Genomic DNA, 52,682 nt, shown 5'->3' on the forward strand with positions numbered 1-52,682 from the left:
GATGTAACGCCGGGCGGGCCGGGTGCATTCCGGGACCTCGCGGGGAGGCTGGCTGCCCTGGCGGTGTCCGGGGGATGTAACGCCCGACGGTGGGGGGTCATTCCGACCCGCCGGGGGCGGCGCTCGGGGGCTCGTGGTTACGCCATGTACAACCACCGGACCGGGCCCCCGATTCCGCCGGCCGGGTGGCCCCGGTCACCGCGGATTCGGACAATCGACGGCATCGTGCCGATCGCACCATCAAGGTGGCGGCGCGTCGGGAGCCGAGGTCCTGCAGGGTGCGAGCTGCGCGGACGACCGGTGCGGAGGTCAGGGGCGGGTCAGCAGTCGGGCGCTGGCGACGCCGAGCCAGGCGATTCCGGCATACACCGCGATCCGCTCGAACAGCCCACCCGGTGCGCCGGTGACCAGGCCGGCATGGTCGAGGGTGACGAGCGTGGCGCAGGTCAGGAAGGCGGCCACCACCAGCGCCGCGACGCCGCGTCCCAGCTTCCGCCAGCGGGCGGGCCGGGCGTCGGTGTCCGCGGGTGCGCCGATATCGCCTGCGGTGGTGGTGTTCGTGCTGTCGCCGGTCGGTTCGGCACCGGCGTCCGCACGCTGACCGGTGTGGCTGATCGCCCTGACCGTCGCGCTGTCTGCGTCGAGATCCCGGCCCAACCGCCAGGCGGTCACGGCCAGCGCGACGACGACGACCAGTCCTGCGAGGTCGTGGAGCCCGCCGTGCCAGGTTTGCTGCCCGCTGGCACCCGGTGGGTAGCCGAGGCCCGGGTCGATCGGAAACGCGGCGGCAGCCAGCAGGGCCAACCCGGCCAGGGCGACCGGTCGCCAGGTTGCTCCGCGCGGCGTCGCGTTGAGCGGTTTCGCCCGGTCCCGCAGCCCGAACGCGACGGCGACGATCAACAGGCCGGCGGCGACGAGCTTGACCGTGCCGAGCCAACCCCGGTCACCCAACGACAGGTGGCTGATCCAGTGTCGGGTGAGCTGATAACCGGGACGGGTCGCCCCGTCGGTCAGGTCCAGGCCGATCAGCAAGGCCGGCGCGAGGATGGCGGCGGTGGCGGCGCCACGGGTGATGGAGTCCTTCTTCGGCACCATGCGAACGATGTTCGCATGGTGCGAACGGTGTTCGCAAGATGGGTCCGGTGGTCTCGACTAGTCTGTGGGCCGTCCCGCCGGGGTCGGGGCGGCTACCGGAACGTGCGGAGGAAGCCGGATGATCGACAGTGGCGCGGGGGCCCCGGGCGGGCGGCGTCGTGCCGGCCGGTCGAAGCCCGCGCTGACCCGGCAGGCGATCGTCGCGGTGGCGCTCGACCTGGTCGACCGGGCCGGCGTGGACGCGGTGACCATGCGCAGCGTCGCCGACGCGCTCGGCACCGGGCCGGCCTCGATCTACCGGCACGTCAGCGGCAAGGACGAACTCCTCGAACTCGTGCTCGACCGGGTGTTGACGGAGGTCGTCGTGCCACCGCCCGACCCGGACGACTGGCGCGAGTCACTCGTCGCGCTGGCCCGCGAGGTGCGCCGGGTGCTGCTGGCGCACCACGACATCGCCGCGGTGGCCATGTCGGGTCCGCCGGTCGGCGACAGTTCGGCCCGCATCGCCGAAGCGCTGCTGGCGATCCTTCGTCCGGCCGGTTTTCCGGACGACGTCTGTGCGTGGACGATCGACCGGCTCTCGCTGTACGTGACCGCGGACGCCCTCGACACCGCGCGGCAGCGCGTCGCGGGTCAGGGCGGCCCGGAGGCCGTACGACGGCGCTGGGCACAGGTCGCGCAGTACTACCACGACCTGCCCGCCGACCGATTCCCGCACACCGTCGCGCTGCGCGACGCACTGTTCGCCGCCGGACCGGTGGACCGTTTCACCCTCGGTCTGGAACTGATCCTGGACGGACTGGCGGCTCGTCGCGGCGGCTGACCGACGGCTGCTCGGCCTGGTCGGCGCCGGGTGACGGGCTACGCGGGGCGGGCACCGGCGTCGCCGGCCAGGACAGTTCGGCGGACCGGTGGTACGCGATGCCCGCGGTGGCCCAGCGGGGGCCGTGCCCCGCGAGTCGCCGCCGGAACGAGTCCCAGTCGTGCGTCGAGCGGGGGGACCAGCCCAGCTCGGCGATGGCGGGCAGCCGGGGGAACAGCATGTACTCGATCTCGGCGAGGGTGGTCACCGACTCGGTCCACAGCGGCGCCTCGACACCGATCACCGCCTCGGCCGGTACGTCCGTCAGGTGGGTGGCCGGATCCCAGTCGTACGCCCGGCGTACGTCGATCAGCCCGGCCCAGTCGTGCCCGATCGGGGTGTCCGGGGCGTACTTCATGTCGAGGTAGGCGTGGTTGCCGGGGGAGAGGAGCAGCCGAGCGCCCCGGCGTACCGCCTCGGCGGTCACCGGATCCTCGCCGGTCGTGCCCCACCATTGCAGGATCCGCCCGTCGCGGTGGGGGGCCGGGGCGATCTGGTGCCAGCCGATGACGTCCCGGCCCAGGCCGGCAACGATGCGTTGCGTCCGGTCGACGAAGCCGGCGTACACCTCGGCGGGCACCTTGAACGCCTCGTCGCCGCCGATGTGCAGCCACCGGCCGGGGGTGAGGGCGGCGATCTCGCCGAGCACGTCGGCGACGAAGTCGTAGGTGCGCTCGCTGGCCGGATCGACGTAGCTGAAGCCGACCTCGGTGCCGGTGTACGGCGGCGGCGCGACCCGGTCGGGGGCCAGCTCGCCGTACGCGGTCAACGCGGCGTTCGTGTGACCGGGCAGGTCGACCTCGGGAATCACGGTGATGTGCCGCTCGGCGGCGTACCCGACGATCCGTTGGTAGTCGGCCCGGCTGTAGTGACCGCCGGGGGCGTCACCGACCGCACCGGCACCGCCGACGGTGGCCAGCCGGGGCCAGGAGTCGATCGCGATCCGCCAGCCCTGGTCGTCGGTGAGGTGCAGGTGCAGCCGGTTGAGTTTGTACCGGGCCAGGTGGTCGATCACCCGCAGCACGTCGGTGACGCCGAAGAAGTGCCGGGCCACGTCGAGCATCGCGCCCCGGTGCGGATAGCGGGGACGGTCGAGGATCGACCCGCCGGGCAGCACCCAGCGTTCGGTGACCGGGGTGGCGCTCTCGACGGCGGCCGGCAGCAGCTGCCGCAGGGTCTGCACCCCGTGGGCGAGACCGGCGGCGGTGCCGGCGACGATGCGTACGCCGTCGGTGCCGATGTCGAGCCGGTAGCCCTCCGCACCCAGGGTCGTTTCGTCGGTCAGGACGAGGGCGATGCCGCCGGCCGGGACGGGCGCGGTGGTGTCGGTCACCGGCAGCGGGTATCCGGTGGCCGGACGCAGCAGCGCGGCGAGCTGCCGGGCGACGGCCACGGCGGCCGGGTCGGCGCTGACCCTGATCACCGCGTCGACGGCGAGCAGGTAGTCGGCCGCGGCGTCCGGCTCGACCCGTTCGGGCGCGGGCACCACGTCGCCGAGCCGGTTCGGTGCCGGCGGCCCGAGCAGCGTCGCGGCCTCGCGCTCCGCCACCCGGGCCAGCTCCTCGGCGGTGCGCCCGGCAGCCTGAGCCGCGTCGTCGGCACCCGCGGCGGTCTCGGCCGCCGCGTTCACCGGCCCGGCGGTCCGCGCCTCGGCGTTCGTCCGCACGGCGGTCTCGGCCCCGGCGTTCGCCCGGGCGGCGGTCTCGGGCCCGGCGTTCGCCCGGGCGGCGATCCCGCCACCTGCGCCGCTCCGGTCCGCTGCGGCGGTCTCCCGCTGCGGTGCGGGCGCCGCCTCGGTGGGGGCGGTGACGTCGGCGGGCCGGGTCGGGTCTAGTGGTTCCGGTGCGGTGCTGGACGGGGTGGACACGAGAACTCCCGAGGGGGTGTATTCGCGGCGGTTGTGGCAATGGTGCGAGGTGGTAACAGAGCGTGCCGTCTAGCGTACGGGGAGGCCGGCAATTGCGTGAATGTGCGCGTGGAACCGTTCCCAAAAACTGTCACGAACGCGAACAGTCGTGATTGCTGTGCCTATTGTCACCGAATGCTCCCGGGCCGCGCGTCGTTCGCTTAGCCTTCGCCCACCGATCGGCACGACTCCCCGGATTACCAGCCAGTGGATTCGGGGTATCAGAAAACTGAACCTTCGTTAAGTGTCAATCCGGGCGCGTGGGAGGCTCTGGTGGCAGCGCAAGAGACGGTCGAGCACAAGTACGTCTACGACTTCGCCGAAGGCAACAAGGATCTCAAGGACCTCCTCGGCGGCAAGGGAGCGAACCTGGCCGAGATGACGAATCTCGGCCTGCCGGTGCCGCCCGGCTTCACCATCACCACCGAGGCGTGCAAGGCGTACCTCGGCACGGGTAGCGAACCGGCCGGACTCGCCGACCAGATCACCGCGCACCTGACGGCGCTGGAGCGCGAGATGGGCCGGCGGCTGGGCGACCCGGACGACCCGCTGCTGGTCTCGGTGCGCTCCGGGGCGAAGTTCTCGATGCCCGGGATGATGGAGACCGTGCTCAACGTCGGTCTCAACGACCGCAGCGTCGAGGGGTTGGCCCGGCAGGCCGGCGGCTCGACCGACCAGCCCGCCTCCGGCGGCTCGACCGACCAGCCCGCCTCCGGCGGCGCGGACCGGTTCGCCTGGGACTCCTACCGGCGGCTGATCCAGATGTTCGGCAAGACCGTCTGCGACGTGCCGGGCGAGGAGTTCGAGCACGCGCTCGACGAGGCCAAGCGTGCCAAGGGCACCGACCTGGACCTGGACCTGGACGCGGACGACCTGCGCGGGCTGGTCGACGCGTACAAGAAGATCTTCACCAAGCACACCGGGCGGGAGTTCCCGCAGGAGCCGCGCGAGCAGCTGGACCTGGCGGTCCGCGCGGTGTTCGACTCGTGGAACGCCGAGCGGGCGGTGGTCTACCGCCGGCAGGAGCGCATCCCGGCGGACCTCGGCACCGCCGTCAACGTGGTGGCCATGGTCTTCGGCAACCTCGGTCCCGACTCCGGCACCGGCGTCGCCTTCACCCGCGACCCGGCCAGCGGCGCCCAGGGCATCTACGGCGACTACCTGGCCAACGCGCAGGGCGAGGACGTCGTCGCCGGCATCCGCAACACCGTGCCGTTGCAGGAACTGGAGCGGATCGACAAGGACTCCTACGACGAGCTGCTCGACTACATGGCCCGGCTGGAGCGGCACTACCGCGACCTGTGCGACATCGAGTTCACCGTCGAGCGCGGCAAGCTGTGGATGCTCCAGACCCGGGTCGGCAAGCGCACCGCCGCCGCCGCGTTCGTCATCGCCGGCCAACTGGTCGACGAGGGCCTGATCGACCTCGACGAGGCCCTGCACCGGGTCAACGGCGGTCAACTGGCCCAGTTGATGTTCCCGCGCTTCCAGCTCGACCACGATTTCCAGCCGGTCGCCACCGGGATCGGCGCGTCGCCGGGCGCGGCGGTCGGCAAGGTGGTCTTCACCTCGGCCCGCGCGGTCGAGCTGGCCGCCGAGGGCGAGGCCGTCATCCTGGTCCGCCGGGAGACCAACCCGGACGACCTGAACGGCATGATCGCCGCCCGGGGCATCCTCACCTCGCGGGGTGGCAAGACCAGCCACGCCGCCGTGGTGGCCCGGGGGATGGGCAAGACCTGCGTCTCGGGCGCGGACGAACTGGACATCGACGTGCCGAAGCGGCGGTTCGTCGTGGCCGGGCACACGGTCACCGAGGGCGACGTCGTCTCCATCGACGGCACCACCGGCACGGTGTACCTGGGTGAGGTGCCGGTCAGCCCGTCGGAGGTGGTGCGCTACTTCGAGGGCGAACTCGACCCGGCGAGCACGGACGACGCCCTGGTCAAGGCGGTGCACCGGATCATGTCGCACGCCGACACCAGCCGGCGGCTGGCGGTGCGTACCAACGCCGACACCGCCGTCGACGCGGCCCGGGCCCGGCGCTTCGGCGCCGAGGGCATCGGGCTGTGCCGCACCGAGCACATGTTCCTCGGCGACCGCCGCGAGCTGGTGGAACGACTGATCCTGGCCCGCGACCCGGCCGAGCGGGAGGAGGCGCTCGCCGCGTTGCTGCCGTTGCAGCGGGCCGACTTCGTGGAGATCCTCCGGGAGATGAACGGCCTGCCGGTCACCGTCCGGCTGATCGACCCGCCGCTGCACGAGTTCCTGCCGCCGCTGGAGCAGCTCGCCGTCAACGTGGCGGTCGCCCAGGAACGCGGCGAGGATGTCGCCAAGGAGGAGGCGCTGCTCGCGGCGGTACGCCGGATGCACGAGGAGAACCCGATGCTCGGGCTGCGCGGCGTACGCCTGGGCCTGGTCATCCCCGGACTGTTCGCGATGCAGGTCCGGGCGATCACCGAGGCGGCCGTGGAGTGCACCCGCCAGGGCGTCCCCGCCTGCCCGGAGATCATGGTCCCGCTGGTCGGCGCGGTGCAGGAACTGGAGACGGTACGCGCCGAGGCCGAGCGGATCATCGCCGAGGTGGTCGGTGGCAGTGACGTCGACGTGCTGATCGGCACGATGATCGAGGTCCCCCGGGCGGCGTTGACCGCCGGGCAGATCGCCGAGGCGGCCGAGTTCTTCTCCTTCGGCACCAACGACCTGACCCAGATGGGTTGGGGTTTCTCCCGCGACGACGTGGAGGGAGCGTTCTTCTGGCGCTACCTGGAGCTGGGCATCTTCGGCATCTCACCGTTCGAGTCCATCGACGCCGACGGCATCGGCCGGCTGGTCCGCATCGCCGCCGAGGAGGGGCGGGCGGCCCGCCCGGGGCTCAAGCTCGGGGTCTGCGGCGAGCACGGCGGTGATCCCGACTCGGTGCACTTCTTCCACTCCGTCGGATTGGACTACGTCTCCTGCTCGCCGTTCCGGGTGCCGGTGGCGCGGCTGGAGGCCGGCCGCGCCGCGATCGTCACCACCGGCTCCGACAGCCGCTGACCACACGGCTCGCCCCACCCCGGGCCGAGCCACCCCCCGCCGCGCCCGGTCGGGAGGCAGCAACATCGGGGATGTTGCTGTGTCGAGCCGCTCCGAGGCGACAACATCCCCGATGTTGTCGCCCGGCCTGGGACGTCGCGCACTCCGCGACGCCCCAGGCGGGGTCGTGCGGCGCGTGGGCGCATGACGGGGCGGTGCGCCAGCGGCACCGAGCGGTCAGATCGGGGGGCGGCGCCAGGTGATGGACTGCGCGCGGCGGGGGCGCTGGTTCGGCAGCGTGGCCATCGGGGTGCGCACCGCCAGCGGGGCGTGCGGATCCGCCTGGTGGGGCAGCAGCGTCGGCTGGCGACAGGCGGCCAGGGCCGGACCGGTACGCCGGACCACCGCACGCGCCTCCTCGCGTAGCGCCGCCAGATCCGCCCCCGGCGCGGTGACCAGGGTCAGCAGGGCGTCCCGCCCGGCCGGGTAGGTGACCACGCAACCGGCCGCGGTGTGCACCACGGACTCGTGGAACTCGCCCTGCCGCACGGTGGCGGCCATCCGGTGCCCGAGGCCGAAGCTGGCCGCGGCCAGCGCCGCCAGGTGAGTGGCGTCGGTCGTGGGCAGGTCGCTGGAGATGAGCAGGCCGTCCGTGCCGGCGAGCACCGTGCCGGAGACCTCGGGACGGCGTCGGCGCAGCCCGCGCAGCTCGGTGCCCATCATCGTTTCCGCGTTCACGATCGTGTCTCTCCCACCGGTCGTGTCTCGCCGCAACAGGTGACGTTCCGCAGTGGCGACGCTACCCGTGGACGTCGATGAGTGCGATCCCGTCACCGTTGGCAATCGGACGACAACTCTCGTCTGATCGGAGGATGTGGACCCGCCGGGGGCAGGTCGTCGGCGCGCCGAACCGAGTCCCCGGGCGTAACCTGACTTCGCCCGTGGACCGTCGTTTCGCGAAGGGGTGGCCGGATGGGATCCCGTACCGAGTTGTCAGAGGCTGTCGGTGTCGCGGTGGCGGTGTCCGGATGACCGCCGTCTGGGAGAGCCTGACCGTCGATGCCCGTGATCCGGGTCGGCTGGCCCGCTGGTGGGCCGAGGCGCTCGGGTACCAGGTGGTCGAGGAGCGGCCGGACGAGGTGGAGATCCGGCAGAGCGCGGATCGGCTGCCGGGCATCGTCTTCGTACCGGTGACCGGTGCCAAGGCCGGCAAGAACCGGCTGCACCTCGACCTGCGGCCGACCGACCGGGAGGCCGAGGTGGAGCGGCTCGTCGACATGGGCGCCCGGCACGTCGACATCGGTCAGGACGGCGACGACTGGACGGTGCTGGCCGACCCGGAGGGCAACGAGTTCTGCGTGCTGCGGCAGCGTGGGGATTGACTGCCGCGTCCGGTGAGCCGGACGCGGCGCGTCGGGTCGCGGAGCCGGTCAAGGATCCGGAGCACGGCCGGTCCCCGTACGAACGGGATCGGGCCCGGGTGCTGCACTCGGCGGCGTTCCGCCGGTTGGCCGCGAAGACCCAGGTGCACACGGCCGGCACCGACGACTTCCTGCGTACCCGGCTGACCCACTCGCTGGAGGTGGCCCAGATCGCCCGGGAGATGGGCGCCCGGCTGGGCTGTGATCCGGACGTGGTGGACACCGCCGGGCTGGCCCACGACCTCGGGCACCCGCCGTTCGGGCACAACGGCGAGGGCGCGCTCGACGAGCTGGCCGCAGACTGCGGCGGGTTCGAGGGCAACGCCCAGACGCTGCGGGTGCTGACCCGGTTGGAGGCGAAGGTGTACGCCCCGGACGGCACGTCCGCCGGGCTGAACCTGACCCGTGCCGCGCTGGACGCGGTGAGCAAGTACCCGTGGACCCGCCGACCCGGCCGGCGCAAGTTCGGGGTGTACGCCGACGACCTGCCCGCCTTCGCCTGGCTGCGGCAGGGTGCCCCGGCCGGTGAGCGGCGGTGCCTGGAGGCGCAGGTGATGGACTGGGCCGACGACGTGGCGTACTCGGTGCACGACGTCGAGGACGGCATTCACGGCGGTTACCTCACGCTGGAGCCGTTGCTCGCCGACCCGGACGAGCGGGCCGCGCTCTGCGGAGACGTCGCCGCCGTCTACTCGACCGAGTCGCCCGACTACCTCGCGGAGACGCTGACCGGGCTGCTCACCGACCCGGTGCTCGCCCCGTTGGCCGGCTACGACGGCAGCCACCGGGCCCAGGCCGCGCTCAAGGCCACCACAAGTGTGCTGACCGGTCGGTTCGTGGCGACCGCCGTCGCCGCCACCACCGAACGCTTCGGCCCGGGACCACACCGGCGGTACGCGGCCGACCTGGTCGTACCCGGGCCGTTGCGGGCCCGGTGCGCGCTGCTCAAGGGCATCGCCCTGCGCTACGTGATGCGTCGGCCCGGTGCCCAGGGCCGCTACCGGCGGCAGCGGGAGATCATCGCCGAGCTGGTGGCGACCCTGACCGCGCGGGCACCGGAAGCGCTCGACCCGGTCTTCGCTCCGCTGTGGCGGGCGGCGGCCGACGACGAAGGTCGCCGGCGGGTGGTGATCGACCAGGTGGCCTCATTGACCGATCCGGCCGCCCTGGCCTGGCACGACCGTCTGATCAGAAGCTGACATCGCGGCCCGGGGCTGACCGGCACGCCGTGAGTGAGGTTAGCCTAACCGAATGACGGATCGCTCGAAGAAGGTCACCTCCGCCCGCGTACTGCGTACCTGGCGGCCCACTCCGCACGTGGTCCGGCTGGTGCTCGGCGGGGAGGAACTGGCCGACCTGCCGGTCGGCGAGTACACCGACCACTACATCAAGATCGTCTTTCCGGTGGCCGGGGTCGACCACCCACGCCCGATCGACCTCGCCGCCATCCGTCGCGACCTGCCGCGCGAGCAGTGGCCCCGGCTGCGCGCGTACACGGTCCGCGCCTGGGACGCGGCGGCCGGGGAGATGACCGTCGACGTGGTGCACCACGGCGACGAGGGGCTGGCCGGCCCGTGGGCGGCGGCGTTGCGCCCCGGCGACGAGGTGCTGTTCGTCGGCCCGGGCGGGGCGTACGCGCCGAGCCCGGCGGCGGACTGGCACCTGCTGGTCGGCGACGAGAGCGCCCTGCCGGCGATCGCCGCCGCCCTGGCCCGGCTGCCCGTCGGCGCGCCCGCGCACGTGTTCGTCGAGGTCGACGGCCCGGCCGACGAGCAGTCGCTGCCCAGCCCCGGCGCGGTGCGGCTGACCTGGCTGCACCGGGGCGTACGCCCGGTGGGTGCGGCGTTGGTGGCCGCGGTGCGCGAGCTGGAGTTCCCGCCCGGCACGGTGCACGCCTTCGTGCACGGTGAAGCGTCCTTCGTCCGCCAGTTGCGTCGGTTGCTGCGGGTGGAACGGTCGGTGCCGCGGGAGTGGCTGTCCATCTCCGGCTACTGGCGCGAGGGCCTGGACGACGAGGGCTGGCGGGCCACCAAGGCCGACTGGAACCGCCAGGTCGAGGCGGACGAACAACCCCGTCTTCCCGTGCCGCTCGGTTGACCTTGCGGTCGACAACCGGCAAGGTGGCACCCCAACGCGCCCTCTGAACGGCCGAAAGCCGGCTCCGAGGGGGCGATTAGCCGGAATGTCGGAGCACGACGGCAGGGGAACGGGAGGATGGTCAGGGGTGACCATGAGCGAGCAGATAGACGAGAAGACCGCCGAACCGGGCGGTAAGGGCGGCGCGATCGACCCGATCGTGCTCGGCCTGGGCGTCGGCGGGGTGCTCGCCGTGGTGCTGTGGGGGGCGCTGGCCCGTGACTCGCTGGCGAGCGTCGGCGAATCGGGTCTGGCCTGGGTGATCGACACGTTCGGTTGGTTCTTCGTGGTGGCGGCCAACGCCTTCCTGGTGCTGGCGGTGGTGCTGGCGTTGTCCCGGTTCGGCCGGATCCGGCTCGGCCGGGACGACGACGAGCCGGAGTTCAGCACGCTGGCCTGGATCGCCATGATGTTCAGCGCCGGCATGGGCATCGGCCTGGTCTTCTTCGCCGTGGCCGAGCCCATCCAGCACTACGCCACACCGCCACCGGCGACCGGCGTCGCGCCGCAGACCGGGCAGGCGGCGTCGGCGGCCATGCAGTTCACTCTCTTCCACTGGACCCTGCACCCGTGGGCGATCTACGCGGTGGTGGCGCTGGCCCTGGCGTACTCGACCTTCCGTCGGGGCCGGCAGAACCGGATCTCGGCGGCGTTCCGGCCGCTCATCGGCGACCGCGCCGACGGTGCCGTCGGCCAGGTCATCGACCTGCTGGCCGTCTTCGCCACCGTCTTCGGCTCCGCCACCAGCCTCGGGCTCGGCGCCCTCCAGGTCGCCGCCGGCCTGGACCTGGTCGCCGGAGTGCCGGACAGCACCGCGGTGGAACTCGTGGTGATCGGGGCACTGACGCTGGCCTTCGTCATCTCCGCCTTCACCGGACTGCACCGGGGCATCAAGTGGCTGTCCACCACGAACGTGGTGCTGGCCGTGGCGCTGATGCTCTTCGTCTTCGTGGTCGGGCCGACCATCTACACCCTCGAGGTGCTGCCCGCCTCGATCGGCGACTACCTCAGCAACCTCGTCTTCATGTCCACCCGGACCGGGGCGTTCTCCGACCCGGCCTGGCTGGGCGGCTGGACCATCTTCTACTGGGCGTGGTGGATCTCCTGGGCGCCGTTCGTCGGCACCTTCATCGCCCGCATCTCCCGGGGCCGAAGCGTGCGGCACTTCCTGATCGGGGTGCTCCTGGTGCCCAGCGGCGCCAGCGCCGTCTGGTTCGCGATCATGGGTGGCAGCGCGCTGCGCGTGCAGGCCACCGGGGTACGTGACCTGGTCGCGGACGCCTCCGCCAGCAGCGAGCAGGCGCTGTTCGGTCTGCTCGACGCGCTGCCGCTGGCGGCGCTGACCAGCGTGCTGGCCATGGTGCTCATCGCGCTGTACTTCGTCACCAGCGCCGACTCCGCCTCGCTGGTGCTCGGTTCGCTGACCTCCCGGGGTGCGCTGCGCCCGCACCGGGTGGTCGTGGTCAGCTGGGGAATCCTGATCGGTGCGGTCGCCGCCGTGCTGCTGCTCGTCGGCGGACTCGACGCGCTGCAACAGGCCACCATCATGGTGGCGTTGCCGTTCGTGGTGGTGATGCTCGGGCTGGCCGTGGCCCTGGTCAAGGACATGGCCCGCGACCCACTGCTGGCCGCCCCGGCGCGTACCCGCCCGCACGGCCTGGCCGACGCGGTACGCGCCGCCCGGTCGTACGAGGAGGAGGACCCGCCGCCGGTACGCCGCTACCTGCGTCGCCGCCCTCGCTGACCGTCCCTACCCGCCCGCCGCGCCGTCCCGCCTCCGTGGCGGAACGGCGCGGCGGCGGTGTTCGCGCCCCGCGTCGATGGTGTCGGCAAGGGTGCTTCCGCTGTCGGAGACGTCACCAAGGGGCCCTTCCGCGCGCCCCGGGCGGGCAGGGCAGGATGTAGGTCGAGGAGGTGGCGGCATGGCGGGGCGGATCCGGGACGAGGACATCGCGCTGGTCCGCGAGCGTACGTCCATCGCCGAGATCATCTCCGACACCGTGACGCTCAAGTCGGCCGGCGGCGGCAACCTCAAGGGGCTCTGCCCGTTCCACGACGAGAAGAGTCCCTCCTTCAACGTCTCGCCCGCCCGCAACGTCTGGTACTGCTTCGGCTGCGGCGCCGGTGGCGACGCCATCAAGTTCCTGATGGACGCCGAGCACCTCAGCTTCGTCGAGGCGGTGGAGCGGCTCGCCGCCCGCGCCGGCCTGCAGTTGCGGTACGTGGAGGACGACCGTTCCGCACCCCGACCGAACCGCCCGCAGCAGGGGCAGCGGCAGCGGTTGGTCGCCGCGCACGCCGCCGCCGTCGAGTTCTACAGCGCGCAGCTGGCGACCGCCGGCGCGCGTCCCGCCCGGGAGTTCCTGGCCGAGCGCGGCTTCGACCGGGCCGCCGCGCAGCGGTACGGCTGCGGCTTCGCCCCCGAGGGATGGGACCTGCTCACCAGGCACCTGCGTCAGCGTGGCTTCAGCCACGACGAACTGGTCACCGCCGGGCTGTCCCGCCCGGCCCGCTCGGGCAGCCTGATCGACCGGTTCCGCCGCCGGCTGCTCTGGCCGATCCGGGACCTGACCGGCGACGTGATCGGCTTCGGTGCGCGCAAACTCTTCGCCGACGACGACGGCCCGAAGTACCTGAACACCCCCGAGACACCGATCTACAAGAAATCCCACGTGCTCTACGGCATCGACCAGGCCAAACGGGAGATCGCCAAGCAGGGGCGGGTGGTGGTGGTCGAGGGCTACACCGACGTGATGGCCTGCCACCTGGCCGGCGTACCGACCGCCGTGGCGACCTGCGGCACTGCCTTCGGCGCCGACCACATCGGCGTGCTGCGCCGGCTGCTGCTGGACACCGACGCCGTCGCAGGCGAGATCATCTTCACCTTCGACGGGGACGCGGCCGGGCAGAAGGCCGCGCTGCGCGCCTTCGACGACGACCAGCGTTTCGTCGGGCGTACCTTCATCGCGGTCAGCCCCGACAACATGGACCCGTGCGAGCTGCGACTGGCAAAGGGCGACCTGGCCGTACGCGACCTGGTCGCCCGCCGCGAGCCGCTCGTCGACTTCGCGCTGCGGCACGTGATCAGCCGGTACGACCTGGACACCGTCGACGGTCGGGTCGAGGCGATGCGGCGGGCCGCGCCCCTGGTGGCGAAGCTCAAGGACCGGGAGAAGCGCCCGGAGTACGTCCGCAAGCTCGCCGGTGACCTCGGCATGGAGATCGAGCCGGTGCAGCGGGCGGTGCTGACCGCCGCCTCGGGACGACCGGCGGACGGTCCGCCCGCCCGGCCCGCCCGGGTCGAGCCCAGCGTGGACAGCCCACAGTCGATGGTGGAGCGGGAGGCGTTGAAGCTGGCCCTCCAGGAGCCGGTGCTGGCCGGGCCGATGTTCGACGCGGTCGAGGCCGCCGACTACCGGCACCCGGTGCACGTGGCCGTCCGGGCGGCGGTCGCCGCGGCCGGCGGGGTCGCCTCGGCCGCTGGCGGTGCGGTGTGGATCGAAGCGGTACGCGACGCCTGCGACGATCTCGCCGCCCAGGCCCTGGTCGGTGAGCTGGCCGTGGAACCGCTGCGGATCGACGGCGAGCCGGACCCCCGCTACGTCTCGATCACGATGGCCCGGCTGCAGTGGGGATCGGTCACCGCACGGATCCGGGAGCTGAAGTCCCGGATCCAGCGGATCAATCCGGTGAACAACAAGGACGAGTACTTCGCCGCCTTCGGTGAGCTGCTCTCGCTGGAGCAGCACGCCCGTGCCCTGCGCGAGCAGGCGGCGGGAGGGTTGTAGGGATGCCACTGTTCCGCCGCCGGCCGAAACTGCCACCGGCCGACCGGCCACCGTTGGAGCGCGACGAGCGGGTGCTGGCCTGGGCCGCCGCCGGCAACGGCGAGGGCGACGGGGTGGTGGTCGCCACCAACCTCGGGCTCTGGCTGCCCGGCCGGGGGCACCGGATCGGCTGGCACGACGTCGTCAAGGCCGTCTGGTCGGGCCGGGAGCTGACCGTCACCCCGGGCGAGCGGGTCGCCGAGCGGGACGGCTACCTGGTGGTCGCCGAGCTGCCGGCCGAGCGGTACCTGCTGCTCGATCCGGGTGACCTGCCGCACCAGGTACGCACCCGGGTCACCCGCTCGGTCGCGTACACCCAGCACCACGCCCTGCCCGGCGGATCCGGCCGCGTCGTCGGTCGTCGGGTGCCCGGCAGCGACGGCCTGACCTGGATGGTCCACTACGACCCCGGCACCCCCGCCGACGCCGCCGACGTCCTCGCCGAGACCGACCGCCTGGTCGCCGCCGCCCGCACCGCCACCACCCCCGCCGACCTCTGAGGTCGTTAATCCGGTGGGAAGTGTCGGACCGGGTGTCTAGGGTCCGGGGGTGACCACGGGGCGACCACTCATTCAGGCACAGGGGCTGGTGAAGCGGTTCGGCGACTTCACCGCCGTCGACGGCATCGACGTGGAGGTCCGCGCCGGTGAGGCGTTCGGCTTCCTGGGGCCCAACGGCGCCGGCAAGTCGTCCACCATGCGGATGGTCGGCTGCACCTCGCCGCCCAGCGGCGGCAAACTGCGCATCCTGGGCATGGATCCGGTGCGCGACGGGCCGGCCATCCGCGCTCGGCTCGGCGTCTGTCCGCAGCTGGACAACCTCGACCCGGAGCTGACCGTCCGGGAGAACCTGACCACCTATGCCCGCTACTTCGGCATCCCACGCCGGGTGGCCCGGGCCCGGGCCGCCGAGCTGCTCGACTTCGTGCAGCTCGGCGACCGGGCGGACAGCAAGGTCGAGCCGCTCTCCGGCGGCATGAAGCGCCGGCTCACCATCGCCCGCGCGCTGGTCAACGAGCCGGACATCGTGCTGCTCGACGAGCCGACCACCGGTCTCGACCCGCAGGCCCGGCACCTGGTCTGGGAACGGTTGTTCCGGCTCAAGCAGCAGGGCGTCACGCTGGTGCTCACCACGCACTACATGGACGAGGCGGAGCAGCTCTGCGACCGGCTGGTGGTGATGGACGGCGGCCGGATCGTCGCCGAGGGGTCGCCGCGCGCGCTCATCGAGCGGCATGCCACCCGCGAGGTGGTCGAGTTGCGGTTCGCCGCCGACTCGCAGGAGACGTTCGCCGGCAAGTTGGACGCGCTGGGGGAGCGCGTCGAGGTGCTGCCCGACCGGATCCTGGTCTACGTGCCCGACGGTGACGCGGCGGTGGCCGAGGTCGCCGCGCTCGGTCTGCACCCGGCCAACGTGCTGGTCCGGCGCGGCAGCCTTGAGGACGTCTTCCTGCACCTCACCGGCCGCACCCTCGTCGACTGACATGCTGGAAGGGGCTGCCGTGACGGCACAACCGACCCGGGACCGACGCGCCCTGCCGCGGGTGCCGGCGCTGCGGGTGCTCGAATACCACCTGGTGGGTTACCGGCGCACCTGGCGCGCCGGCGCCTTCTCGTCCTTTCTGCTGCCCACGCTTACCGTGCTCGGGTTCGGGCTGGGCGTCGGTGCGTACATCGACCAGGGCGTCGGCGGCGTCTCCTACCTGGAGTGGATCGTCGGCGGGCTGCTCGCGTCGACGGCCCTGCAGGTGGCGATCGCCGAGTCGACGTGGCCGGTGTTCGGCAACCTCCAGTGGCAGAAGATCTACTTCGGGCAGCGTTCGTCGCCGCTGCGGGTAGGCGACATACTTGCCGGCCACCTGGCGTTCGTGCTGTTCCGGGTGCTGACCTCCGTCATCGCGTTCCTCCTGGTGACCGGCGTGCTGGGGGCCCTGCGGTCGCCGTGGGCGGTGCTGACGGTGCCGGTTGCGGCGCTGCTCGCGCTGGCCGTCGCCGCGCCGACCTTCGCGTACGCGGCATCGGTCGACTCGGACAGCTGGCTCGCCATGCTGTTCCGCTTCGCGGTGATCCCGATGACCCTGTTCGCCGGGGTGTTCTTCCCGGTCGAGTCGCTGCCGCTGGCGCTGCGCTGGCTGGCCTACGCCACGCCGCTCTGGCACGCCGTGGACCTGTGCCGGGCGGCGGTGCTCGGCGTCGCACCGTACTGGTCGGTCGCCGGCCACCTGGGTTACCTGGCCGTGTGGGCGGCCGGGGGATGGCTGCTCGCCCGCCGCGTCCTCGCCCGCCGGCTCGTCGTCTAGGAGAAGGTCATGGTCGCTCTGGTGCTGCCCCGGCTGGTCGACGTCTCGGCCGCCTCGCGCCGGTCCGCGTCGGTCACCGAGCGGAACGTCGCCGCCCTCAGGTCCGTCTACTGGTTGCTGCTCATCTCCGGTTTCGTCGAGCCGCTGCTCTACCTGCTGTCCATCGGCGTCGGGGTGGGTGCGCTGATCGGCGACCTGACGCTGCCCGGCGGTGCGGTCGTCACGTACGCGGCCTTCGTCGCCCCGGCCATGCTCGCCTCGTCGGCGATGACCGGCGCGCTGGCGGAGACCACCTTCAACTTCTTCGGCAAGATGAAGTACATGAAGCTGTACGACGGGGTGATCGCCACCCCGGTGCAGCCGTTCGAGATCGCCCTCGGCGAGCTGGCCTGGGCGATGCTGCGGGGCAGCGCGTACTCGGCCGCGTTCCTCGTGGTGATGGTGGTGATGGACCTGACCGTGCCCGTCCGCGCGCTCGCCGCGTTCCCGGCGGCGGTGCTCGTCGGTTTCGCCTTCGGCGCGCTCGGCATGGCGATCTCCACGTTCATGCGCAGCTGGCAGGATTTCGACCTGATGAGCTCGGCGCAGTTCATCCTGTTCCTGTTCTCCGGCACCTTCGTGCCCGCCGAGGCGTACCCGACGGTGCTGCGGTGGCTGGTCGAGGTGACTCCGCTCTACCGGGCGGTGCACCTGATCCGTGCGCTGACCGTCGACACCGGCGGCTGGAGCTGGACGCTCGACGTGCTCTACCTGCTCGTGGTGCTGGCAGCCGGCCTGCTGATCGCCGCCCGCCGGATGGGCCGCCTGCTCTACAAGTAGCTGACGCTCCTGCCGGCCCGCTGGGCGGTGCGCCCTGTGGGGCGGTGCGTGCTGTGGGCGGTGCGTGCTGTGGGCGGTGCGTGCTGTGGGGCGGTGCGTGCTGTGGGCGGTGCGTGCTGTCGGCGGTGCGTGCTGTGGGCGGTGCGCACTGTGGGGGCGGGGTGGCCCATGGGCGTGTGGCCTCGGGGGCGGTGCGGCTGGTGGGGAGCGGGGCCTGTGGGGGCGACGCGGGTAGCGGGAAGTGTGGCACTCCAGGCACCCTCCGGTCGGCGTGTCGGGCGCAAAAACCGCCACGCTTTCGGCACTGCACCCTGTGCAGTGCAGTGCAGTGCAGTGCAGGGCAGGGCAGGGCAGGGCGAGGCGGTGCGGCGGACCGTGCCTCAGCGGGGGCGGGCCCAGGTGAGGAAGCGGTCGGCCAGGAGGCCCGGTGGATATTGGCCGGTGAGGTCGCCGGCCGCGTCGTACATCATCGTGCCGAGATAGATCAGCAGGCCGGTCCGGTTCTCCCGGTACTCGCCGAGCAGCGCCAGCCGGGCCGGCGAACACGGCCAGGCTGCCCCGCATACCCGGCACCGCCACGAGGGGCGGGCGGCGATATGCGGCCGGTAGCGGGGCATCAGCGCTGCTCCGGCTCGCTGCCAGGGGACGACGGCTCATCCCGGGGCGGTGACCAGCGGCCCCCGTTGGCCCGCCACTCCTGCGCCCGAGTGAGCCACCCCGGTCGCCCCGGGCGGTTCAGCGGGAACACCTCGGTCGGTGCCGCCGTCCAACTCGGGCGGTCGGGGCCTTGCTGCGACGGTGTCGGGCGGCGCGGGTTGCGCTGCGACGGTATCGGGTGCGCTGGTTGGTCGGGGGCCGATGTGGGTCGCATGCCTGGTCCCGGCGCGCCCCAGTGGGGCGGCTGGCCGGAGTTGCCGGGTGTCGGGTTGGTCGAGGTGGCCCGGTCGGTCATGTCCTGCCACCAAGCCGGTGGCAGGAGTCGGGCATTCCGGGTGCGCTGGGGGAGCGGCGCGGGTGTCGCCGAGGGCCGGCATCGCCAGAACCTGATTCGCATGAAGCCTCCGTCGAGGTGGAGGGGCGCCGGCCGGATGTCGGGTGTGCCGGCGCCCCGGCCTGGTTCCGCCCGCCGTCCGTTCCCGTGAGCGGTTCCGCTGCGTGACAGTCTGGTGAGGACACGACTACGGTGGGAGGCTCGGCGCGGTGACGACCAGCGCGTCCACGGCCGGTCCCAGGCGGTACGAGGATGTACGGAGGGTGTCCGTGGAGCGCTCGTCCATGCTGGAGCACTTCGCCGAGGAACTGCGGCTGGCCCGGGCCGGCGCTGGCATGTCACAGGGCGCGCTGGCCGAGGCGCTCAGCTACTCGGCGGCGCTGGTAGCCAAGGTGGAGACCGGTGAGCGCCGGCCCAGCCTGGACTTCGCCCGTCGCAGCGACACCGTGTTCGGCGGGGACGGCCGGTTCGAGCGCATCCAGCGCCGAATCAGCCGCGAAACAGTGGTGCCATGGTTCCGCGACTGGGTTGGCGTAGAGCAGGAGGCGACGACGCTGCGCTCGTTCGAACCGCTCTGCGTGCCGGGACTGTTGCAGACCGAGGGGTACGTCCGGGCGCTGCTCGCCGGTGGCGGCTTGTTCGCTCCTGACGAGATCGAGCAGCAGGTGACAAACCGGCTGGACCGTCAAGCAGCGCTTACCCGTGACCGGCCACCGCTGTTCACGGTGGTAATCGACGAGCACGTGTTGCGCCGCCGGATCGGTGGGCCGGAGGTGATGCGCGAGCAACTACGGCATCTGGTGAAGGTCGGCTCGACGCTGCCCCGGGTCCGGATCCAGGTCGTGCCGCTCTCCGCTGGGGCATACGCCGGACTTGGCGGCCCGTTCGTGATCGCCACCCCGCCGCACGGGGAGGACGTCGTCTACCTTGAGGGCCAGCGCCACGGGCAGGTCGTCGACCGCACCGAGTACGTCCAGCGCATGATTGACGTTTGGGAGTCGATCCGGGGTGAGGCACTATCGCAGCAGCAGTCCCTTGACCTGATGGCGGAAGTGGCGGAGACATGGAGTTGACCAGCGCCCGTTGGCGCAAGAGCACCCGCAGTGGTCCTGACGGCGGCAACTGCGTGGAGGTGGCCGACAACCTGCCCGGTCTGGTGGCTGTGCGTGACTCCAAGGACCCGACCGGCCCGGTGCTGGCCTTCCTGCCCACCGCGTGGCGCACCTTCGTCGCCCACCTTCCCATACACCCGTAGTCCCACCCCCCGCCCCCACGTCCAGCCGTCCCGCCCCCGGCCCGGCGTCCCGCCCGGTTCCGGCGTCCCGCCCGGTTCCGGCGTCCCGCCATGTCCCGGCGTCCCGCCATGTCCCGGCGTCCCGCCAAGTCCTGGCCGGCGCCCTGTGGCGGCCGTCCTATCTGGTCAATCTTGGACAGTTTTCGTTAGCGCTTAACGGATTCTGTCCAAGATCTGGTGGTGTTGGGGCCGGCGGACGACCACGGTCGGTGGATGGTTCCTGATGATGCGGCCGGGGCGCTGGAGTGGTTGGCCTTCGAGCAGGCCGGTGTGGTCACGAGCGCGCAGGCCCGCAGCGTACTGAGCGACGGGACCGTGCGCGGGTTGGTGCGTTCCGGGCGGTGGCGGGCGATCAGTCGCGGGCTGCTGCTGACCGGCAACGGCCGGTTGGCCCGGGATCAGCAGTTGTGGGTGGCGGTCTTCGCCGCCGGAGCGGGTGCGGTCCTCGCGGGTGCCACGGCGGCCACCGAGGCGGGCGTACGCGGTCTGCGGCCCGAGCCGCTGCACGTGCTCGTGCCGGCGTCCCGTCGGGTCGGGCGGACCATCCTGCGTCAGTTGCCGATCGACATGACCGCCGTGGTGGTGCACCGGACATCGATCCTGCCTGCTGAGCATCTCCAGGTCGCCCGTCCGCCCCGGACGACCACCGCGCGAGCCCTGGTCGACGCGGCCAGTTGGGCACCCTCGTCACGGGTGGCGCAGGAGACGCTCGCCGCCGGCTGCCAGCAGCGGCGGGTGTTGCCGGAGGAACTGGCCGCCGTGCTGGACGTGCTGCCCCGCACGCCTCGACGGATGTTGATCCGGCAGACCATCGACGACATCGCCGGTGGCGCTCAGGCGCTGAGCGAGATCGACTTCGTCCGGCTCTGTCGTCGGGCCGGTCTGCCCCGACCCGATTTGCAACAGCGACGGACCGACGCGGCGGGCCGGACGCGCTGGTTGGACGCGTACTGGCGGGAGTGGGGTGTGCACGCGGAGATCGACGGCGCGCACCACATGGACGTACGCCAGTGGACGGCGGACATGCGACGGCAGAACGACGTCTGGACCGCCGGGGAGCGCATTCTCCGCTTCCCCGCGTGGCTGGTCCGAGCCCACCCGGAACAGGTCGCCGACACCGTCCGCCGCGCCCTCCTGGCCGCCGGCTGGCAACCCGGCGCCACAAACCGCTGAGATCTTGGAAAGTTCCCGTTAGGTCCTAACGGGAACTTTCCAAGATCTCGGGAGCGGGGAGCGGGGAGCGGGGAGCGGGGAGCGGGCTCCGCAGTGAGTGGTCAGCCGCCCTGGTAGTAGCGGGCGGCGCCGGGGTGCAGGGGGATGGGGTCGGTGGTGGCGGCGGACTCGCGGTCGAAGTTGCGGGCCTCGGGATGCGCCACGGCCAGGTCGGCCTGGTAGGTGAAGAGCAGGCGGGTCAGGTCGTACGCCAGGTCGTCGGGCATCTCCGCGCTGACCAGGATCACGTTGGCGACCGTGACGGTGGGGGTGCCCGAGGGAGTGTCGTAGGCGTCGCGGGGCAGCTCGGCGGTGGTGTAGACCGAGCCGTGCGTGGTGCTGAGCGGCTCGATCAGGTCGGCGACCGGCAGCAGCCGGAACCGGCCCGGTGCGCCGGTGAGCAGGTCGGCGATGCCCGGCGTGGGCAGTCCGCCGGAGAAGAACATCGCGTCGAGGGTGCCGCTGCGCATCCGGGCCACCGTCTCCGGCAACGACAGCCGGGCTCGGCGTACGTCCCGCTCCGGGTCGAGGCCGGCGGCGGTGAGCAGCCGACCGGCGATGACGTCGGTGCCGGACTTCGGCGAACCGGTGGAGACCCGTTTGCCGCGCAGTCCCGCGAGGTCGGCGATCTGCGCGTCGGCGCGGACGATGACGTGGGTGTAGTTGCTGTAGACCCGGGCCAGTGCCCGGACCGGTTGCGGGCGTCCGTCGAAGGCGCCACGGCCGGCGGTGGCGTCCGCCGCCGTGTCGGCGAGGCTGAAGGCGATCTCCATGTCGCCGTCGACCAGCCGGGTGATGTTCTCGACGGAGGCCCCGGTCGGTTCCGCCCGCGCCTCGTAGCCGGGCAGGTGGCGGCTGATCACATCGGCGTAGCCGCCGCCGAGCTGGTAGTAGACCCCGGTGGTGTTGCCGGTGGCGAGGAAGATGCGCCCGTCGTGCCACGGCCGAGCCTCCGGGGTGCGCTCCGCAGCGCAGGCGGTGGCGAGCGCGACCGCCAGCAGCACCGCCGCCAACCGCCGGCACCGACCACTGCCACGCAACCCGTGCCGCCGAGCCCGGGCCGTGTCGGTCCGCGTGGCGGGTCGGGCCGTGTCGGTCCGCACGGCGGGTCGGGCCGCGTGGGCGATCGTGGCGCGGTCGGGCGCCACCTGCGGTCCGTTCACGCCGGCACCCCGCCGGGGTGGTCCGCCCAGGTCCGGGCCGCCGGTTCGAGCGCCTCGGCGACCCGCTGGACCAGCGTCGCCGTCTCGTACCCGATCTGGCCCAGGTCGCACCCGGCGGCGGCGAGCACGCCGAGCAGGGCGCGGTCACCGACGGCCATCACCAGCAGCACGCCGCCGTCCATGTCCACGATCTGCTGTCGGACCCGGCCGGCGGACATCAGCCGGGCGGCGCCGACGGTCAGGCTGGCCAGGCCACTGATCACGGCGGCGAGCTGGTCCGCCTGGTCGGTCGAGAGGTGCGGCGAGGCCGCCAGCCGCAGCCCGTCCCCGGAGACGGCGAGGGCGTGCGACACGTCCGGTACCTGCTCGGCGAAGTTCGCCAGGAGCCAGTCGAGGCCGGGGCTGCCGTTGGGCATCATCTAGGGTCTCCCGTTCGTCTGCTGGTTGCGTCGCATCGCGTGGGCCACCCCGGCGGAGAGGGCGGACAGCCGGGCCCGTACCACCTCGGGGTCGAGCAGGTCCGGCGCGGCCTGCGGCGGTGGCATGTCGTGCAGTTCGGACTGAAGGCCGCCGCCGCGTACCCGCCGGGGCAGGCCGGCCGCGGTCGGTTCCTCGGGACGAGCGCCTCCGAGCCGCCGGGCCGGGGTGCCGTTGGCCGACGCGGGCGGACCGGCCGGCGCGACGCCGACGGGCTGAACCGGCGGCCGGTAGTGCGGTCGACCGGGCTGCTCGGGTGACCAGGCCGCCGCGCCGCCGCCCACCACCGGCAGCGTCATCGTCGGCGCCCGGTGCACGTCGAACCGGTCCGCGCCGACCTCGGCGGGAGCGCCCCGGTGCCGGAACCAGGCGCCGACGGCCGGGGCGGCCGGACGACCGACGTGGCTCGGGCGGCCGGTGAGCTGCTCCATCCTGGTCAGCAGCGACTCCGGCACGTCCACCTGGGCCACCGTCCCGGCACCGGCACTGTGCAGCCGCACCAGGATGCCGTGCCGGGCGGCCAGGTGGGCGACCACGTGCAGGCCCATGCTGCCGGCCGCCGCGCTGGACAACGCGGCCGGGGCGCGCAGCCGCTCGTTGATCTCGGCCAGCCGGTTCTCGCCGATGCCGATGCCCTGGTCGTGTACGCGCAGCGTCAGCCCGTCGACGGTGCGTCGACCGTCCACGTGCACGGGGGTGTGCGGCGGGGAGTACGAGGTGGCGTTCTCCAGCAGCTCGGCCAGCAGGTGCACCAGGTTGCCGACCGCCGAACCGTGCACCCCGGCGGTGGGCACGTCGATCTCGACCCGGGCGTACTCCTCGATCTCGGAGGCGGCGCCGCGCACGACGTCGGCCACCAGGTGCGGACCGTCCTGTGCGCGTCCGGGTTCGCCACCGGCCAGGACCAGCAGGTTCTCTCCGTTGCGCCGCATCCGGGCGGCGAGGTGGTCGAGGGCGAAGAGCCGGGCCAACGCGTCCGGATCGGTCTCCTCCTGCTCGAACTCGTCGAGCAGCCGCAGCTGTCGGGTGATCAGGGTACGGATCCGCCGGGCCAGCGCCTCGACCATCCGGGTCACGTCCATCCGCAGCTCGGCCTGGGCACCGGCGAGCCGCAGCGCGGCCCGGTTGACGGTGTCGAACGCCTCGGCCACCTGGGCGATCTCGTCGCGCCCGCGGCTGATTCCCGCGGTGAGCTGCGATGCGGTGCCCTCGGTCGGGGCGCTGTCACCGGCCGCGATGGCGGTGATCCGCTCGGGCAGCTCCCGGTGTGCCATGGTCAGCGCCGCCACCCGCAGCCGGCGCAACCGGCGGCTGGTCCGGACCGCCAGCAGAGCGGCGGCGGTCAGCGAGACCAGCGCCAGGCCGGTGGTGGCTCCACCGGTGACCAGCGCCCGTTGCCGGGCGGCCGTGGCCAGCTCGGCGGCACGCCGGTCCAACTCGTCGGAGAGTTCCCGGCCGAGCAGGTTGAACCGGCGGATGGCGCCGCTCTGGGCGACGTACCAGGCGTCGCCGTCGGCGGCCAGCGCGGCCGGCTCGGTGTCGGCGTTCAACGCGCTGTCGCGCATCCGCCGCGCGGTGGAGACGTCGCTGCCGGCGATCAAACGGGTGTACGCGTCGGCGGCACGTTCCCCGGCGATCCGGGAGAACTCGGCCTGCCGCTGCTCCTGCGCGCCGCGTAGCCGGCCCAGCCGGACGAGTTCGCCCTCGACCAGCTCACCTCGCACGAAGATGGCCCGGAGCAGGTCACGTTCCAGCGACGCCAGATGTTCCTGGGCCGCTACCGCCGCCACCTCGCGGGCGCGGTTGGCCAGCTCGGGGTCGCGTAGCTGGGCGGGCAGCGCGTCGGCGACGGCGAGCAGCGACTCCACGAGCGCCACGTAGCTCGCGTCGGCGTTGTCGGTGGTGAGCGCGGCGATCCGGGCCTCGTCGAGCTGGTCGAGGTGTTCGGTCACGCCGTCGAGGTCGCGGCCGAGGTCCGGCGCGGCGCGGCGGGCGTCGGAGCTGGCACTCTGGTAGCGCTCGCCGGCCTCGTCGACCCGGCGTCGCTGGGCGTCGACCAGTTGGCGGCCGGAGGTTCCGCCGCGCTGGCGCAGCGCCGCCGACTCGCCGAGTTCCCGTTCCAGCTCGTGCACGAGTGAGACGGTGGCGGTGGCGGTACCGGCCAGCACCCGGGCCCGTTCGGCGTCGGTGGAGGCGGCCAGGGCGTCACCGGTCTGGATGGCCCCCAGCACGAGCAGGCCGGCGGTGGCGATCAGGATCGGCGCGAGCAGTTGGGTACGCACCGACCAGAGCCGGCCGGTGTGGCCGGACGGACGGTTGTGCCGGCGTACGCGGGCCAGCGAGGACAGCGGCACGGGGGTCTCCCGAGGTAGGGGCGGCCGGGCCGGAGGGGAGGCGCCGGCCCGGCCGCCGTCGGTCAGCTCGCGCCCAGGTCCTGCAACGCCTTGGCCGCGCCCCGGTGCAGACCGACCGGGTCGGTCTTGCGGGCGGTGTCCAGGGCGATGCCCTTGGCAGCGGGATTGGCCTGGGCCAGCGCGTCCTTCTTCTCGAACACGGTCCGGGTGATGGCGCAGGCCACGTTGGCGTCGAGGTCCTTGCGGACGAGCAGCACGTTCGGGACCACGATGGTCGGGGTGTCCGCCGACGTGGCGTAGACGTCCCTGCCGATCGTGCCGGCCTGGTACGCGGGGTTCAGCTGGCTCATCTTGGGCAGCAACGGCGTGACGTCGATGAACTTCACCTCGTCGCCGGCGGTGGTGAACAGGTCGGTGACGCCGCCGGTGGGCAGGCCGCCGGACCAGAAGAAGCCGTCGACGGTGCCGTCCTTGACGCCCTCCACGGTCTTGGTGAGGTCGAGCCGCTGGGCCTGGACGTCCGTGGCCGGGTTCAGGCCGGCGGCCTCCAGCAACCGGTTCGCGATGACCTCGGTGCCGGACTTCGGGGAGCCGGTCGAGATCTTCTTGCCGCGCATGTCGGCCACCGAGTTGATTCCCGAGTCGGCGCGGACGACCACCTGGGTGTAGTTGTCGTAGATCCGCGCCAGCGCCTCGACCGGCTGCGGTGCGCTGAAGCTGTCCTTGCCCTCCACCGCGTTGACGGCGGTGTCGAACAGCGAGAAGGCCACGTCGTACTGGCCACCGACGAGCTGTTCGATGTTCTGGACCGATGCTCCGGTCTCGGCCGCGGTGCCGGTCAACCGGCCGCCGGTGCTGTCGGACAACTGCCCGGCCAGGGCGTTGCCGACCACGTAGTAGACGCCGGTGGCGTTACCGGTGGCGATGCCCACCCGGGTGTTCTCGGCCACCTCGCAGGTGACGGCGCTCGCGGCGTCGTCCGTGGCCGCGGCGCCCTGGCGGCCCCCGCAACCGGCGGCGCCGGCGGCGACGAGGGTGAGGGCTCCCACTCCCGCCACGAGCCGCGCGTTGATCCGTCCCACACTGTCTCCTTCCTGGGTCATGCCGGTGATCCGGCTCGCGTCCCACCGGAGGGGCCGGCGGATCCGCGACGTACGAACACACCCACCGTCATGACGCCGGCCAGCACGGCACCGATCGCGACGGGCACGGGTTGCAACCAGAGCAGCGTCAGGCCGGCGGCCGCGCCGACCACCCGTTCCGGCACGCCCGCCGGGCCGACGCCGGGCAGCCAGCCGCCGGCCGCGACGGCCAGCACCGCGACACCGAGGGCCGTCACGACGGTGGCGACGAGGATCTGCCGGGGCCCGCCGATGCCGAGCAGGCCGAGGCCGGTCGGGGTGACCACGAACGCCAGCGGGATCAGGTACGCCGGCAGCGCGTACCGCAGGGTGTGCCACATGGTCGGCACCAACCGCCCGCCGGTGACCGCGGCGGCGGCGACGGCGGCGAGCGCGGTGGGCGGCGACACCTCGGACAGCACCGCGAAGTAGAAGACGAACATGGCGGCCGCGGGCGCGCTGACCCCGAGGTCGAGCAGGGCCGGTCCGATGATCACCCAGCCGATCACGAACGACGCGGTCACCGGTACCGCCAGGCCGAGCAGGCTGAGCGCGACGGCGGCGAGCAGCGCGGTCAGCGCGAGTACCACGGCCGGCTCGGAGCTGATCGCGCTCGCGGCGCCGACCAGCAGCGCGGCGGCCTGCGGACCGAGACCGGTCTTGGTGGTGGTGGCGGTGATGACGCCGGCCGCCGCGCAGACGACGGTGACCGCGAGGACTCCGCGTACGCCGGTGGAGAGGGCGGCGACCAGCCGGGCCGGGGTGAGCCGGTGCGCCCGGTCCAGGAAGGACAGGGCGACCGCGAGGAGGGTGGCCAGCACCACGGCCCGGGTGGCCGAGAGCCCGGCGGCGAGCAGCCCGACGATGGCGAACAGGGAGGCGAAGTGGTACCCGGAACGGGCCAGCAGCCGCCAGGCGGAACCGGCCGCGAGGGTTGCCGGACGCACTCCGGAACGACGCGCGTCGATCTCCACGGAGAGCACGATGCCGAGGTAGTAGAGGATGGTCGGCACCATCGCCCAGCCGAGCACCTGGAGGTAGGACACGCCGAGGTACTCGGCGATGATGAAGGCCGCCGCGCCGAGCGTCGGCGGGGACAGGATGGCGCCCACGCCGGCGGCGGCGAGCATCCCGCCGGCCCGTTCCGCCGGGTACCCGGAGCGGCGCAGGATCGGCCAGGTGACCGCGCCGATGCTGACGGTGGTGGCCGCGCCGGAGCCGGAGACGGTGCCGAGCAGGAACCCGGAGGCCACCGCCGTACGACCGGCGGCGGTGCGCGAGCGCCGGAACGCCGCGGCGGAGAGGTGCACGAAGAACCGGCCGGCGCCGGAGAGGTCGAGCACCGCCCCGTAGATGGTGAACAGCACGATGTACGTGGCGGCCACGTCCAGTGGGGTGCCGTAGAAGCCGCTGTCGGAGTTGTAGAAGGCGTCGACCAGTTGCCCGAAGTCCAGCCCGGCGTGCGCCACCGCCCAGGTCTGCGGCAGCAGCCCGCCGTAGTAGCCGTAGCCGAGGAAGACCAGACAGACGGCGGGCAGGATCCAGCCGGTGGTGCGCCGGCAGCCCTCCAGCAGCAGGAGCAGCAGGACGGTGCCCATCGCCACGTCCAGACCGACCAGCAGCCCCTGCCGGTCGAGGAAGGCGTCGTAGCCGCCGCCACCGCCGGCCAGGGCGACCGGCAGCACCGGGTACAGGCAGCCGGCCAGCGCCGCGGCGGCCAGCACCCAGTCGACGCGGCTGGGCCCGGACCGGTCGGTCGAGGTCGCGTCGGGAGCCGACGCCGACGGCCGCCGGACCGCGAGCACCGCGCGCAGCCGGCGCGGCAGCCGGAGGTCGGCCGGGTAGGCGAGGAAGACCAGCGGGAGTACGCCGGCCAGGAAGAAGATCAGGTAGTACTTGCTGCCCTGCGCCAGCGGCCGGAACACCTGCCAGAGCGCGAGCAGGCCGATCGCCAGGGTGGCCGCGGTCAGGGCGAGGGCGACCGGCCCGGTCAACATCCGCCCCGGCTTCTCGTCCTCGAACCGGCCGGCGAGTTCGGTCGGATCGATCGGGGCCGGATCGGTCCGCGGGGCGGTCGCCTCCGCCTCCGCCACTCGGCTGTGCCCGCCGTGATGCTGAGGTCCGGAATCTTCGGTGAATCGGATAGCCGACACGAGGGGGGACGATACGCGAATTGACTCCGCGTTGGGGGACATTGTCGAGCATCGCTTCGCTGAGTGACTTCACATTCTTTCGTCTCACCGAAGTGGAAACAATTAAGAATAGTGTTCATGATCGGGCCGGACGTGCCGATGGGGGCGGTGCGGGGCCGCGAACGGAGCTATGGTGCTGTCCGGTTTGCCGCATTGAAAGCCGTCAAGTGAGGGTTCGGACAGGTCGAAAGATCTATCCAGATGATTACGCTCTGTGCATAGAACTACGGTCGGTGTCGACTCGAACCGCCTGGGTCGCGACGGGGTGGGAGGCGTCCGGGTGGTCGGTCGGCGTGCGTCCGGAGCGCCTCGCCGGGCTGTCGGGCGATCTTCGGCGGGTGCTGCCGAGACCATTTCCGCGGTGATCGCATTCGCCCCAGCTCCCGCCGGCGGGAAGCGAGTTCGATGCGTTTCCCGCGAGTGAGATCGCGGTTCCGGGCCGACCGTTCGACCCTCGCCCGGCGGCCTCGGGCTGGCCGAGGCGACCAGCCCGACGGTCGACCTGCCGCAGGTGCCGGGTTCGGGTGGGTTACTTCCCGTCGGTGGCTGGGCATGTGTCCTGGACGATCACCGCGAGCGGAGCAGAGGGGAGGGGCGATGGCCTCCGAGGAGTCTTCCCGTCCAGACCGGCGTGACCCGGGGTCCGGCCCCGTCCCCGAGGTGCGGCGCGACGAGTCTGGTGTCGAGCGCGCCCACGAGGCGGGTGCCGAGCGCGCCCACGAGTCGGGTGCCGAGCGCGCCCGTGAGGTGCGGCGCGACGAGTCGGAGGCGGACAGCGCCTCGCCGGAACGGCCGGAGCCGGACGCCGACCCGGACACGCCCGAACACCCGGGCCGGCTGTCGGGCGGCGAGTGGATGGCGGCGCTGCGCCGGACGGTGCGCGAGTTCCGCGACGACGGCCTGACCGACTGGGCCGCGGCGCTCACCTACTACGGCGTGCTCTCCATCTTCCCGGGCCTGCTGGTGCTTGTCTCGCTGCTGGGCCTGCTGGGCCCGTCGGCCACCCGGACGGTACGCGACACGGTCGCGGAGTCGGTACCCGAGCAGAACATCCGCCAGATCCTCGACGCCGCCATCGAGCAGGCCTCGCAGAACGGCGGGTTGGCCGGTGTGACCGCGATCGTGGGTCTGCTCGCCGCGTTCTGGTCGGCCTCCGGCTACGTCGCCGCCTTCATGCGCGCCTCCAACGCGATCTACGACGTGCCGGAGGGGCGGCCGATCTGGAAGACCCTGCCGATCCGGGTGGGGGTGACCGCGGTGATCGGCGTGATGCTGCTGGCCAGTGCGGTGATCGTGGTCTTCACCGGCCGCTTCGCCGAAGAGGCCGGCGCCGCCCTCGGGGTGGGGCGTACGGCCGTGACGGTATGGGACATCGCCAAGTGGCCGCTGCTGCTGGTCCTGGTCAGCCTGATGTTCGCCATCCTCTACTGGGCGTCGCCGAACGCCCGCCAGGGCGGCTTCCGCTGGGTGAGTCCCGGTGGACTGCTGGCGGTGCTGATCTGGCTGCTGGTCTCCGGCCTGTTCGCCTTCTACGTCGGCAACTTCGGCTCGTACAACAAGACCTACGGCGCGCTCGCCGGGGTGATCATCTTCCTGGTCTGGCTGTGGCTGAGCAACATCGCGATCCTGCTCGGCGCGGAACTCGATGCCGAGTTGGCCCGGGCGCGGGCGATCAGCGGCGGCCTCCGACCGGTCGATCGAGAGCCCTACGTCGAGTTGCGCGACGACCGCAAGCTGCGCTCGAAGGGTGGTGAATCGCCTTCCCAGTGACCTTTCGGGCGCATCCACACCTAACTAGCCGCTCTCTCACGCCGAAACTTTTGCTAGATCAGGCAAAAGTTGCCGTCAGAATGCCCTAAGGTCTGGACAGCGCAGGCCGAAGCCTCCTACTGTGTCGGGCACCACACATCGGCAGATCGTCGATGTGCACCCCGGTGGGAGAGGTGAGCCCGTGCCCAACGCCGACCCCCTGCACGTCCGGCTGTTGCGGTTGTTACGCGACGAGGGAGCACTGTCGCGGGCCGAACTCGCCGACCGGCTGGAGATGCCCCGGCCCCGACTGCTCGCCGAGTTGGAGCGGCTGGTCGCCCTCGGCTACGTGGCGGAGGCGGGCAAGGCGGCCTCCCGGGGCGGGCGGCGGTCGACGCTTGTCGAGTTGAGTCCGGAGCTGCGCTTCGCGGCCGTCGACCTGGGCGCCAGCTCGATCGACGTCGAGGTCGTCAACGGCCGACTGGAGCCGGTCGCGGCGTACGCGGAGGCGGCCGACATCCGCTCCGGCCCCAAGGCGACCCTCCAGCGCGTGAACGAGCTGCTGCACAAGGCCCGGGTGGACGGTGTCTACGAGCGACTCGACGCGGTCGGCATCGGCGTACCCGGCCCGGTCAGCTTCCGTGACGGTGTGCCGGTCTCGCCGCCGATCATGCCCGGCTGGGACCGCTTCCCCGTCCGCGAGCTGCTCACCCGCGAGCACGGCTGCCCGGCGGTGGTCGACAACGACGTGAACATCATGGCCATCGGCGAACGGCACGGCGGGGTGGCACACTCGGTCGACGACTTCCTCTTCGTCAAGATCGGCACGGGTGTCGGCTGCGGGATCTACCTCAGCGGCGACGTCTACCGGGGCACCGACGGGTGTGCCGGCGACATCGGCCACATCCAGGTGGATCCGCAGGGGCCGATCTGCTCCTGCGGCAACGCCGGCTGCCTGGAGGCGCTCTTCAGTGGCGCGGCCCTGGCCAAGGACGCCGTCGCCGCCGCGCGGGCCGGCACCTCACCCGCCCTGGCCGAACGACTGGAGGCCAACGGTGACGTCACCGCCCTCGACGTCGCCGCGGGGGCCCTCGAAGGGGACGTGACCTGCATCCAGCTCATCCGCGAGGGCGGCCGACGGGTCGGTGGCGTGCTCGCCGGACTGGTCAGCTTCACCAACCCCTCGATGATCGTGATCGGCGGCGGACTCGCCCAGCTCGGGCACATCCTGCTCGCCGAGATCCGCAGCGTCGTGTACCGCCGGTCGCTGCCGCTGGCCACCGGCAACCTGCCGGTGGTGCTCTCCGAACTCGGCCCACGGGCCGGCGTGGCCGGCGCCGCGGTGCTCGCCAGCGACCTGGCCTTCGGGGAGGCGGCATGACCGGGCACGAGGCCGTGAGCGGGACCGGCGGCGCGCCGGTCGAGACGACCACCGGCGAGGTGGTGCTGCGCCTGACCGACGTGGTCAAGACCTTCCCGGGCGTACGCGCCCTGGACGGGGTGCAGCTCGAGGTACGCGCGGGCGAGGTGCACTGCCTGCTCGGGCAGAACGGTGCCGGCAAGTCCACCCTGATCAAGGTGCTCGCCGGGGTGCACCGGCCGGACTCCGGTCACGTCGAGTGGTGCGGTGAGCGGGTCGCCTTCGCCAACCCGCAGGCCGCGATGCGCGCCGGAATCGCCACCATCTACCAGGAACTCGACCTGGTCGGCGACCTGTCCGTGGCGGAGAACGCCTTCCTCGGGCACGAGCCGCGCCGGTTCGGGTTCATCCGCCGGGGCCACATGGCCGGCCGTACCCGGCAACTCCTCGACCGGCTCGGCCACGCCGAGATCCCGCCGAGTCGGATGGTGCGGGCCCTGCCGGCGGCCGGCAAGCAGGTGGTCAGCATGGCCCGGGCACTGTCCCACGAGGCCCGGCTGATCATCATGGACGAGCCGAGCGCGGTGCTCGCCCACGACGAGGTGGAGAACCTCTTCCGGATCATCCGCGAGCTGACCGCGCAGGGCATCGCGGTCATCTACATCTCCCACCGGCTGGAGGAGATCCGCGAGATCGGCGACCGGGTGACCGTACTCAAGGACGGCCGGACCACCGCGGCGAACCTGCCGGCCCGCGAGACACCGACCAGCGACCTGGTCTCCCGGATGACCGGCCGCGACATCGAGTACGTCTTCCCGGACCGCCCCGCCGAAACCGTGGTCGGCGACGAACTGCTGCAGGTCGACGGGTTGACCCGTACCGGCGAGTTCGCCGACGTGTCACTCACCGTCCGGGCGGGAGAGATCGTCGGCATCGCGGGCCTGGTCGGCTCGGGCCGCTCCGAACTACTGGAGACGATCTACGGCGCGCGGGCGGCCGAGACCGGTTCGGTGCGGATGGCCGGCCGGGCACTGCGACCCGGCAGCGTCGGCGCGGCGGTAAAAGCCGGCATGGGCATGGCTCCCGAGGAGCGCAAGAGCCAGGCGCTGCTGCTCGGTGAGCCGATCTACCGCAACGTCACCCTGGCCACCTTCGCTCGCTACGCCCGCTTCGGGTTCACCGACATGGGTCGGGAGCGGACGGAGGCCGACCGGATCGCCGAGAGCCTGGAGATGCGCCCGCGCGACGTCCGCCGGGCGGTACGCACGCTCTCCGGCGGCAACCAGCAGAAGGTGGTGGTCGGTCGCTGGTTGCTCGGCGACACGAAGCTGCTGCTGCTCGACGAGCCCACCCGGGGCGTGGACGTCGGTGCCCGGGCCGAGCTGTACCAGGTGATCCGGCAGCTCGCCGCTCAGGGCGTCGGTGTGCTGCTGGTCTCCAGCGAGGTGCCCGAGGTGCTCGGCCTGGCCGACCGGGTGCTGGTGATGCGGGAAGGGCGGGTCGTCCGGACCGCCCCCGCCGACGAACTCGACGAACCCACGGTGCTCGACCTCGTCATGGCGGGGTCCCTGACGGAAGGCGCAGCGGCATGACCGACAGTCCGCCCACGACCAAGCTGCCGGCGCAGTCGCCGCCGGTGGACCCGGCCGAGACCGAGGCGGCGGGGCACGCCACGCCGACCGCCACGGCGGGTCCCACCGGCGGGCTCTCCTGGTGGCACGGCGACGGCGGTGAGGGCGCCAAGCGGAATCTCGCCCTGATCGGGGTGCTGCTGGCACTCTTCGCGATCGGTGCGGCCACCCGCTCGGACCTGTACTCCAACCCGGACTGGGTCTGGGCGAACATGCTCAGCATCCTCAAGCTCGCCTCGGTGGTCGGCGTGGTCACCGTCGGGATGACCTTCGTGATCATCGGGGGTGGCATCGACCTCTCGGTCGGCGCGATCGTGGCGCTGGCCGGGGTCTGGTGCACCACGGTGGCGACCCAGAGCTTCGGCGCCGGTGGAATGATCTTCACCGCGATCATCGTCGGGGTGGCGGTCGGCCTGGTCAACGGGACACTCATCGCGTACGGGCGGCTGGTGCCGTTCATCGCGACGCTGGCCATGCTGGTCGCCGCGCGCGGACTGGCCGCCGAGATCTCCCAGAAGCAGACCCAGATCTCGCAGAACAACACCATCAACGGCATCGCCAGTACCGATCTGCTCGGCATTCCGCTGCTGGTCTACATCCTGGCCGCCGTGGTGGCCGCGGGCTGGGTGCTGCTGAACCGCACCACCTTCGGCCGGCGCACGGTCGCCGTCGGCGGCAACCCGGAGGCCGCCCGACTGGCCGGCATCAACGTCAAGCTGCACACCCTGCTGCTGTACGCGCTGTCCGGTCTGTGCTGCGGCATCGCCGCCATCATGCTCACCGCGCAGGCCACCTCGGCCCAGGCGGCGATGGCGAACCTCTACGAGCTGGACGCGATCGCCGCCGTGATCATCGGTGGCACGCTGCTCAGCGGCGGGCGGGGCACCATCGTCGGCTCCCTGCTCGGTGTGATCATCTTTGCCACCATCACCAACCTCTTCGCCATCAACGGTCTCTCCACCGAGGCACAGAACATGGTCAAGGGCGGCATCATCGTCGCCGCCGTCCTGATCCAGCAGATCCAGTTCGGCAGTCTCTCCCAGTTCTTCCGTCGTAACCGGCTCACCACGAGCTGACCATCGCCGCATCCGGGCCACCCGCGCAACCGACGGTGGCCGGGCTCCCTACACCCAAAATCCCCACCACTGATAACCAGGAGGTCGTCATGACCCAGCACAGTCGCGACATGTCGCGGCGCCGGCTGCTCTTCGGCGGGGCGGCCGTCGGCGCCGGCGTACTGCTCGCCGGTTGTACCAGCAACGAGCAGTCGCCGACCGAGGCGCAGACCAAGGCGGCCGACGGCAACGCCAACGCCGAGCCCGGCAAGCAGGTGACCATCGGCTTCTCCGCGCCGGCCGCCGACCACGGCTGGATCGCCGCGATCACCAACAACGCCAAGTCGCAGGCCGCCGCGTACTCCGACGTGGAGTTCAAGACGGTCGAGGCGGGCGCGGACGCGGCGGCCCAGCGGGCCGCGCTGTCCACCCTGATCTCGCAGAAGCCCGACGTGATCGTGCTGCTGCCGCACGACGGCAAGGAGCTGAACTCGTTCGGGCTGGAGGCGATGCAGGCCGGCATCCCGGTGGTCAACCTGGACCGGGCCTTCCCCGACGCCAAGGCGTACCGCCTGCAGATCAAGGGCGACAACTACGGCATGGGCGTCTCCGCCGCGACCTTCATCGTCGAGCAGCTCAAGGCCAAGGGCGTGAGCAACCCGGTGATCGCCGAGATCGCCGGGATGGACGAGCTGGAACTGACCCAGGAGCGTACCCAGGGCTTCAACGACACCCTGGCCCAGCACGGCTTCAAGGTGAAGAACCGCCGGGCGGCGCGGTTCACCGCGGACTCCGGTCAGCAGGAGGCGAGCCAGCTGTTGCAGGCCGAGCCGAAGATCGACGCGATCTGGAACCACGACGACGACCAGGGCATCGGTGTGCTGGCCGCGATCAGCCAGGCCAACCGCGACGAGTTCTTCATGGTCGGCGGTGCCGGCTCGAAGAAGGCGATGGAAGACATCATCGCCGACAACACGGTGCTGAAGGCCACGGTGACCTACAGCCCGTCGATGGCGTCCTCGGCGATCTCGCTGGCCCGCCTCATCGGCCAGGGTCGGGGCATGTCCGACCTGGTGGAACTCCAGGTTCCCAAGGAGATTGTCCTCGCCTCCGAAACGATCACCAAGGAGAACGCGAGCGACTACCTCAAGCTCGGGTTCTGACACAACGGGGGGAGACCCACCTTGTCCACGACAAACAACGAACTGCGGGTCGGCATGGTCGGCTACGCGTTCATGGGCGCCGCGCACTCGCAGGCGTGGCGGACCGTGAACCGGGTGTACGACCTGCCGGCGCGGGCCCGGATGGCGCTCATCTGCGGCCGGGACTCCGCGAAGGTGGCCGAGGCCGCCGACCGGCTCGGCTGGCAGGAGCACACCACGGACTGGCGGGAACTGGTGAACCGCCCGGACATCGACGTGGTCGACATCTGCACACCGGGTGACAGCCACGCCGAGATCGCGCTGGCCGCGCTCGCCGCGGGCAAGCACGTGCTGTGCGAGAAGCCACTTGCCAACACGGTCGCCGAGGCGCGGGAGATGGCCGCCGCGGCGGCCACCGCCCGGGCCGGTGGAGCGCGGTCGATGTGCGGCTTCAACTACCGACGGGTGCCCGCGGTGGCGCTGATGCGCCAGCTCATCGCCGACGGGCGGCTCGGTGAGATCCGGCACGTCCGGGCCACCTACCTGCAGGACTGGATCGTGGACCCGCAGTTCCCCCTGGTCTGGCGGCTCCGCAAGGAGGTGTCGGGCTCCGGCGCGCTGGGTGACATCGGCGCACACATCATCGATCTGACCCAGTACGTCACCGGACAGCTGATCAGCGGGGTCAGCGCGGTGACCGAGACCTTCGTCAAGGAGCGGCCGTTGCCGGCCGAGTCGAGCGGGCTGGCGGCGCAGGCCGACGGGGCCGGGGCCGCCACCGGCCCGGTCACCGTCGACGACGCGGCGATCTTCGTGGCCCGGCTGGACGGCGGGGCACTCGCCACGTACGAGGCGACCCGGTTCGCCACCGGACGCAAGAACGCGCTCCGCGTGGAGATCAACGGGTCGCTGGGCAGTGTCGCCTTCGACCTGGAACGGCTCAACGAACTGGAGTTCCTCGACGCCACCCGGCCCGCCGCCGAGCAGGGGTTCAGCCGGATCCTGGTGACCGAGGCCGAGCACCCGTACCTGTCGGCCTGGTGGCCGCCGGGACACATCATCGGGTACGAGCACTCCTTCACCCACCAGATGCGCGACTTCATCGAGGCGGTGGCGACCGGCACCGACCCGTCGCCCTCGTTCGCCGAGGCGTTGCAGGTGCAACTGGTGCTGGACGCGGTGACCCGTTCGGCCGAACTGGGCTCGTCCTGGGCCGCGGTGGAGCCGTCACTGGCGCCGGTCGCCGCCTGAACCACCTCCGGAGCCGACCGGCGAGGGCCGGCCACGGTTGCGCCCCGTGGCCGGTAAGGGTCGGGTCCGGAGGTCGTGCCCCGGGCGACCGGCGGCACGAGCAATGCGGTTCCTCCGGTGCGGCCGGACCGGGATTCCCCGGCAGCACCGGAGGGCCGCCGCCCATCGAGCGGTGCACCGAACGTCCACCTGGAGACTCCCGCCGCCAGGCGGACCGCGTCCGACGAGTCGTCCGATCGGGACATCGTCGTCCCGACCGGGCCGGATGCGGGGGAGGCAGGGGCGAGACGCCGACTGTCCCTGCCTGCCAGCCCCGTCCGTCCGACCCATCCGGTACGCCGGCCCGGCGTCGTCGCCGCCGACCTCGACGCCGGCCGGCGAGTCGCACCGGAGCGGGCGGCGGACGGGGCGCATCGGCATAACCCGTATCTTTTTCAGCTTTTCCCTGATATCAAGGTTCAATCGATGCATGTCGGTTCCTGGGCACCGGAAGGAGCGCTATGCGTACAGGTGTCTGGCTGGTGGGGGCGCGTGGCTCGGTCGCGACCACCAGCATCGTCGGGGCGCTCGCGCTGCGTGCCGGGCTGACCGGGCCGACCGGCTGCGTCACCGAACTGCCCGGGGTCAGCACCCCCGCCCTACCGGGCTTCGCCGACCTGGTCTTCGGCGGCCACGACGTGGTCGCCACGCCGATCGCCAAGCGCGCCGAGGCGCTCGCTGACGCCGGTGTGCTGCCGGCCCGCCTGGTCGCCGCGCTGCCCGAGGAACTGGCCGCCGTGGAACGGGAGCTACGCCCCGCGCCCACCGGTGGAACCCAGGCCGACCGGGCCGCCGCGATCGTCCGCGACCTCACCATGTTCCGCCAGCGACACGAGCTGGCCCGGGTGGTGATGGTGAACGTCGCCGCCACCGAACCGACTCCGCCGGCACATCCCGGGCACGCCGATCCGGACGCGCTGCGCGACGCCCTCGGCGGACCGGACGAGGTGCTGCCCCCCAGCTCGCTGTACGCGTACGCGGCCGTCACGGCGGACTGCCCCTACGTCGACTTCACCCCGTCGACCGGGCTGCGGCTGCCGGCGCTGACCGCGCTGGCCGAGCGCCACGGCGTGCCGTACGCCGGCCACGACGGCAAGACCGGCGAGACCCTGCTCAAGTCGGTGCTCGCCCCGATGTTCGCGATGCGCCACCTCGCCGTCCGGTCCTGGTCCGGGCTCAACCTGCTCGGCGGCGGCGACGGCGCCACCCTGGCCGATCCCGACGCCAACGCCGCGAAGGTGCGCAGCAAGCAACGGGTGCTCGGCGAGACGCTCGGCTACCTGCCGCAGGGCGACACCCGGATCGGCTACGTCGAGGAACTCGGTGACTTCAAGACCGCCTGGGATCTGATCACCTTCGCCGGTTTCCTGGGCACCGGGATGCGGCTGGAGTTCACCTGGCACGGCTGCGACTCGGCGCTGGCCGCCCCGCTCGTGCTCGACCTGGCCCGGCTCACCGCCGCCGCGCACGCCGCCGGCCGTACCGGTCCGCTCGACGACCTGGCCTTCTTCTTCAAGGACCCGCTCGGCACCGTGACCCACTCGCTGGCCGACCAGTGGACCCGGCTGTGCGCGTTCGCGGACGGCCTCGACGCCGGAGACACCGATGTCGCGCGTGGCTGACCTGGCCGACCTGGTCCGTGCCCCGGCCGCGCTCTCCGTGCCCGGTGACGTGGTGGCCGGTGCCGCCGCGGCCGGCGCCCTCGGTCCGCGTACCCCCGCCCTCGCCGCCGCGTCGGTGCTGCTGTACTGGGCCGGCATGGCCGCCAACGACTGGGCCGACCGCGAGCTGGACGCCGTGGAACGCCCCGAGCGGCCGATACCGAGCGGCCGGGTCAGCCCCGGCCTCGCGGTCGGCCTGGCCACCGGTCTGACCGTCGCCGGTGTCGGGCTCGCCGCCGCGGCCGGCGGCCGGCGGGCCACCGCCGTCGCGCTACCGCTGGCGGCCGCCGTGTGGGGGTACGACCTCGTGGCCAAGAACACCGCCGCCGGTCCCGCGGTGATGGCCACCTGCCGGGGGCTGGACGTGCTGCTGGGCGCCGCCGGGGGCCGGACGGCGCGGGCCCTGCCGGCGGCGGTCACCGTCGCCGCGCACACCTGGACCGTCACCGCGCTGTCCCGCCGGGAGGTCAGCGGCACCGACCGGGCCCTGCCGCTGCGCACCCTCGCCGGCACCGCTTTGGTCGCCGCGAGCGCCGCGCTCCCGCCCGACCGCCGGCTCACCGCGAGCGTCTTGCGGTCCGGTGGCCCGGCGAGGTCCGGCCGGCGCGCCCCTGTCGTCCGCACCGACGGTGCGCGAACCGGCGACGTCGGGAACGGTCGGCGTGTTCTCGGTACCGTGGCGGTGGCGCTGCCCGCCGTGCTCGCCGCCTGGTACGCCGCCCGCTACGGCACCGCCCAGGCCCGGGTGGTGGCCCAGCCCGCCGCCGCACGGGTCCGTTCGGCGGTCGGCGCCGGCATCACCGGCCTGCCGGCCCTGCAGGGGGCGCTGACCGCCCGCGCCGGGTCGGGACTGCTCGGACTGGCGGTGGCGGCGGCCGCGCCGCTGGGCCGGCGGCTGGCCCGGAAGGTCTCACCGACATGACGGCCGCCGGCACCGACACCACCGCCGACGCACTGCGGTTCGGGTACGGGACCAACGGTTTCGCCAACCACCGCCTCGACGACGCGCTCGCGGTCATCGCCGACCTCGGCTACTCCGGTGTCGCGCTCACCCTGGACCACGATCACCTCGACCCGTTCGCCCCCGGACTGGCGGTGCGCGTCGACGCCGTCGCTCGCCGGCTCGCCGACCTCGGCCTCGGCCTGGTGATCGAGACCGGTGCGCGGTTCCTGCTGGACCCCTGGCACAAGCACGCCCCGACGCTGCTGCACGACGACCCCACGCTGCGGATCGAGTTCCTGCGCCGGGCAGTGGCGGTCGGCGCCGATCTCGGTGCCGAGGCGGTCTCGTTCTGGGCCGGTGTCCGGCCGGACACGGTCACCCCGGCGGTGGCCTGGGACCGTCTGGTCGCCGGCTGCGCGGCCGTCGTCGAGGCGGCCGAGGCCGTCGGGGTGACGCTGGGGTTCGAACCGGAACCGGGCATGCTGGTCGAGGACATCGCCGACTGGCGTCGGCTGCACGCCGCCCTCGGCTCACCGGCCCGCCTCGGCATCACCCTCGACATCGGACACTGCCGGTGCCTGGAGCCACGGCCGGTACCCGACTGTGTCCGTGACGTGGCCGCCCACCTGGTCAACGTGCAGATCGACGACATGCGGCGCGGGGTGCACGAACACCTGGAGTTCGGCGCGGGTGAGATCGACTTCCCGCCGGTGCTGGCCGCGCTGCGCGAGATCGGCTACCGGGGCCTGGTGGCGGTCGAGCTGCCCCGGCACTCGCACGCCGCACCCACCGTCGCGGCCCACTCGCTGGAATTCCTGCGGACCGCCGCCGCGGCCGACACCGCGCGGCCCGCCCGCTGCTCTGCTTCGACCGGCGCACCATCAGGCGTCCGCGCTCCGGACGACGACCGACGCGTGGAGTGAAGCAGAGCACAGGACGCAGGCGGTAGCACCGCCACGGCCGTCGACGGCGGCGGACGAGGGAGGAGACGCGATGACAGCGGACGAGCTGCGGGTGGCCCTGCGGGGCGTACCCGATCCGGACTGGTTGGCCACGGCCCTGGACCGCGTCGCGGCCGAGCCCACCGCCATCGCGCGGTTCTTCCCGGCGGCCGGCCGTCGCTGCGGCCGACACGACCTGCCCGACCTGCCCGGTTGGACCGCCGACGAGGCGGCCCGGGCCCTGCTGCTGGCCAGCCTGCCCGCCGACCACGCCGAACAGGCCGAGGCGCTCTACCGCACCGGGGACGCCGCCGAGAAGCGGGCCGTGCTCAAGGCGTTGCCGATGCTGCCGATCGGCACGGCCGGTACGCCGCTGCTGCACGACGCGATCCGCACCAACGACACCCGGTTGGTCGCCGCGGCCCTCGGCCCGTACGCCCGCCACCTCGACCCGGCGGCCTGGCGGCAGGCCGTGCTCAAGTGCGTCTTCACCGGTGTGCCGCTGGCGGCGGTGGCCGACCTCGACGCGCGCGCGGACGGGGAACTGGCGGAGATGCTCGCCGCGCTGGCCGCCGAACGCCGGGCCGCCGGCCGGAGCATGCCCGCCGACGCCACCGAACTGCTGGACCGGCTCACCGCCGCCAGCCAGCCCCAGCCCAGGGAGGTGTGATGCGGATCTTCGACCCGCACATCCACATGACGTCGCGCACCACCGACGACTACGAGCGGATGGCCGCCGCCGGCGTCCGGGCGGTGGTGGAGCCGGCGTTCTGGCTGGGCCAGCCGCGTACGAACGTCGGCTCGTTCACCGACTACTTCGACTCGTTGGTCGGGTGGGAGCCGTTCCGGGCCGGGCAGTTCGGGATCCGCCACCATGCCACGATCGCGTTGAACCCGAAGGAGGCCAACGACCCGCGCTGCCGGCCGGTGCTCGACGAGCTGCCCCGCTACCTGGAGAAGGACGGCGTGGTGGCGGTCGGCGAGATCGGCTACGACTCGATGACGCCCGAGGAGGACGAGGTCTTCGCCGCGCAGCTCGCCCTGGCCGTGGCGCACGACCTGCCGGCGATGGTGCACACCCCGCACCGGGACAAGGCCCGGGGTGTCGAGCGCAGCCTGGCCGTGGTCGCCGAGTCCGGCATCGCGCCGCAGCGGGTGGTGCTCGACCACCTCAACGAGACGACCGTGAAACTGGTCCGGGACACCGGCTGCTGGCTCGGCTTCTCCATCTATCCGGACACCAAGATGTCGCCGCCGCGCATGGTCGAGCTGCTCAAGGCGTACGGGACCGAACGGATGCTGGTCAACTCGGCCGCGGACTGGGGGCGCTCCGACCCGCTGCTCACCCGGGCCACCGGCGAGGCGATGCTCGGTGCCGGTTTCACCGACGACGACGTCGACCGGGTGCTGTGGCGCAACCCGGTCGAGTTCTACGGGCAGTCCGGCCGGCTCGACCTGACCGACGATGACCTGGCCGAGCCGACCTTCGCCGGCAACTCGATCCTGCGCGGCGGCAGCTGATGCGGCTGCGGCATCCCGGCGGGGCCACCGTCCACCTCGGGTACTGCACGAACGTGCACCCCGCCGAGGACCTCGCCGGCATCGTCGCCCAACTGGACCGCTACGCGGTGCCGGTCCGCGAGACGCTCGGCGCCGACCCGCTCGGCCTGGGCCTGTGGCTGGCCGCCCCGGTGGCCGCCGAACTGGCCGCCGATCCGGCCGCCCGTCGCCGGTTGCGCACCGAGTTGACCGTACGCGGGCTGGAGGTGGTCACCCTCAACGGCTTCCCGTACGCGGCCTTCCAGGCGCCGGTGGTCAAGCGGGCGGTGTACCGTCCGGACTGGACCACGGACGACCGGCTCGGGTACACCCTCGACCTGGCCCGGGTGCTTGCCGACCTGCTGCCCGACGACGCCGCCCGCGGCTCGGTCTCCACCCTGCCGCTGGCCTGGCGGGCGCCGTGGGACCGCAGCCACGCGGAGGCCGCCCGTCGCCGACTCGACCAGCTCGCCAGCGGACTCGCCGCCGTCGAGCGGGAGACCGGCCGGCCGGTGCGGGTCGGCTTCGAACCGGAGCCCGGCTGCGTGGTGGAGAGCACCCCGCAGGCCGTCGCCGCCCTATCCGGAATGGACACCGACCGGCTCGGGATCTGCCTGGACCTGGCCCACCTCGCCTGTGCCTGGGAGGAGCCGGCCGCCGCCCTGGCGCGGCTGGCCGGTGCCGGCCTACCGGTGGTCAAGGTGCAGGTGTCCGCCGCGCTGGAGGCGACCGACCCGGCCGGTGACGCCGCCGCCCTGCGCCGCTGGGTCGAGCCGCGTTTCCTGCACCAGACCCGCACCGCCGGCTGCGCCACCGCGACCGGCAGCGCATCGACGGCCGCGACCGACGCCCGACCGGCCGCCGGCAACGGGGCCGCGCCCACCGCCGGACCGGGGCTCGCCGATCCGGCGGATCCGGGCTGGGCGGCCGACGATCTCGACGTCGCCCTGGACGCCGCGCTGCCCGGACCGTGGCGGGTGCACTACCACGTGCCGCTGCACGCCCCACCGGAACCACCGCTGGGCTCGACCCTGCCGGTGCTGCGCGCCGCGCTGGCCGCGCTCTTCAGCGGTCCCGCCGCCGGGTGCGACCACCTCGACGTCGAGACGTACACCTGGGGAGTGCTGCCGGTCGCGCGTCGGCCGCGCACCGACGCGGAGCTGGCCGCCGGGATCGCGGCCGAACTGGCCTTCACCCGGGACGAGTTGGTCGCCCTGGGACTGACCCCGCAGTCGCCATCGGAGGTGGTCGCGGTGAGCGCGAGGAGTGAGCCGGTGTTGCGAGCCCCGCAGTCGCGAACAAGGGGGATCAGAGCATGAGTCGGCAACTGGTGGTGCTCGACGTGGTGGGGCTGACGCCCCGACTGCTGGCACACATGCCCCGGCTGCGCGCGGTCGCCGACGCCGGGTTCCGCGCCGAGTTGGGCACCGTGCTGCCGGCGGTCACCTGCTCGGTGCAGTCGACGTTCCTCACCGGTGCCCTGCCCGCCGAGCACGGCATCGTCGGCAACGGCTGGTACTTCCGGGACCTCGGCGAGGTGCTGCTCTGGCGGCAGCACAACGCGCTCGTCGGTGGGGAGAAGCTGTGGCAGGCCGCGCGCCGCGCCCGGCCCGGCTACACGGTGGCGAACGTCTGCTGGTGGTACGCGATGGGCGCGGACGTGGACTGGACGGTCACCCCGCGACCGGTCTACCACGCCGACGGTCGCAAGGAGCCGGACTGCTACACCGACCCGCCGCAGCTGCACGACGCGCTCACCGAGCGGCTCGGCACCTTCCCGCTGTTCACCTACTGGGGGCCGGGTGCGGGCCTGCCGTCGTCGCGCTGGATCTGCCGGGCGGCCGAGCAGATCCTCACCGGGTACTCGCCCGACCTGACCCTGGTGTACGTGCCGCACCTGGACTACGACCTGCAACGCTTCGGCCCGTCCTCGCCCCGGTCGGCCGCCGCGGCGGCGGAGCTGGACGGCGTGCTCGCGCCGCTGCTGGACGCCGCGCAGGCCCGCGACGCGACGGTGGTGGTGCTGTCGGAGTACGGCATCACCGAGGTGTCCCGGCCGGTGGACGTCAACCGGCTGCTGCGCGCCGAGGGGCTGCTGCGGGTGCACACCCAGGTGGGCATGGAGTACCTCGACCCGTGGACCTCCCGGGCCTTCGCGGTCGCCGACCACCAGATCGCCCACGTGTACGTGCGTGACCCGGCCGATGTGCCGGCGGTGGCGAAGCTCTGCGCCGGGCTGCCCGGGGTGGCCGAGGTGCTCGACGCCGACGGCAAGGCGGCACACGGGTTGGACCATCCGCGCTCCGGCGAGCTGGTGCTGGTGGCCGAGCCGGACGCCTGGTTCACGTACTACTACTGGCTCGACGACGCGCGGGCACCCGACTTCGCCCGGCTGGTGGAGATCCACCGCAAGCCGGGGTACGACCCGGCGGAGCTGTTCTTCGACCCTGCCGGACCCGGTGCGGCGAAGCGCCGGGCCGCCACCGCGCTGGCCCGCAAGAAGCTCGGGCTGCGGTACCTGATGAACGTGGTCGGGTTGGACGCCGGCGCCCGGGCGGTCCGGGGCTCACACGGCCGGCTGCCCGCCGATCCGGCCGACGGGCCGGTGCTGCTCTGCTCCGACGCGTCGGTGGCCCGGGACCGGATAGCCGCCACGGAGGTGAAGGGGCTGCTGCTGGAGCTGGCCGGAACGGAGGGGCGGTGACGGTCGCCGCGGCACCTGTCGACGCCGCCGGGTTGCGGGCCCGCTTCGACGCCGAGCTGACCGCCTTCCTCGACCGGCAGGATCCGGACTGGCCCGACGGCGCGCCACGGGGCGTCTTCACCACGTTGCGCCGGTTCGTGCTGGCCGGCGGCAAGCGCCTGCGACCACTGTTCTGCTACTGGGGCTGGCGCGGCGCGGGCGGCCCGGACGGCACGCCGATCGTGGCGGCCGCCGCCGCGCTGGAGCTGTTCCACGCCTTCGCGCTCATCCACGACGACATCCTGGACGGCAGCGACCGTCGCCGGGGTGAGCCCTCGGTGCACCGGATCTTCGCCGACCTGCACGCCCAGTCGTCGTGGCGGGGCGATCCCGAGGCGTACGGGCGCAACACCGCCCTGCTCTGCGGTGACCTCTGCGCCGCCTGGTCGGACCAGATGTTCCACGAGTGCGGGCTCAGCCCCGACCAGGTGCACCAGGGGTACGCCATGTTCGCGCTGATGCGTACCGAGGTGATCGCGGGGGAGTATCTCGACCTGGTGTCCGGGGTGGGCGACGGGTCGGTGGCCAGCGCGCTCACGGTGATCCGGATGAAGGCGGCCCGCTACACGGTCACCCGGCCGTTGCAGATCGGCGCCGCGCTGGCGGGTGCACCCGTCGAGCTGCTGGACGCGCTGGCCGAGTTCGGCGACCCGCTCGGGGACGCCTTCCAGCTCCGCGACGACGTGCTGGGGGTCTTCGGTGACCCGGCGGTCACCGGCAAGTCCGTACTGGACGATCTGCGCGAGGGCAAGCCGACGGTGATGATGGCGCTGGCCCGCGACGCCGCCGACCGGGCGCAGGGTGCCCGGCTGCGCGAGCTGTTCGGCAATCCCGACCTGGACGCCGACGGCGCCGCCGAGCTGCGCGAGATCATCGAGTGCACCGGGGCCCGCCGGAAGATCGAGCAGATGATCCAGGTTCGTGCCGAGGCCGGGTTGGCGGCGCTGGAACACACCGAGGTGTCCGCGGAGAGTCGGACCGCCCTGATGCAGCTGGCCGCTCAGGCCATCGACCGCCAGCGCTGAGCGGCACCGCGGCGGCGCGGTGTCGGGCGGCTTTTGACCGAACTGACGAAAGTCTGTATCTGGCCGGCAGAAGATATAGACATATAGACGAATGACGCTTAGTGTCGTCGCTAGCACCGAAATGTTTCGTCGAGGTGAACCGGCGGCGCGGGACCCCCCTCGGCACCCCCCGCTTCGGCATCCGGCGCGACGGCGCGCGCCCCGCCCTGGCAGAAGCACTCGTCAGGAAGGGACAGCACAGCGATGTCCACCATGCGCACCACCCACCACCCCGCACGGTGGTCCACCAGCGCCTCGGCGCTGCTCCTGGTCGCCACAGCCGGCACCGTTGCCATCGCCGGCCCGACCCCGGCCCGCGCCCACCCCATCGTCGCCAGCGACTTCCAGCAGGTCACCCTCGCCAAGGGCGTGGCCGAGGTCGGCGAACCGATGACCCTCGCGGTACTGCCGGACCGCTCGGTCCTGCACACCGCCCGCAACGGTACCCTGCGCCGCACCGACGCGGCCGGCACCACGACGGTGATCGGCACCGTCCCGGTCTACACCCACGACGAGGAGGGCCTGCAGGGCATCGGCGTCGACCCGAACTTCGCCAGCAACCGGCACATCTTCCTCTACTACGCGCCGCCACTGTCCACCCCGAGCGGGGACGCCCCGGCCACCGCCAGCGACTTCTCCGCCTGGCAGGGGGTCAACCGGCTGTCCCGGTTCACCCTCAACGCCGACTTCACGCTCAACCAGTCCAGCAAGGTCGACGTCCTCGACGTGCCCGCCGACCGGGGCATGTGCTGCCACGTCGGCGGCGACATCGACTTCGACGCGGCGGGCAACCTCTACCTGTCCACCGGCGACGACACCAACCCGTTCGACTCTGGCGGCTACTCGCCACTGGACGAGCGCACCAACCGCAACCCGGCGTACGACGCCCAGCGCAGCGCCGCCAACACCAACGACCTGCGCGGCAAGATCCTGCGCATCAAGGTCAACGCCAACGGGTCGTACTCGATCCCGGCCGGCAACATGTTCGCCCCCGGCACGGCCCGGACCCGCCCCGAGATCTACGCGATGGGCTTCCGCAACCCGTTCCGGATGGGCGTCGACAAGGCGACCGGCGTCGTCTACGTCGGCGACTACGGGCCGGACGCGGGCTCCACCTCCGCGCGCGGGCCCAGCGGGCAGGTGGAGTTCAACCGGGTCACCGGCCCCGGCTTCTACGGCTGGCCGTACTGCACCGGCACCAACACCACGAACGAGACGTACGCCGAGTGGAACTTCGCCAACGGCACCGCCGGTCCGAAGTACAACTGCACCGGTGGCGCGACGAACAACTCGTTCCGCAACACCGGCCTGACCACCCTGCCGGCCGCCAAGCCGTCCTGGATCCGCTACGCCGGTGACGCCGGCAGCCCGCCGGAATTCGGCGGCGGCTCCGAGTCGCCGAGCGGTGGCCCGGTCTACCGCTACAACGCGGCGTCGACGTCGACCACCAAGTGGCCGCAGAGCTTCGACGGGCTGTTCTTCGCCGGTGAGTTCGGCCGAGGCTGGATCAAGCCGATCCACGTCAACAGCGACGGCTCGGTGGGCGCCATCGACGCGTCGTTCCCGTGGAACGGCAAGCAGGTCATGGACATGGCCTTCGGCCCGGACGGTGCGCTCTACGTGCTGGACTACGGAACCGGCTACTTCAACGGCGACGCCAACTCGGCGCTCTACCGTTACGACTACGTCGCCGGAGGCAACCGGGCACCCACGGCGGTCGCATCGGCGAACCGGACCTCCGGGGTCGCCCCGTTGAGCGTGAACTTCTCCTCGGCCGGGTCGTCGGACCCGGAGGGTGGGGCGTTGACCTACTCGTGGGCGTTCGGCGACGGCACCACCTCCACGGCGGCCAACCCGAGCAAGACCTACACCGCCAACGGCAGCTACACCGCAACGCTGACCGTCCGCGACCCGCAGGGCGCCACCGGCACCGCGAGCGTGCAGATCCGGGTCGGCAACACCGCGCCGACGGTCACCATCAACGGCCCGGTCAACGGATCGCTGTTCTCCTTCGGCGACACCGTGCCGTTCAGCATCACGGTGACCGACCCGGAGGACGGCACCATCGACTGCACCAAGGTCAAGATGACCTACGTGCTGGGCCACGACAGCCACGGCCACCAGATCACCTCGCGCAACGGCTGCTCAGGCTCGATCACGATCCCGGTGGACGGGGAGCACGACTACGCGGCGAACATCTTCGCCATCTTCGACGCCGAGTACACCGATGCCGGCGGGCTCACCACGCACACCCAGCACACCCTGCAGCCCCGCAGCCGGCAGGCCGAGCACTACAAGACCTCCTCCGGCATCGCCACCTTCGACAAGGCGGCCGCCGAGGGCGGCAAGACCGTCGGCAACATCAACAACGGCGACTGGATCGCGTTCGAGCCGTACCGGATCAACAACGTGACGTCGTTCAGCGCCCGGGTCTCCTCGGCCGGCTCCGGCGGCACCCTCCAGGTACGCGCCGGCTCGGCCACCGGCACCGTGCTCGGCTCGGCCACCGTCCCGGTCACCGGCGCCTGGGACACGTTCACCACGGTCACCGGCACCATCAGCAACCCACCGTCCGGCACCACCACGCTCTACCTGACCTTCGCCGGCACCGGGACCGGCTCGCTCTACGACCTGGACTCGTTCACCTTCACCACCGGCAGCGGTGGCACGGGCGGAACCGGTCCGATCGTCGGCCTGGGCGGTAAGTGCCTGGATGTGCGCAACGCGGCGACGGCGGACGGTACGCAGATCCAGATCTACACCTGCAACGGTACGGCCGCGCAGACGTGGACGGTGACGCCGAACTCGACGATCCGGGCGTTCGGCAAGTGCCTGGACGTCGACGGTGCCGGCTCGGCGGACGGCACGAAGATCCAGTTGTGGACCTGCAACGGCAGTGGTGCGCAGAACTGGTCGGCGCAGTCCAACGGCACGTTGCGTAACCCGAGTTCGGGCAAGTGCCTGGACGTGTCGAGCAACAGTTCCGCCGACGGGCAGGCCGTGCACCTGTGGACCTGCCACACCAACGCGAACCAGCGCTGGGTCCTGCCCTGATCCGAGGAGGGGCCCCTGGTCAACGCCTAGGGTGGGAAACAGGGGCCCCTCCTGACACCACCAATCGTTGGGAGAGCGACATGCGCAGACTCCTCCGAACCACCGTCGGCCTGGCCACCGCCGCCCTCGCCGTACTCGCCTGCACCACCCCGGCCACCCCGGCCAGCGCCGCCGACGCCCCGTACGACGTGCTGGTCTTCTCCAAGACGGCCGGCTTCCGGCACGACTCCATCGCGGTGGGCACCCAGACCATCCGCGACCTGGGCGCGGCGAACAGCTTCACCGTCACCGCCACCGAGGACGCCGGCGTCTTCACCACCGGCAACCTCGCCCAGTACGAGGCAGTGATCTTCCTCAACACCACCGGCGACGTGCTCAACAACAGCCAGCAGAGCGCCTTCGAGTCGTACATCGGCGCCGGTGGCGGCTACGTCGGCGTGCACTCCGCCGCCGACACCGAGTACGGCTGGTCCTTCTACGGCAACCTGGTCGGGGCTTACTTCCGCTCCCACCCGGCCATCCAGCAGGCCACCGTCCGGGTGGAGAACCGGGCCCACGCGGCCACCGCCCACTTGCCGCAGAACTGGGTCCGCACCGACGAGTGGTACGACTTCCAGAGCAACCCCCGCGCCAACGCGCGGGTGCTGGCGAACCTCAACGAGTCGACGTACTCGGGCGGAGTGATGGGCGCCGACCATCCGATCGCCTGGTGCAAGACGTACAACGGCGGCCGGTCCTTCTACACCGGCGGCGGCCACACCCAGGCGTCGTACGCCGAACCGGCCTTCCGGGCGCACCTGCTCGGCGGCATCCGGTACGCGGCCGGCCGCACCAAGGCCGACTGCCGGCCGGAGACCGGCTACACCACCCTCTACAACGGCTCGACCAGCGGCTGGTCCCAGGCCGGTCCGGGCAGCTTCAGCAACTCCGACGCCACGCTGACCTCGGTCGGCGGGATGGGGCTGTTCTGGCACAGTGCCAAGCAGTTCACCAACTACTCGCTGAAGCTGGACTGGCGGGTGGCCGGCGACGACAACTCCGGCGTCTTCATCGGCTTCCCACCGTCGAGTGACCCGAACTCCGCCATCAACAACGGCTACGAGGTGCAGATCGACCCCACCGACGCCGCCGACCGCACCACCGGCGCGGTCTACGGCTTCAAGTCCGCCGACCTCGCCGCCCGGGACGCCGCGTTGAACCCGGCGGGGGAGTGGAACACCTACGAACTGCTGGTGGAGGGGGAGCGTCTCCAGGTCTTCCTGAACGGCGCGAAGATCAACGACTTCACCAACACCGACCCGGTCCGGTCGCTCGCCGGGCACATCGGCATCCAGAACCACGGCACCGGCGACGATGTGTCCTTCCGCAATATCCGGATCAAGGAACTCGGCGGCTCGAACCCGCCGCCGGGCGGTGACGTCCGCACCGGCCGGATCACCGGGTTGGCCGGTAAGTGTCTGGATGTCCGTAACGCGGGCACGGCCGACGGTACGCAGATCCAGATCTACACCTGCAACGGTTCGGCGGCGCAGACGTGGACGGTGACGCCGAACTCGACGATCCGGGCGTTCGGCAAGTGCCTGGACGTCAACGGTGCCGGCTCGGCGGACGGCACGAAGATCCAGCTCTGGACCTGCAACGGCAGCGGTGCGCAGAACTGGTCGGCGCAGTCCAACGGCACGTTGCGTAACCCGAACTCGGGCAAGTGCCTGGACGTGTCGAACAACAGTTCCGCCGACGGGCAGGCCGTGCACCTGTGGACCTGCCACACCGGCGCCAACCAGCGCTGGGTGCTGCCGTAACCGAGTGGCTCCACCGCCCGCGACCCGCCTAGAGTGAGGAACGGCGACCGCGAGGTGGCCGGTGAGTCGACGGGAGGCGCAACCCGTCGGCCCCAGACGCGAACGCGTCCACCGGCACACCGTCGAGGCCGTCACCCATCCGGTCATCCCTCGCCCCGGTCCCGTAGGAAACGGAATCCCCAACACGACAGGGGAAAAGGACACATGGCGCGACCGATCACGCTGTTCACCGGCCAGTGGGCCGACCTTCCGTTCGACGAGGTGTGCCGGCTCGCCGCCGAGTGGGGCTACGACGGCCTGGAGATCGCCTGCTGGGGCGACCACTTCGAGGTCGACAAGGCCATGGCCGACGACTCGTACGTCGAACGCAAGCGGGAGACGCTCGCCAAGCACAACCTCCAGGTCTTCACGATCTCCAACCACCTGGTCGGCCAGGCGGTCTGCGACCACCCGATCGACGAGCGGCACCAGGGCATCCTGCCCGCCCGGATCTGGGGCGACGGCGAGCCCGAGGGGGTACGCCAGCGGGCCGCGGAGGAGATCAAGGACACCGCCCGCGCGGCGGCGAAGCTCGGCGTGGACACCGTCGTCGGCTTCACCGGCTCGTCGATCTGGCACACCCTGGCGATGTTCCCGCCGGTGCCGCCGGAGATGATCGAACGCGGCTACCAGGACTTCGCCGACCGGTGGAACCCGATCCTCGACGTCTTCGACGAGGTCGGGGTGCGTTTCGCCCACGAGGTGCACCCCAGTGAGATCGCGTACGACTACTGGACGACGAAGCGGACCCTGGAGGCGATCGGCAACCGGCCCGCGTTCGGGTTGAACTGGGACCCGTCGCACTTCGTCTGGCAGGAACTCGACCCGGTGAACTTCATCTTCGACTTCGCCGACCGGATCTACCACGTCGACTGCAAGGACGCCAAGGTGCGTACCGGTGACGGTCGTCGCGGCCGGCTGGCCTCGCACCTGCCCTGGGCGGACCTGCGCCGTGGCTGGGACTTCGTCTCCACCGGCCACGGTGACGTGCCGTGGGAGGACTGCTTCCGGGCGCTGAACGCCATCGGCTACTCCGGCCCGATCTCCATCGAGTGGGAGGACGCCGGGATGGACCGGCTGGTCGGCGCACCCGAGGCGCTCCAGTTCGTCCGCCGGCTCGCCTTCGACGCACCGTCGGCCGCCTTCGACGCGGCCTTCAGCAGCAAGGACTGAACGCCTCCGGCCGCCGGGGGCCGGCCCGCAGCCGGCCCCCGTGGTCAACCGGCGCTGAAGACGTGCTCGCTGGCCAGGTACGCCGCGCCCACCACGGCGGCCCGGCCCGCCAGGTCGGACAGGACGATCGGCATGGTGCCGGTGGCCAGCGGCGCCGACCGCCGGTAGACCACGCCACGGATCTCGGAGAGCAGCAGGTGGCCGAGCCCGTCCGGTGCGCCGCCGATCACCACCATGCCGGGGTTGAAGAAGCTGACCAGGCCCACCAGCACCCGACCGAGCCGACGGGCGGCGTCGCGGACGAGGAGCTGGGTGGCCGGATCCCCGGCGGTGGCGGCCACGACCACGTCCGCGACGGTGAGCGAGCCCGCCTCGGCGACGCGCGCGGCCAGCACCGGGGAGCGGTCCGACCGGGCCACGGCCAGCGCCGCCCGGACCAACCCGACGTCCCCGCAGTACGCCTCGAGACAACCGGCCTCCCCGCAGGCGCAGGGCGGCCCCTCCTCGCCGAGCGGTAGGTGCGCGATGTCGCCCGCGCTACTGGTCGCGCCCCGGTAGAGCGATCCGCCGAGCACCAGCCCGCAGCCGAGCGCGGTACCGAGCTTCACGTAGAGGAAGTCCTCGACGGTACGGCCGATGCCGGCGTGCCGCTCGCCGAGGGCGAGCACGTTCGCGTCGTTGTCGACGAGCACCGGGCAGCCCAGTTCGGCGGCGAAGGCGTCCCGGACCGGAAAGCGCTGCCACCGAGGCAGGACGGCCGGTGCCGTGGAGGTGCCGCCGTCGACCGGCCCGGGAAGGGCGACACCGACCCCGGTGAGTTCGGTGACGCCCAGCTCGGCGCGGAGCTTGTCGACCAGCTCGATGGCCCGGCCGATCACCGGCTCCGGCCCCTCGCGTACGTCCGCGACCTCGCTGGCCTCGGTCAGCACGTTCAGCTCGCCGTCGGTGACGGCGACGGTGACCCGGTCGGTGGCGACCACCACGCTGGCGAAGCGCACGCCGCCGGAGAGGCGCAGCAACGACGACCGGCGCCCGCCCCGGGACGCCGCCGGCCCGGCGGTTTCGACAAGCCCGCGGGCGACGAGCCCGTCCAGTTCGGTGGTGAGGGCCGTCCGGGACAGGCGCAGCAGGTCACCCAGCTCCACCCGGGACCGGGGGCCCTCATCCCGCAGCAGCCGGACCAACCGTGCCTGCTGCGGATTCTCCGGCCGGACCAGGGCCATCTCGACCACCTCCGGACGAAGTGTTCCACGCCGGTGTTTCGGACCAGTGGCCAACCGAAGCCGACAGCGTCAACGCCTGGCCGCGTCGG

General features: G+C 72.3%; 41 protein-coding genes. 31 read left to right on the forward strand and 10 right to left on the reverse strand.

The genetic code is table 11. The features are described from left to right. Nucleotides 1-309 precede the first annotated feature (309 nt). Nucleotides 310-1,095 (reverse strand): DUF998 domain-containing protein, encoded by a 786-nt coding sequence (locus V5O40_RS17555; RefSeq protein WP_332906458.1) that lies wholly within the window; start codon nucleotides 1,093-1,095, stop codon nucleotides 310-312. Nucleotides 1,096-1,213: 118 nt separating this feature from the next. Between V5O40_RS17555 and V5O40_RS17560 the strand changes: the two genes are divergently transcribed. Further along, nucleotides 1,214-1,918 carry a TetR/AcrR family transcriptional regulator gene (locus V5O40_RS17560; protein ID WP_332906459.1) on the forward strand — a complete coding sequence of 235 codons (705 nt, stop codon included), beginning with the start codon at nucleotides 1,214-1,216 and terminating at the stop codon, nucleotides 1,916-1,918. Here the strand turns inward: V5O40_RS17560 and V5O40_RS17565 are convergent. Beyond that, the gene (locus tag V5O40_RS17565; protein WP_408631902.1) at nucleotides 1,863-3,623 is read right to left on the reverse strand and encodes a beta-N-acetylhexosaminidase; all 1,761 of its coding nucleotides are present in this window, start codon (nucleotides 3,621-3,623) and stop codon (nucleotides 1,863-1,865) included. The genes V5O40_RS17560 and V5O40_RS17565 overlap by 56 nt on opposite strands. 513 nt (nucleotides 3,624-4,136) lie before the next feature. On the opposite strand from V5O40_RS17565, the gene ppdK reads away from it, so the two are divergent. After that, complete coding sequence (ppdK, locus tag V5O40_RS17570; protein ID WP_332906461.1) at nucleotides 4,137-6,899, forward strand: pyruvate, phosphate dikinase; 2,763 nt, start codon at nucleotides 4,137-4,139, stop codon at nucleotides 6,897-6,899. 216 nt (nucleotides 6,900-7,115) lie between these two features. Here ppdK and V5O40_RS17575 read toward each other — a convergent pair whose 3' ends face one another. After that, nucleotides 7,116-7,616, reverse strand: a complete 501-nt coding sequence (locus tag V5O40_RS17575) for a roadblock/LC7 domain-containing protein (RefSeq protein ID WP_281603257.1) — start codon at nucleotides 7,614-7,616, stop codon at nucleotides 7,116-7,118. Nucleotides 7,617-7,906: 290 nt separating this feature from the next. Here V5O40_RS17575 and V5O40_RS17580 point away from each other — a divergent pair, with 290 nt between their 5' ends. The 9 genes from V5O40_RS17580 (at nucleotide 7,907) to V5O40_RS17620 (ending at nucleotide 17,380) form a co-directional block, all read left to right on the forward strand. Then, nucleotides 7,907-8,260 (forward strand): VOC family protein, encoded by a 354-nt coding sequence (locus tag V5O40_RS17580; protein WP_164449447.1) that lies wholly within the window; start codon nucleotides 7,907-7,909, stop codon nucleotides 8,258-8,260. Next, complete coding sequence (locus tag V5O40_RS17585; protein WP_332906462.1) at nucleotides 8,257-9,498, forward strand: deoxyguanosinetriphosphate triphosphohydrolase; 1,242 nt, start codon at nucleotides 8,257-8,259, stop codon at nucleotides 9,496-9,498. The genes V5O40_RS17580 and V5O40_RS17585 overlap by 4 nt, the downstream gene beginning before the upstream one ends. A 52-nt stretch (nucleotides 9,499-9,550) precedes the next feature. Next, a complete protein-coding gene (locus tag V5O40_RS17590) occupies nucleotides 9,551-10,396 on the forward strand; it encodes a siderophore-interacting protein (protein ID WP_332906463.1) in 846 nt (281 codons plus the stop codon). Nucleotides 10,397-10,595: 199 nt separating this feature from the next. Beyond that, the gene (locus tag V5O40_RS17595; protein WP_408631903.1) at nucleotides 10,596-12,179 is read left to right on the forward strand and encodes a BCCT family transporter; all 1,584 of its coding nucleotides are present in this window, start codon (nucleotides 10,596-10,598) and stop codon (nucleotides 12,177-12,179) included. 178 nt (nucleotides 12,180-12,357) lie between these two features. Beyond that, a complete protein-coding gene (gene dnaG / locus V5O40_RS17600) occupies nucleotides 12,358-14,223 on the forward strand; it encodes a DNA primase (RefSeq protein ID WP_332906465.1) in 1,866 nt (621 codons plus the stop codon). 2 nt (nucleotides 14,224-14,225) lie between these two features. Beyond that, the gene (locus tag V5O40_RS17605; RefSeq protein WP_332906466.1) at nucleotides 14,226-14,762 is read left to right on the forward strand and encodes a hypothetical protein; all 537 of its coding nucleotides are present in this window, start codon (nucleotides 14,226-14,228) and stop codon (nucleotides 14,760-14,762) included. A gap of 49 nt (nucleotides 14,763-14,811) precedes the next feature. Further along, nucleotides 14,812-15,744, forward strand: a complete 933-nt coding sequence (locus tag V5O40_RS17610; protein ID WP_332906467.1) for an ABC transporter ATP-binding protein — start codon at nucleotides 14,812-14,814, stop codon at nucleotides 15,742-15,744. A 1-nt stretch (nucleotide 15,745) separates the two neighbouring features. Beyond that, a complete protein-coding gene (locus V5O40_RS17615; RefSeq protein ID WP_332906468.1) occupies nucleotides 15,746-16,561 on the forward strand; it encodes an ABC transporter permease in 816 nt (271 codons plus the stop codon). A gap of 9 nt (nucleotides 16,562-16,570) precedes the next feature. Further along, nucleotides 16,571-17,380 carry an ABC transporter permease gene (locus V5O40_RS17620; protein WP_332906469.1) on the forward strand — a complete coding sequence of 270 codons (810 nt, stop codon included), beginning with the start codon at nucleotides 16,571-16,573 and terminating at the stop codon, nucleotides 17,378-17,380. 380 nt (nucleotides 17,381-17,760) lie between these two features. Here V5O40_RS17620 and V5O40_RS17625 read toward each other — a convergent pair whose 3' ends face one another. Next, the gene (locus V5O40_RS17625; protein WP_332906470.1) at nucleotides 17,761-17,997 is read right to left on the reverse strand and encodes a flavin reductase; all 237 of its coding nucleotides are present in this window, start codon (nucleotides 17,995-17,997) and stop codon (nucleotides 17,761-17,763) included. 643 nt (nucleotides 17,998-18,640) lie between these two features. On the opposite strand from V5O40_RS17625, the gene V5O40_RS17630 reads away from it, so the two are divergent. The 3 genes from V5O40_RS17630 (at nucleotide 18,641) to V5O40_RS17640 (ending at nucleotide 20,838) form a co-directional block, all read left to right on the forward strand. Next, a complete protein-coding gene (locus V5O40_RS17630) occupies nucleotides 18,641-19,444 on the forward strand; it encodes a helix-turn-helix domain-containing protein (RefSeq protein ID WP_332906471.1) in 804 nt (267 codons plus the stop codon). Then, a complete protein-coding gene (locus V5O40_RS17635; RefSeq protein WP_332906472.1) occupies nucleotides 19,435-19,626 on the forward strand; it encodes a DUF397 domain-containing protein in 192 nt (63 codons plus the stop codon). Before V5O40_RS17630 ends, V5O40_RS17635 begins: the two co-directional genes overlap by 10 nt. Nucleotides 19,627-19,878: 252 nt before the next feature. After that, nucleotides 19,879-20,838 carry a hypothetical protein gene (locus V5O40_RS17640; RefSeq protein ID WP_332906473.1) on the forward strand — a complete coding sequence of 320 codons (960 nt, stop codon included), beginning with the start codon at nucleotides 19,879-19,881 and terminating at the stop codon, nucleotides 20,836-20,838. A 101-nt stretch (nucleotides 20,839-20,939) separates the two neighbouring features. On the opposite strand, the gene V5O40_RS17645 is transcribed toward V5O40_RS17640, so the two are convergent. The 5 genes from V5O40_RS17645 to V5O40_RS17665 all read right to left on the reverse strand — a co-directional run bounded on the left by V5O40_RS17645 (nucleotide 20,940) and on the right by V5O40_RS17665 (nucleotide 28,085). Further along, the gene (locus V5O40_RS17645) at nucleotides 20,940-22,040 is read right to left on the reverse strand and encodes a TAXI family TRAP transporter solute-binding subunit (RefSeq protein WP_332906474.1); all 1,101 of its coding nucleotides are present in this window, start codon (nucleotides 22,038-22,040) and stop codon (nucleotides 20,940-20,942) included. Beyond that, nucleotides 22,037-22,459, reverse strand: a complete 423-nt coding sequence (locus V5O40_RS17650; protein WP_281564199.1) for a roadblock/LC7 domain-containing protein — start codon at nucleotides 22,457-22,459, stop codon at nucleotides 22,037-22,039. Before V5O40_RS17650 ends, V5O40_RS17645 begins: the two co-directional genes overlap by 4 nt. Further along, nucleotides 22,460-24,871: a sensor histidine kinase gene (locus V5O40_RS17655; protein ID WP_332906475.1), complete on the reverse strand. Its 2,412-nt coding sequence runs from the start codon at nucleotides 24,869-24,871 to the stop codon at nucleotides 22,460-22,462. 62 nt (nucleotides 24,872-24,933) lie between these two features. Then, entirely contained in the window at nucleotides 24,934-25,953 is a 1,020-nt protein-coding gene (locus V5O40_RS17660; protein ID WP_332906476.1) for a TAXI family TRAP transporter solute-binding subunit, read from the reverse strand. 17 nt (nucleotides 25,954-25,970) lie between these two features. Beyond that, entirely contained in the window at nucleotides 25,971-28,085 is a 2,115-nt protein-coding gene (locus V5O40_RS17665) for a TRAP transporter permease (protein WP_408631901.1), read from the reverse strand. 759 nt (nucleotides 28,086-28,844) lie between these two features. Here V5O40_RS17665 and V5O40_RS17670 point away from each other — a divergent pair. From V5O40_RS17670 to V5O40_RS17750, 17 genes are all read left to right on the forward strand, one after another. Continuing rightward, nucleotides 28,845-29,954, forward strand: coding sequence for a YihY/virulence factor BrkB family protein (locus tag V5O40_RS17670; RefSeq protein ID WP_332906477.1), 1,110 nt, complete (start codon nucleotides 28,845-28,847; stop codon nucleotides 29,952-29,954). A gap of 181 nt (nucleotides 29,955-30,135) precedes the next feature. Beyond that, nucleotides 30,136-31,314, forward strand: a complete 1,179-nt coding sequence (locus tag V5O40_RS17675) for an ROK family transcriptional regulator (protein ID WP_332906478.1) — start codon at nucleotides 30,136-30,138, stop codon at nucleotides 31,312-31,314. After that, the gene (locus V5O40_RS17680) at nucleotides 31,311-32,885 is read left to right on the forward strand and encodes a sugar ABC transporter ATP-binding protein (RefSeq protein WP_332906479.1); all 1,575 of its coding nucleotides are present in this window, start codon (nucleotides 31,311-31,313) and stop codon (nucleotides 32,883-32,885) included. The genes V5O40_RS17675 and V5O40_RS17680 overlap by 4 nt, the downstream gene beginning before the upstream one ends. Further along, on the forward strand, nucleotides 32,882-34,000 hold the full coding sequence (locus V5O40_RS17685; protein ID WP_332906480.1) for an ABC transporter permease: 1,119 nt from the start codon (nucleotides 32,882-32,884) through the stop codon (nucleotides 33,998-34,000). Before V5O40_RS17680 ends, V5O40_RS17685 begins: the two co-directional genes overlap by 4 nt. Nucleotides 34,001-34,089: 89 nt before the next feature. Beyond that, nucleotides 34,090-35,142, forward strand: coding sequence for a substrate-binding domain-containing protein (locus tag V5O40_RS17690; RefSeq protein ID WP_332906481.1), 1,053 nt, complete (start codon nucleotides 34,090-34,092; stop codon nucleotides 35,140-35,142). Between the two features lie 54 nt (nucleotides 35,143-35,196). Then, nucleotides 35,197-36,372: a Gfo/Idh/MocA family protein gene (locus V5O40_RS17695; protein ID WP_408631904.1), complete on the forward strand. Its 1,176-nt coding sequence runs from the start codon at nucleotides 35,197-35,199 to the stop codon at nucleotides 36,370-36,372. Between the two features lie 500 nt (nucleotides 36,373-36,872). Continuing rightward, nucleotides 36,873-38,033 carry an inositol-3-phosphate synthase gene (locus V5O40_RS17700; RefSeq protein ID WP_332906482.1) on the forward strand — a complete coding sequence of 387 codons (1,161 nt, stop codon included), beginning with the start codon at nucleotides 36,873-36,875 and terminating at the stop codon, nucleotides 38,031-38,033. Further along, nucleotides 38,017-38,994: an SCO3242 family prenyltransferase gene (locus V5O40_RS17705; RefSeq protein WP_332906483.1), complete on the forward strand. Its 978-nt coding sequence runs from the start codon at nucleotides 38,017-38,019 to the stop codon at nucleotides 38,992-38,994. The genes V5O40_RS17700 and V5O40_RS17705 overlap by 17 nt, the downstream gene beginning before the upstream one ends. Next, entirely contained in the window at nucleotides 38,991-39,938 is a 948-nt protein-coding gene (locus V5O40_RS17710; RefSeq protein WP_332906484.1) for a sugar phosphate isomerase/epimerase family protein, read from the forward strand. The genes V5O40_RS17705 and V5O40_RS17710 overlap by 4 nt, the downstream gene beginning before the upstream one ends. Before the next feature lie 70 nt (nucleotides 39,939-40,008). Next, on the forward strand, nucleotides 40,009-40,626 hold the full coding sequence (locus V5O40_RS17715; RefSeq protein ID WP_332906485.1) for an EboA domain-containing protein: 618 nt from the start codon (nucleotides 40,009-40,011) through the stop codon (nucleotides 40,624-40,626). After that, nucleotides 40,626-41,477 carry a TatD family hydrolase gene (locus tag V5O40_RS17720; RefSeq protein WP_332906486.1) on the forward strand — a complete coding sequence of 284 codons (852 nt, stop codon included), beginning with the start codon at nucleotides 40,626-40,628 and terminating at the stop codon, nucleotides 41,475-41,477. Before V5O40_RS17715 ends, V5O40_RS17720 begins: the two co-directional genes overlap by 1 nt. Continuing rightward, nucleotides 41,477-42,814: a metabolite traffic protein EboE gene (gene eboE / locus V5O40_RS17725; protein WP_332906487.1), complete on the forward strand. Its 1,338-nt coding sequence runs from the start codon at nucleotides 41,477-41,479 to the stop codon at nucleotides 42,812-42,814. The genes V5O40_RS17720 and eboE overlap by 1 nt, the downstream gene beginning before the upstream one ends. Then, nucleotides 42,811-44,199: an alkaline phosphatase family protein gene (locus tag V5O40_RS17730; RefSeq protein WP_332906488.1), complete on the forward strand. Its 1,389-nt coding sequence runs from the start codon at nucleotides 42,811-42,813 to the stop codon at nucleotides 44,197-44,199. Before eboE ends, V5O40_RS17730 begins: the two co-directional genes overlap by 4 nt. Next, nucleotides 44,196-45,263 (forward strand): polyprenyl synthetase family protein, encoded by a 1,068-nt coding sequence (locus V5O40_RS17735; RefSeq protein WP_332906489.1) that lies wholly within the window; start codon nucleotides 44,196-44,198, stop codon nucleotides 45,261-45,263. Before V5O40_RS17730 ends, V5O40_RS17735 begins: the two co-directional genes overlap by 4 nt. Before the next feature lie 252 nt (nucleotides 45,264-45,515). After that, entirely contained in the window at nucleotides 45,516-48,356 is a 2,841-nt protein-coding gene (locus V5O40_RS17740) for a PQQ-dependent sugar dehydrogenase (protein WP_332906493.1), read from the forward strand. A gap of 80 nt (nucleotides 48,357-48,436) precedes the next feature. Beyond that, complete coding sequence (locus V5O40_RS17745; RefSeq protein ID WP_332906490.1) at nucleotides 48,437-50,158, forward strand: ThuA domain-containing protein; 1,722 nt, start codon at nucleotides 48,437-48,439, stop codon at nucleotides 50,156-50,158. Nucleotides 50,159-50,362: 204 nt separating this feature from the next. Then, complete coding sequence (locus tag V5O40_RS17750) at nucleotides 50,363-51,370, forward strand: sugar phosphate isomerase/epimerase family protein (protein ID WP_269737718.1); 1,008 nt, start codon at nucleotides 50,363-50,365, stop codon at nucleotides 51,368-51,370. A gap of 44 nt (nucleotides 51,371-51,414) precedes the next feature. Here V5O40_RS17750 and V5O40_RS17755 read toward each other — a convergent pair whose 3' ends face one another. Then, entirely contained in the window at nucleotides 51,415-52,593 is a 1,179-nt protein-coding gene (locus V5O40_RS17755; protein ID WP_332906491.1) for an ROK family transcriptional regulator, read from the reverse strand. Nucleotides 52,594-52,682: the final 89 nt, after the last annotated feature.

Origin of the sequence: Micromonospora palythoicola (genome assembly GCF_036689795.1) — a bacterium.
Lineage (GTDB): Bacteria > Actinomycetota > Actinomycetes > Mycobacteriales > Micromonosporaceae > Micromonospora > Micromonospora palythoicola.

Coding starts and splice junctions, on each gene's coding strand:
- V5O40_RS17555 (WP_332906458.1), bottom strand. CDS start 1,095: ATGGTGCCGAAGAAGGACTCCATCACCCGTGGCGCCGCCACCGCCGCC.
- V5O40_RS17560 (WP_332906459.1), top strand. CDS start 1,214: ATGATCGACAGTGGCGCGGGGGCCCCGGGCGGGCGGCGTCGTGCCGGC.
- V5O40_RS17580 (WP_164449447.1), top strand. CDS start 7,907: ATGACCGCCGTCTGGGAGAGCCTGACCGTCGATGCCCGTGATCCGGGT.
- V5O40_RS17590 (WP_332906463.1), top strand. CDS start 9,551: ATGACGGATCGCTCGAAGAAGGTCACCTCCGCCCGCGTACTGCGTACC.
- dnaG (WP_332906465.1), top strand. CDS start 12,358: ATGGCGGGGCGGATCCGGGACGAGGACATCGCGCTGGTCCGCGAGCGT.
- V5O40_RS17605 (WP_332906466.1), top strand. CDS start 14,226: ATGCCACTGTTCCGCCGCCGGCCGAAACTGCCACCGGCCGACCGGCCA.
- V5O40_RS17615 (WP_332906468.1), top strand. CDS start 15,746: ATGCTGGAAGGGGCTGCCGTGACGGCACAACCGACCCGGGACCGACGC.
- V5O40_RS17620 (WP_332906469.1), top strand. CDS start 16,571: ATGGTCGCTCTGGTGCTGCCCCGGCTGGTCGACGTCTCGGCCGCCTCG.
- V5O40_RS17625 (WP_332906470.1), bottom strand. CDS start 17,997: ATGCCCCGCTACCGGCCGCATATCGCCGCCCGCCCCTCGTGGCGGTGC.
- V5O40_RS17635 (WP_332906472.1), top strand. CDS start 19,435: ATGGAGTTGACCAGCGCCCGTTGGCGCAAGAGCACCCGCAGTGGTCCT.
- V5O40_RS17640 (WP_332906473.1), top strand. CDS start 19,879: ATGGTTCCTGATGATGCGGCCGGGGCGCTGGAGTGGTTGGCCTTCGAG.
- V5O40_RS17650 (WP_281564199.1), bottom strand. CDS start 22,459: ATGATGCCCAACGGCAGCCCCGGCCTCGACTGGCTCCTGGCGAACTTC.
- V5O40_RS17680 (WP_332906479.1), top strand. CDS start 31,311: ATGACCGGGCACGAGGCCGTGAGCGGGACCGGCGGCGCGCCGGTCGAG.
- V5O40_RS17685 (WP_332906480.1), top strand. CDS start 32,882: ATGACCGACAGTCCGCCCACGACCAAGCTGCCGGCGCAGTCGCCGCCG.
- V5O40_RS17690 (WP_332906481.1), top strand. CDS start 34,090: ATGACCCAGCACAGTCGCGACATGTCGCGGCGCCGGCTGCTCTTCGGC.
- V5O40_RS17695 (WP_408631904.1), top strand. CDS start 35,197: ATGGTCGGCTACGCGTTCATGGGCGCCGCGCACTCGCAGGCGTGGCGG.
- V5O40_RS17700 (WP_332906482.1), top strand. CDS start 36,873: ATGCGTACAGGTGTCTGGCTGGTGGGGGCGCGTGGCTCGGTCGCGACC.
- V5O40_RS17705 (WP_332906483.1), top strand. CDS start 38,017: ATGTCGCGCGTGGCTGACCTGGCCGACCTGGTCCGTGCCCCGGCCGCG.
- V5O40_RS17710 (WP_332906484.1), top strand. CDS start 38,991: ATGACGGCCGCCGGCACCGACACCACCGCCGACGCACTGCGGTTCGGG.
- V5O40_RS17715 (WP_332906485.1), top strand. CDS start 40,009: ATGACAGCGGACGAGCTGCGGGTGGCCCTGCGGGGCGTACCCGATCCG.
- V5O40_RS17720 (WP_332906486.1), top strand. CDS start 40,626: ATGCGGATCTTCGACCCGCACATCCACATGACGTCGCGCACCACCGAC.
- eboE (WP_332906487.1), top strand. CDS start 41,477: ATGCGGCTGCGGCATCCCGGCGGGGCCACCGTCCACCTCGGGTACTGC.
- V5O40_RS17730 (WP_332906488.1), top strand. CDS start 42,811: ATGAGTCGGCAACTGGTGGTGCTCGACGTGGTGGGGCTGACGCCCCGA.
- V5O40_RS17740 (WP_332906493.1), top strand. CDS start 45,516: ATGCGCACCACCCACCACCCCGCACGGTGGTCCACCAGCGCCTCGGCG.
- V5O40_RS17745 (WP_332906490.1), top strand. CDS start 48,437: ATGCGCAGACTCCTCCGAACCACCGTCGGCCTGGCCACCGCCGCCCTC.
- V5O40_RS17750 (WP_269737718.1), top strand. CDS start 50,363: ATGGCGCGACCGATCACGCTGTTCACCGGCCAGTGGGCCGACCTTCCG.
- V5O40_RS17755 (WP_332906491.1), bottom strand. CDS start 52,593: ATGGCCCTGGTCCGGCCGGAGAATCCGCAGCAGGCACGGTTGGTCCGG.